At 75.1% G+C, this 54,971-nt stretch carries 59 protein-coding genes, 1 tRNA gene, 2 pseudogenes and 1 other annotated feature (2 of these 63 only partly in view); of the genes and pseudogenes, 35 read left to right on the top strand and 27 right to left on the bottom strand.

Translation table 11 applies throughout. The annotated features are described in order from the left end of the window. The 3 genes from IEY94_RS10940 to folP form a co-directional block, all read right to left on the bottom strand. Positions 1-183: the 5' portion of a fascin domain-containing protein gene (locus IEY94_RS10940; protein WP_189170003.1), read on the bottom strand. It extends 501 nt beyond the left edge of the window; only the first 183 of its 684 coding nucleotides appear in the window; its start codon is at positions 181-183; its stop codon lies off the left edge, out of view. Positions 184-302: 119 nt separating this feature from the next. Beyond that, entirely contained in the window at positions 303-959 is a 657-nt protein-coding gene (locus tag IEY94_RS10945; RefSeq protein WP_189170004.1) for a fascin domain-containing protein, read from the bottom strand. A 143-nt stretch (positions 960-1,102) separates the two neighbouring features. Beyond that, on the bottom strand, positions 1,103-1,972 hold the full coding sequence (gene folP, locus IEY94_RS10950) for a dihydropteroate synthase (RefSeq protein ID WP_189170005.1): 870 nt from the start codon (positions 1,970-1,972) through the stop codon (positions 1,103-1,105). 68 nt (positions 1,973-2,040) lie between these two features. Here folP and IEY94_RS24290 point away from each other — a divergent pair, with 68 nt between their 5' ends. The 4 genes and pseudogenes from IEY94_RS24290 to IEY94_RS10970 all read left to right on the top strand — a co-directional run. Beyond that, positions 2,041-3,201, top strand: coding sequence for a DivIVA domain-containing protein (locus tag IEY94_RS24290; protein ID WP_189170006.1), 1,161 nt, complete (start codon positions 2,041-2,043; stop codon positions 3,199-3,201). Continuing rightward, complete coding sequence (locus tag IEY94_RS10960; protein WP_189170007.1) at positions 3,198-3,707, top strand: SRPBCC family protein; 510 nt, start codon at positions 3,198-3,200, stop codon at positions 3,705-3,707. The genes IEY94_RS24290 and IEY94_RS10960 overlap by 4 nt, the downstream gene beginning before the upstream one ends. 126 nt (positions 3,708-3,833) lie before the next feature. Beyond that, positions 3,834-4,421 carry a DNA-3-methyladenine glycosylase I gene (locus tag IEY94_RS10965; protein ID WP_189170008.1) on the top strand — a complete coding sequence of 196 codons (588 nt, stop codon included), beginning with the start codon at positions 3,834-3,836 and terminating at the stop codon, positions 4,419-4,421. Between the two features lie 33 nt (positions 4,422-4,454). After that, positions 4,455-4,652, top strand: a pseudogene (locus IEY94_RS10970) (hypothetical protein); the annotation flags it as partial. Positions 4,653-4,811: 159 nt separating this feature from the next. Here IEY94_RS10970 and IEY94_RS10975 read toward each other — a convergent pair. Together IEY94_RS10975 and IEY94_RS10980 are read right to left on the bottom strand one after the other, a co-directional pair. Continuing rightward, complete coding sequence (locus IEY94_RS10975; protein ID WP_189170010.1) at positions 4,812-5,612, bottom strand: enoyl-CoA hydratase-related protein; 801 nt, start codon at positions 5,610-5,612, stop codon at positions 4,812-4,814. Between the two features lie 54 nt (positions 5,613-5,666). After that, positions 5,667-6,467 (bottom strand): PaaX family transcriptional regulator, encoded by an 801-nt coding sequence (locus IEY94_RS10980; RefSeq protein WP_189170011.1) that lies wholly within the window; start codon positions 6,465-6,467, stop codon positions 5,667-5,669. A gap of 187 nt (positions 6,468-6,654) precedes the next feature. Between IEY94_RS10980 and IEY94_RS10985 the strand changes: the two genes are divergently transcribed. Both IEY94_RS10985 and IEY94_RS10990 read left to right on the top strand, forming a co-directional pair. After that, on the top strand, positions 6,655-6,822 hold the full coding sequence (locus tag IEY94_RS10985) for a DUF3117 domain-containing protein (protein ID WP_189170012.1): 168 nt from the start codon (positions 6,655-6,657) through the stop codon (positions 6,820-6,822). A gap of 249 nt (positions 6,823-7,071) precedes the next feature. Beyond that, entirely contained in the window at positions 7,072-8,451 is a 1,380-nt protein-coding gene (locus IEY94_RS10990; RefSeq protein ID WP_229783694.1) for a leucyl aminopeptidase family protein, read from the top strand. 139 nt (positions 8,452-8,590) lie between these two features. Here the strand turns inward: IEY94_RS10990 and IEY94_RS10995 are convergent, their stop codons facing one another. Both IEY94_RS10995 and IEY94_RS11000 read right to left on the bottom strand, forming a co-directional pair. Next, a complete protein-coding gene (locus IEY94_RS10995) occupies positions 8,591-9,190 on the bottom strand; it encodes a hypothetical protein (protein WP_189170014.1) in 600 nt (199 codons plus the stop codon). A 373-nt stretch (positions 9,191-9,563) separates the two neighbouring features. After that, entirely contained in the window at positions 9,564-10,172 is a 609-nt protein-coding gene (locus IEY94_RS11000; protein WP_189170015.1) for an O-methyltransferase, read from the bottom strand. A 210-nt stretch (positions 10,173-10,382) separates the two neighbouring features. Between IEY94_RS11000 and IEY94_RS11005 the strand changes: the two genes are divergently transcribed. Continuing rightward, on the top strand, positions 10,383-11,684 hold the full coding sequence (locus IEY94_RS11005) for a S1C family serine protease (protein WP_189170250.1): 1,302 nt from the start codon (positions 10,383-10,385) through the stop codon (positions 11,682-11,684). Positions 11,685-11,754: 70 nt separating this feature from the next. After that, positions 11,755-12,225 (top strand): twin-arginine translocase TatA/TatE family subunit, encoded by a 471-nt coding sequence (locus IEY94_RS11010; protein ID WP_189170016.1) that lies wholly within the window; start codon positions 11,755-11,757, stop codon positions 12,223-12,225. A gap of 78 nt (positions 12,226-12,303) precedes the next feature. Here IEY94_RS11010 and IEY94_RS11015 read toward each other — a convergent pair whose 3' ends face one another. The 4 genes from IEY94_RS11015 to IEY94_RS11030 form a co-directional block, all read right to left on the bottom strand. Then, positions 12,304-13,461 (bottom strand): Mrp/NBP35 family ATP-binding protein, encoded by a 1,158-nt coding sequence (locus IEY94_RS11015; protein WP_189170017.1) that lies wholly within the window; start codon positions 13,459-13,461, stop codon positions 12,304-12,306. A gap of 273 nt (positions 13,462-13,734) precedes the next feature. After that, positions 13,735-15,813: an MMPL family transporter gene (locus tag IEY94_RS11020; protein ID WP_189170018.1), complete on the bottom strand. Its 2,079-nt coding sequence runs from the start codon at positions 15,811-15,813 to the stop codon at positions 13,735-13,737. Positions 15,814-15,946: 133 nt separating this feature from the next. Beyond that, positions 15,947-16,498 carry a DUF1003 domain-containing protein gene (locus IEY94_RS11025; protein ID WP_189170019.1) on the bottom strand — a complete coding sequence of 184 codons (552 nt, stop codon included), beginning with the start codon at positions 16,496-16,498 and terminating at the stop codon, positions 15,947-15,949. Positions 16,499-16,538: 40 nt separating this feature from the next. After that, positions 16,539-17,795: a magnesium transporter MgtE N-terminal domain-containing protein gene (locus IEY94_RS11030; RefSeq protein ID WP_189170020.1), complete on the bottom strand. Its 1,257-nt coding sequence runs from the start codon at positions 17,793-17,795 to the stop codon at positions 16,539-16,541. A gap of 44 nt (positions 17,796-17,839) precedes the next feature. Here IEY94_RS11030 and IEY94_RS11035 point away from each other — a divergent pair, with 44 nt between their 5' ends. Further along, positions 17,840-18,742, top strand: coding sequence for a PhzF family phenazine biosynthesis protein (locus IEY94_RS11035; RefSeq protein WP_189170021.1), 903 nt, complete (start codon positions 17,840-17,842; stop codon positions 18,740-18,742). Positions 18,743-18,810: 68 nt separating this feature from the next. Here IEY94_RS11035 and IEY94_RS11040 read toward each other — a convergent pair whose 3' ends face one another. From IEY94_RS11040 to IEY94_RS11050, 3 genes are all read right to left on the bottom strand, one after another. After that, the gene (locus IEY94_RS11040) at positions 18,811-19,344 is read right to left on the bottom strand and encodes a hypothetical protein (RefSeq protein WP_189170022.1); all 534 of its coding nucleotides are present in this window, start codon (positions 19,342-19,344) and stop codon (positions 18,811-18,813) included. 25 nt (positions 19,345-19,369) lie between these two features. Beyond that, positions 19,370-20,125 (bottom strand): HAD family hydrolase, encoded by a 756-nt coding sequence (locus tag IEY94_RS11045; protein WP_189170023.1) that lies wholly within the window; start codon positions 20,123-20,125, stop codon positions 19,370-19,372. A 74-nt stretch (positions 20,126-20,199) separates the two neighbouring features. After that, positions 20,200-20,952, bottom strand: a complete 753-nt coding sequence (locus tag IEY94_RS11050) for a DUF4190 domain-containing protein (protein WP_189170024.1) — start codon at positions 20,950-20,952, stop codon at positions 20,200-20,202. Between the two features lie 178 nt (positions 20,953-21,130). Here IEY94_RS11050 and IEY94_RS11055 point away from each other — a divergent pair, with 178 nt between their 5' ends. Next, positions 21,131-21,946 (top strand): SDR family NAD(P)-dependent oxidoreductase, encoded by an 816-nt coding sequence (locus IEY94_RS11055; RefSeq protein WP_189170025.1) that lies wholly within the window; start codon positions 21,131-21,133, stop codon positions 21,944-21,946. A 12-nt stretch (positions 21,947-21,958) separates the two neighbouring features. Here the strand turns inward: IEY94_RS11055 and IEY94_RS11060 are convergent, their stop codons facing one another. Further along, positions 21,959-22,984, bottom strand: coding sequence for a hypothetical protein (locus IEY94_RS11060; RefSeq protein WP_189170026.1), 1,026 nt, complete (start codon positions 22,982-22,984; stop codon positions 21,959-21,961). Between the two features lie 74 nt (positions 22,985-23,058). Further along, positions 23,059-23,421 carry a thioredoxin gene (trxA, locus tag IEY94_RS11065; protein WP_189170027.1) on the bottom strand — a complete coding sequence of 121 codons (363 nt, stop codon included), beginning with the start codon at positions 23,419-23,421 and terminating at the stop codon, positions 23,059-23,061. Positions 23,422-23,526: 105 nt separating this feature from the next. Between trxA and IEY94_RS11070 the strand changes: the two genes are divergently transcribed. The 8 genes from IEY94_RS11070 (at position 23,527) to IEY94_RS11105 (ending at position 28,977) form a co-directional block, all read left to right on the top strand. Further along, positions 23,527-23,949, top strand: a complete 423-nt coding sequence (locus IEY94_RS11070; protein WP_229783577.1) for a thiol-disulfide oxidoreductase DCC family protein — start codon at positions 23,527-23,529, stop codon at positions 23,947-23,949. A 254-nt stretch (positions 23,950-24,203) separates the two neighbouring features. Further along, entirely contained in the window at positions 24,204-24,854 is a 651-nt protein-coding gene (locus tag IEY94_RS11075; protein WP_189170029.1) for a TrmH family RNA methyltransferase, read from the top strand. Between the two features lie 83 nt (positions 24,855-24,937). After that, a complete protein-coding gene (locus IEY94_RS11080) occupies positions 24,938-25,579 on the top strand; it encodes a DUF6758 family protein (RefSeq protein ID WP_373291270.1) in 642 nt (213 codons plus the stop codon). A gap of 186 nt (positions 25,580-25,765) precedes the next feature. Further along, the gene (locus IEY94_RS11085) at positions 25,766-25,924 is read left to right on the top strand and encodes a hypothetical protein (protein ID WP_189170030.1); all 159 of its coding nucleotides are present in this window, start codon (positions 25,766-25,768) and stop codon (positions 25,922-25,924) included. 6 nt (positions 25,925-25,930) lie between these two features. Then, a complete protein-coding gene (locus IEY94_RS11090) occupies positions 25,931-26,896 on the top strand; it encodes a PH domain-containing protein (RefSeq protein ID WP_229783586.1) in 966 nt (321 codons plus the stop codon). A 3-nt stretch (positions 26,897-26,899) separates the two neighbouring features. Beyond that, positions 26,900-27,514, top strand: coding sequence for a MarC family protein (locus tag IEY94_RS11095; protein ID WP_189170031.1), 615 nt, complete (start codon positions 26,900-26,902; stop codon positions 27,512-27,514). Positions 27,515-27,654: 140 nt separating this feature from the next. Beyond that, complete coding sequence (locus IEY94_RS11100) at positions 27,655-28,491, top strand: RecB family exonuclease (protein ID WP_189170253.1); 837 nt, start codon at positions 27,655-27,657, stop codon at positions 28,489-28,491. 12 nt (positions 28,492-28,503) lie between these two features. Further along, positions 28,504-28,977, top strand: coding sequence for a DUF2231 domain-containing protein (locus tag IEY94_RS11105; RefSeq protein WP_189170032.1), 474 nt, complete (start codon positions 28,504-28,506; stop codon positions 28,975-28,977). Between the two features lie 42 nt (positions 28,978-29,019). On the opposite strand, the gene IEY94_RS11110 is transcribed toward IEY94_RS11105, so the two are convergent. Further along, positions 29,020-29,328, bottom strand: coding sequence for a hypothetical protein (locus IEY94_RS11110; RefSeq protein WP_189170033.1), 309 nt, complete (start codon positions 29,326-29,328; stop codon positions 29,020-29,022). Between the two features lie 37 nt (positions 29,329-29,365). Between IEY94_RS11110 and IEY94_RS11115 the strand changes: the two genes are divergently transcribed. Further along, positions 29,366-29,605, top strand: a complete 240-nt coding sequence (locus tag IEY94_RS11115; RefSeq protein WP_189170279.1) for a hypothetical protein — start codon at positions 29,366-29,368, stop codon at positions 29,603-29,605. 76 nt (positions 29,606-29,681) lie between these two features. Here the strand turns inward: IEY94_RS11115 and IEY94_RS11120 are convergent, their stop codons facing one another. Together IEY94_RS11120 and IEY94_RS11125 are read right to left on the bottom strand one after the other, a co-directional pair. Further along, on the bottom strand, positions 29,682-30,062 hold the full coding sequence (locus tag IEY94_RS11120) for an FmdB family zinc ribbon protein (protein WP_189170034.1): 381 nt from the start codon (positions 30,060-30,062) through the stop codon (positions 29,682-29,684). A gap of 35 nt (positions 30,063-30,097) precedes the next feature. Further along, positions 30,098-30,754 (bottom strand): 5-formyltetrahydrofolate cyclo-ligase, encoded by a 657-nt coding sequence (locus tag IEY94_RS11125; protein ID WP_189170035.1) that lies wholly within the window; start codon positions 30,752-30,754, stop codon positions 30,098-30,100. A gap of 283 nt (positions 30,755-31,037) precedes the next feature. On the opposite strand from IEY94_RS11125, the gene IEY94_RS11130 reads away from it, so the two are divergent. The 6 genes from IEY94_RS11130 (at position 31,038) to IEY94_RS11155 (ending at position 37,225) form a co-directional block, all read left to right on the top strand. After that, positions 31,038-33,206, top strand: coding sequence for a diguanylate cyclase (locus tag IEY94_RS11130; RefSeq protein WP_189170036.1), 2,169 nt, complete (start codon positions 31,038-31,040; stop codon positions 33,204-33,206). A 9-nt stretch (positions 33,207-33,215) separates the two neighbouring features. Beyond that, the gene (locus tag IEY94_RS11135; RefSeq protein ID WP_189170037.1) at positions 33,216-34,181 is read left to right on the top strand and encodes a UTP--glucose-1-phosphate uridylyltransferase; all 966 of its coding nucleotides are present in this window, start codon (positions 33,216-33,218) and stop codon (positions 34,179-34,181) included. Continuing rightward, positions 34,178-35,440 (top strand): molybdopterin molybdotransferase MoeA, encoded by a 1,263-nt coding sequence (locus IEY94_RS11140; protein WP_189170038.1) that lies wholly within the window; start codon positions 34,178-34,180, stop codon positions 35,438-35,440. Before IEY94_RS11135 ends, IEY94_RS11140 begins: the two co-directional genes overlap by 4 nt. A gap of 31 nt (positions 35,441-35,471) precedes the next feature. Continuing rightward, on the top strand, positions 35,472-36,116 hold the full coding sequence (locus tag IEY94_RS11145) for a GNAT family N-acetyltransferase (RefSeq protein ID WP_189170039.1): 645 nt from the start codon (positions 35,472-35,474) through the stop codon (positions 36,114-36,116). Between the two features lie 169 nt (positions 36,117-36,285). Beyond that, entirely contained in the window at positions 36,286-37,044 is a 759-nt protein-coding gene (sepX, locus tag IEY94_RS11150; protein WP_189170040.1) for a divisome protein SepX/GlpR, read from the top strand. Between the two features lie 107 nt (positions 37,045-37,151). Next, positions 37,152-37,225: transfer RNA gene (locus IEY94_RS11155), tRNA-Ala, on the top strand. Positions 37,226-37,435: 210 nt separating this feature from the next. Here IEY94_RS11155 and IEY94_RS11160 read toward each other — a convergent pair. Beyond that, complete coding sequence (locus IEY94_RS11160) at positions 37,436-38,095, bottom strand: creatininase family protein (RefSeq protein ID WP_189170041.1); 660 nt, start codon at positions 38,093-38,095, stop codon at positions 37,436-37,438. On the opposite strand from IEY94_RS11160, the pseudogene IEY94_RS11165 reads away from it, so the two are divergent. The 3 genes and pseudogenes from IEY94_RS11165 (at position 38,094) to IEY94_RS11175 (ending at position 40,475) form a co-directional block, all read left to right on the top strand. Beyond that, positions 38,094-39,348: pseudogene (locus tag IEY94_RS11165) on the top strand (IS3 family transposase). The gene IEY94_RS11160 and the pseudogene IEY94_RS11165 sit on opposite strands and share 2 nt — an antisense overlap. Further along, positions 38,375-38,505: a sequence feature (AL1L pseudoknot), on the top strand. Its footprint overlaps the pseudogene before it by 131 nt. Positions 39,349-39,386: 38 nt before the next feature. Beyond that, positions 39,387-39,587 (top strand): hypothetical protein, encoded by a 201-nt coding sequence (locus IEY94_RS11170; RefSeq protein ID WP_189170042.1) that lies wholly within the window; start codon positions 39,387-39,389, stop codon positions 39,585-39,587. Positions 39,588-40,016: 429 nt separating this feature from the next. After that, positions 40,017-40,475, top strand: a complete 459-nt coding sequence (locus tag IEY94_RS11175) for a hypothetical protein (RefSeq protein ID WP_189170043.1) — start codon at positions 40,017-40,019, stop codon at positions 40,473-40,475. A gap of 257 nt (positions 40,476-40,732) precedes the next feature. Here IEY94_RS11175 and IEY94_RS11180 read toward each other — a convergent pair whose 3' ends face one another. The 3 genes from IEY94_RS11180 to IEY94_RS11190 all read right to left on the bottom strand — a co-directional run bounded on the left by IEY94_RS11180 (position 40,733) and on the right by IEY94_RS11190 (position 43,199). Continuing rightward, positions 40,733-41,227: a hypothetical protein gene (locus tag IEY94_RS11180; RefSeq protein ID WP_189170044.1), complete on the bottom strand. Its 495-nt coding sequence runs from the start codon at positions 41,225-41,227 to the stop codon at positions 40,733-40,735. Between the two features lie 195 nt (positions 41,228-41,422). Beyond that, positions 41,423-42,517, bottom strand: coding sequence for a helix-turn-helix domain-containing protein (locus IEY94_RS11185; protein ID WP_229783588.1), 1,095 nt, complete (start codon positions 42,515-42,517; stop codon positions 41,423-41,425). 64 nt (positions 42,518-42,581) lie between these two features. After that, entirely contained in the window at positions 42,582-43,199 is a 618-nt protein-coding gene (locus IEY94_RS11190) for an HD domain-containing protein (RefSeq protein ID WP_189170046.1), read from the bottom strand. A gap of 42 nt (positions 43,200-43,241) precedes the next feature. On the opposite strand from IEY94_RS11190, the gene IEY94_RS11195 reads away from it, so the two are divergent. The 6 genes from IEY94_RS11195 to fxsT all read left to right on the top strand — a co-directional run bounded on the left by IEY94_RS11195 (position 43,242) and on the right by fxsT (position 50,931). Beyond that, complete coding sequence (locus IEY94_RS11195; protein ID WP_189170047.1) at positions 43,242-43,682, top strand: hypothetical protein; 441 nt, start codon at positions 43,242-43,244, stop codon at positions 43,680-43,682. A 1,002-nt stretch (positions 43,683-44,684) separates the two neighbouring features. Further along, a complete protein-coding gene (locus tag IEY94_RS11200) occupies positions 44,685-45,782 on the top strand; it encodes a helix-turn-helix domain-containing protein (protein WP_189170048.1) in 1,098 nt (365 codons plus the stop codon). 163 nt (positions 45,783-45,945) lie between these two features. Then, complete coding sequence (locus tag IEY94_RS11205; RefSeq protein WP_189170049.1) at positions 45,946-46,245, top strand: hypothetical protein; 300 nt, start codon at positions 45,946-45,948, stop codon at positions 46,243-46,245. Between the two features lie 177 nt (positions 46,246-46,422). Then, positions 46,423-46,623, top strand: a complete 201-nt coding sequence (locus tag IEY94_RS11210; protein WP_189170050.1) for a hypothetical protein — start codon at positions 46,423-46,425, stop codon at positions 46,621-46,623. A gap of 148 nt (positions 46,624-46,771) precedes the next feature. Next, positions 46,772-47,149 (top strand): hypothetical protein, encoded by a 378-nt coding sequence (locus IEY94_RS11215; RefSeq protein WP_189170051.1) that lies wholly within the window; start codon positions 46,772-46,774, stop codon positions 47,147-47,149. Positions 47,150-47,292: 143 nt separating this feature from the next. After that, positions 47,293-50,931: an FxSxx-COOH system tetratricopeptide repeat protein gene (fxsT, locus tag IEY94_RS11220; protein ID WP_189170052.1), complete on the top strand. Its 3,639-nt coding sequence runs from the start codon at positions 47,293-47,295 to the stop codon at positions 50,929-50,931. 68 nt (positions 50,932-50,999) lie between these two features. Here fxsT and IEY94_RS11225 read toward each other — a convergent pair whose 3' ends face one another. From IEY94_RS11225 to IEY94_RS23980, 4 genes are all read right to left on the bottom strand, one after another. Continuing rightward, positions 51,000-51,158 carry a hypothetical protein gene (locus tag IEY94_RS11225; RefSeq protein ID WP_189170053.1) on the bottom strand — a complete coding sequence of 53 codons (159 nt, stop codon included), beginning with the start codon at positions 51,156-51,158 and terminating at the stop codon, positions 51,000-51,002. A gap of 61 nt (positions 51,159-51,219) precedes the next feature. Then, positions 51,220-52,419 carry a helix-turn-helix domain-containing protein gene (locus IEY94_RS11230; RefSeq protein WP_189170054.1) on the bottom strand — a complete coding sequence of 400 codons (1,200 nt, stop codon included), beginning with the start codon at positions 52,417-52,419 and terminating at the stop codon, positions 51,220-51,222. Then, on the bottom strand, positions 52,416-52,730 hold the full coding sequence (locus tag IEY94_RS11235) for a putative quinol monooxygenase (RefSeq protein ID WP_189170055.1): 315 nt from the start codon (positions 52,728-52,730) through the stop codon (positions 52,416-52,418). The genes IEY94_RS11230 and IEY94_RS11235 overlap by 4 nt, the downstream gene beginning before the upstream one ends. A 105-nt stretch (positions 52,731-52,835) precedes the next feature. Beyond that, a complete protein-coding gene (locus IEY94_RS23980) occupies positions 52,836-52,964 on the bottom strand; it encodes a hypothetical protein (RefSeq protein WP_268244834.1) in 129 nt (42 codons plus the stop codon). Between the two features lie 411 nt (positions 52,965-53,375). Between IEY94_RS23980 and IEY94_RS11240 the strand changes: the two genes are divergently transcribed. Beyond that, on the top strand, positions 53,376-54,971 hold the 5' portion of the coding sequence (locus IEY94_RS11240) for a M28 family peptidase (protein ID WP_189170056.1). It continues 837 nt past the right edge of the window; 1,596 of the gene's 2,433 nt are visible here — the first part of the coding sequence; the start codon lies at positions 53,376-53,378; its stop codon lies beyond the right edge, outside the window.

Here is a 54,971-nt window from a genome sequence, read left to right on the forward strand (position 1 = left end):
CGCGGCCGCGCCACGCGCCGCTCGGGCGGCGGCGCTGGCCGGCGCGAGCCGGGCGTCGGCCGCGGCGGTCGTGGTGGCGCGCGCGGGGTCGGCGGGGGGCGGGGCGGCGGTGGCGGGGACGGTCGCGGCGAGCACGACGAGTGCGGCGCCGGCGGCGACGGCCGCGCGGTGAGGGGTCGGCACGGTCCGGACTCCAATCTGGGGGACGCGGCGACCGTACCCCTGCCGCACCCGGCAGGACCAGCGCCGACGCCGGGCCGGCGGGGAAACCCCCACCGGCCCGGCGTCCCCCGCAATCGGACTCAGCGCCCCGGCTCGGTGTCGAACAGCGCGAACTGCTCGCCGGCCAGCGCGGCGTCGCGGGCGGCCCGGACGACCTTGGCGTAGTCGCCGGTGTAGTTCCGCTCGACCGAGAGGTACTTGCCGTTGACCGGCGACTTGAACGTGTACGCGACAGTGCCGCTCAGCGGGTCGGTGTGCGTCTGCACGGTCAGGGTCGTCTCCGCCGACAGGCTGCCCGCGTTGGCGATGACCGCGCCGCTGTACGCCGCCGGCAGGGTCTTCTCCACCGCGACGAACTTGCGGACGGTGGCCGAGCGCAGGTACGCCTCGTAGCTGTTGTTGCCCAGGTCCTTGGTCAGGCACAGCTCGAACCGGCTGACGCCCGCGGCGTCCGCGGCGGTGGTGACCTGCTTGTCGGCGCGCACCAGGTTCTGCGCGACGTTCGACAGCTCCGGGTGGACCTGGAGGAACCGGTCCGACCGGGTGTGCTGGACGACCAGGCCCTTGTTGCAGACCGGGGCGGCCGAGCGGGCGCCGGCGTCCGGCAGGTCCAGGACGGCCGGGCGCAGGCCCGCCGGGTTCGCGGCGGGGGCGGCGGTCGCCGGGGCGGCCAGCGCGGTCAGGCCGACGGCCCCGGCGGCGAGGGCGAGGCCGGCGGCGGCACGGAGAGTGTTCACAGGGGTGGACTCCATCTCGATCGGTGCGACGTGCGGTGTCGGCGGGCGGTCGGCCCGCTCGCCGACGACTACACCAGTCGCGCCGGTCGATCGCCGCTGTCCGGATCACATCGTCCGGTACCGGACAATCCCCTTGCCGAGCGTCACGCGAGCGCCCGGCGGGCCACCGCGGGCGGCCGGTCGCCGCGGATCGCGGCGACCAGGTCCAGCACCTCGCGGGTCTCCCGGACCTGGTGCGCCCGCACCACCCGGGCGCCGAGCCAGACGGACACGGCCGTGGCCGCGAGCGTGCCGGTGAGCCGCTGGTCGACCGGCCGGTCCAGCGTCTCGCCGATGAAGTCCTTGTGCGAGAGCGCCACCAGGACCGGCCAGCCGGTCGCGGCCAGCTCGTCCAGCCGGCGGGTCAGCTCCAGCGAGTGCCGGGTGTTCTTGCCGAAGTCGTGCGCGGGGTCGATGAGGATGCCGTCGCGCCGCACGCCGAGCGACAGCGCCCGCTCGGCCAGCCCGAGGACGGTCCGGCGCACGTCGTCGACCACGTCGGCGAAGGCGGCGCGGTGCGGCCGGGTGCGCGGGCGCAGGCCGCCGGCGTGCGCGCAGACCAGGCCGGCGCCCGTCCGGCCGGCGACCGCCGCCAGCTCCGGGTCGGCGCCGGCCCAGGTGTCGTTGATCAGGTCGGCGCCCGCGCCGACCGCCTCCGCCGCCACCTCGGCGCGCCAGGTGTCGATCGAGATGACCACGTCCGGGAAGCGGGCGCGGACCGCGGCCACGGTGGCGACCGTACGGCGGATCTCCTCGGCCGCGTCGACCACCGCGCCCGGGCCCGCCTTCACGCCGCCGATGTCGATGATGTCGGCGCCGTCGGCGACCGCCGCCTCGACCGCCCGCAGCGCCGCGTCGTCGGCGAACGTGGCGCCGCGGTCGTAGAACGAGTCGGGCGTACGGTTGACGATCGCCATCACGGCGGGCTCCGCCGGACCGAACGTGCGCCGACCGAGCCGCAGCGGCTCCACCATGCGATCTTCTCCTCATCCGGCCGGGTGGCGCGGTCGCCGGGACGCCGCGTACATGCCACGATCAGCCTATGGGTCAGTATCTGCTCGGATTGGTCGCAGCATTGACGGTGGGGGCGATCGTGTTCGCCGTGGCGGCGATGGTGACCGGCTCGGACCAGGGGCTCGGCGAGGTCGAGCCCGACGGCCGTTCGATGCCGCTGCCGACGGACCGCCCACTGACCGAGGACGACCTGACCGCCGCCCGCTTCGACACGGCGCCGCGGGGGTACCGGATGGCACAGGTCGACACGGCGCTGGCCCGGGCGGCCTACGACATCGGGTACAAGGACGAGATGATCGGCGTCCTGGAGGCCGAGGTGACGGCCCTGCGCGACGGCCGGCGGACCGAGGCGGACGCGCTGCGGGACGCGCGGGTCGCGGCCCGGGCGCCGGCCGCGGCGCCGGCGGTGCGGGACGGGGCGACGCGGATCGGTACGGACGAGGAGGGGGCTGACGCGGTGCTGGTGGTGGGTGCGGGCTTCGACCAGCCGGTCAGCGGCTCCGGGGACGTCGGCGGCGCGGCCGCGGGCGGCGTTGCCGCTGCGGCGGCCGGCGCGGTGGTGCCGCCGGCCGCGGGTGGCGGCGCTGCCGGTGCCGCCTCCGGGGTTGTCTCCGGTACCGCGGGGGCGAGCCCGGCCGAGGCCGCATCCGGTGCTGTCGGGGCGAGCCGGGCCGGCGCGGCGACCCCGGCCGTCGCCGGGTCCGGCGGGACGACATCGGCCGGGACTGCGGGCGACAGCCTCGCCGGTGCCGGTGCCGGTGCTGTGGTGTCGGGTGGCGGGGCGGGCGATGTCGGGGCAGTGAGCGCGGTGCGTGGTGAGACCGGTGCGGGCGGTAGCGATGCCGGTCGCGGTGCGGCCGGCGGCAGCGGCGAGTTGAGCGCGTCCGTCGGGGACGATCCCGGCATATCCGGTGGGAGTGGTAGTGATGCGGCCGGCGGCGCGGCCGCGCCCACCGCGCCCGACGCCGCCGCGGCGGGCGGATCCGACGGCGGGCCGGCCGAGCCCGGTGCGGCCGAGCGCGATCCGGCCGCGTCGCCGGACAGCGCCGCGGACACCGGCGCCGGCTCCGCCGCTGCCGGTCCCGGCTCCGCCACCGAGGCCGGCACCGCTACCGCTACCGACCCCGACACCGACCCCGGCTCCGCTGCCGACACCGGCTCCGGCGCACGCGGGAACGGTGTCCGGTGACCGCCGCCGACGACATCGGTGCCGCCGCCCGCCCCGGCGGCGGCGAGGTCACCGCGAAGCTGATCGTGCACGCCCCGGCCGACCGCGTGTTCGCCGCGTTCCTGGACTGGGAGCGGCAGGGCGAGTGGATCCCGTTCACCCGGGTCCGGGTGGTCAGCGGGGACGGCGGCGAGGGCAGCGAGGTCGAGGCCGTCACCACCGTCGGCCCGGCTGTGCTCCGGGACCGGATGCGGGTGGTCCGGGTGGACGCGCCGTACGAGGTCCGGGTCGTGCACTACGGGCAGGTGCTGCGCGGGCCGGGCGTGTTCCGGTGCACGCCGATGCGCGACGACCGGACCCAGGTCGTCTGGCACGAGTGGTTCCACCTGCCGGGTCCGGTCGGCCGGGTGCTGTGGCCGGTGGTCTGGCCGGGCTCGAAGGCGGCGCTGACCCGCGCGCTGAAGCGCTTCGCCCGCCGCGTCGAGCGCCCCGGCGCGAACGGCTCCCGACCCGCCGCCGGCCGGTGATCATGCCGTACGGCACCTGATCGGGGGCCGTACGGCGTCTTTTCGTCATGATCGCGCGCTGCGGGCCGGACGGATGTCGGGGGGCGCGGCTAGCGTGCCGGACAGTCCCCGGGAGAGGAGTCCGGCATGGTGGACGAGAGCGGGCTGGTCGTCGGCCCCGACGGGCGGGCGCGCTGCCGCTGGGGTGCCCGGCCCGAGATCTACGTGACGTACCACGACGGCGAGTGGGGCCGGCCGCTGCGCGGGGACGACGCCCTGTTCGAGCGGCTCGCCCTGGAGGCGTTCCAGTCCGGGCTGTCCTGGCTGACGATCCTGCGCCGCCGGCCGGCGTTCCGGGCGGCCTTCGCCGACTTCCGCCTCGCCGCCGTCGCCGGGTACGGGGAGGCCGACGTCGAACGGCTGCTCGCCGACGCCGGCATCATCCGCAACCGGGCCAAGATCGAAGCAACGATCGCCAACGCCCGGACCGCGCTCGAGCAGCCCGAGGGCCTGTCCGAGCTGCTGTGGTCGTTCGCCCCGCCGGCCCGCGCCCGCCCGGCCCGGCTGGCCGAGATCCCGGCGGTGACGCCGGAGTCCACGGCGCTGGCCAGGGAGCTGCGCCGCCGCGGGTTCCGGTTCGTGGGGCCCACGACGGCGTACGCGCTCATGCAGGCGACCGGGATGGTCGACGACCACCTGGCCGACTGCCACGTCCGGCCGCCGGGCGGCGCGTGATGTGATGGCGCCATGGCGAATGGCGCACTTCCCCGGACGTGGCTGGTCAGCGTGGACCTGCCGATCGAGGCCGCGTCGCCGAGCGAGGCGGCCCGGCTGTTCTGGCAGTACGTCGGGGAGCTGGGCCCCGGCGAGCTGCCGGTCTTCGTCGCCCCCACCGACGACGAGCTGTCGCTGCGCGCCTACGTCTCCGGCGCCGAGGTCAACCTGGACCCCGAGGAGGACGACTGACCCCGGCCCGACCGCCCCGGCGCCGCCCGGCCGCCGACGAATGGGTCCGCCCCGCCGGCCTCCCGGGCCGACCGATGCCGGCCCACTGATGCCGGGCCGCCCGACCCCGGCCGGTTCGCGGGCGACGGCGCGTCGGCCCGCCGCCCGCGCGGTGCCCGGTCAGCGGCCGGCGAACGTCGGCTTCCGCTTGTTCACGAACGCCTCGGTCGCGCTGCGGTGGTCCTCGGTAGCGCCGCAGATCTGCTGCGCCTGACCCTCGGCCGCCAGCGCGTCCGACAGCGTGCTGGTGTCGCCGACGGCGAGCTGCCGCTTGATCGCGCCGTACGCGATCGTCGGCCCCGCCGCCAGCCGGGCGGCGAACTCCTGCGCCACCGGCAGCACCTCGTCGTCGCCGCCGACCAGCTTCGTGAGCAGGCCGAGCCGCTGCGCCTCGACGGCGTTCACCGGCTCGGCGAGCAGCAGCAGCTCGGTGGCCTTGGCGTGGCCGACGAGCTTGGGCAGCGACCAGGAGATCCCGGTGTCGCCGGCCAGGCCCACGTTGGCGAACGCCATCAGGAACGACGTCGACGGCCCGCCGATCCGGAAGTCGGCCAGCAGGGCGAGCGACGCGCCGGCGCCGGCGGCCATCCCGCGGACCGCGGCCACCACCGGCTTGGGCAGGCTGCCCAGCTCGTGCGCGATGGGGTTGTAGTGCTGCCGGACCGTGGCCAGCGGGTCGGTCGACCCGGTGGCCAGGTTGTCGGCGTGCTCGCGCAGGTCCTGCCCGACGCAGAAGGCCCGGCCCGACCCCGCCAGCACGACCGCCCGGCAGGACCGGTCGGCGGCGATCGCCTGCAGCGCCTCGCGCAGCGCCAGCTTCAGCGACACGTCGAGCGCGTTGAGCGAGTCCGGGCGGTGCAGCGTCAGTGTCGTGACACCGTCGGTGCGCTCCACCACGAGCGGCTGCGCGGCAGCAGTCATGTCAGCGTCCTTCCGGGTGAGCGGGTGGCCCCCCGGCCGGCGTTGCGCCGCACGTCAGGGGCCATCCGTGCGAATCAGGCACCTGTCAACGTACCGGTCCGCCGCACCCCGCAGCCGCCCGGCGTGTGCGTCGAAGAAGGCCGCGGCGCTGGTCCCGGCCCACGGATCGGGCAGCAGCTCGCCCGGCAGGGCCGGGTCGCGGAACAGGAAGCCGCGCCAGGCGTGCACCAGCCGGCAGCGCGCGGCGTACGCCTCCTCGTCCGGGCTGGCCTCCGTGATCACCGTCACCACCGGGGTCAGCTCGGCCACGAACCCGTCGTACGCCGCGGCGAGCGCCGGCAGGTCCCAGGCCCGGTGCACCAGGGCGGCCGCGCCGTCCGGCCCGGCGGCGTGCGCGGCGGCCAGCCGCTCGTACGCCACGCCCTGCTCGGCGAGCACCTGGTCGACCTCGTCCCCCGGCCGCGGGGCGACCCAGCCGGCGGCGCCGAGCGGCGCGTACCCCTGGAAGGCCAGGGCCGCGGCCAGCCGGCGGCGGGCCGGGCGGGTCACCGGTTCGGCCACGATGACCAGGTCGAACCGGCCATCCCAGCGCAGATCGGCGGTCCGGTAGATCCGGGCGGCGGCCTCGTCGAGCCGGCGGGTGCCGCGCGGCGTGAGCGCGTAGCCGGGGCCGCCGGGCAGGCGGGCGGGCGCCAGCCAGCGCTGCCGGACCATCCGCGACACGGCGGTGCGGACGGCCGGCGCGGAGATCCCCAGCGGGGCGAGCAGCCGGACGAGCGCGGCGACCGCGGCGCGCCCCCCGCGCGGTCGCAGATAGTCGCCGTACACGTCGAACAGCGCCGAACGTGCCTGCATGAGCGCAGATTGTGACAGCCGGACCCGAATTCCGCTACAAGCCGTGACCAGATCGGCCCGCCGGTTTGGGTGTGCGGGGCCTCATCAGGGAAAATCATGGGTCGATGCTCCGCCGTTCGCCGGCGCGCGTCGGACACGGACGCCCGGGGCCGGCCCAGGAGTCCGGGACAGGTGAGGGGAGACACGAATGGCGGCGATGAAGCCGCGGACGGGCGACGGTCCGCTGGAGGTCACCAAGGAGGGCCGGGGCATCGTCATGCGGGTGCCGCTGGAGGGTGGCGGCCGGCTGGTGGTCGAGATGACGCCCGACGAGGCCACCGCGTTGGGCGAGGCGCTGCGCGAGGCCGTCAACTGAATGCGGCGACCGCGCCCACCGCGGTCGCCCGATCGGGTGGTTGACGCCCGACTCCGCACGTGCGGACTCGCCGGTACGGCAGCGTGCCGGCGAGTCCGTCCCCGTGCCCTGGCCGCCCGTTCCCCCGGGTAAGGTCCAGCGCCGGGCCACGGTCCGAGTGTCCCCGAGTGCCGAGTGTCCCCGAGTGAAGCAGGAGTCTGCCGGGTGCTGACGATTCGCACCGCGCCGCCGCGCGCGACCACCGGGGTACTGGCGGTCGCCGTCGGTGCCGAGGGTCCCGACCGGGCGGCGCTGCCGGCCGACGTCGCCGACGCCGCCGCCGCGCTGCTCGCCGACACGGCCGACCCGCACCGGCCGGGCGCCGTGCAGGACCTGCCCCGCCCGCTGGCCGCGCCGAAGCGGCTGCTGCTCGCCGGCGTCGGCGCGGGCGCCGAGGCGGACTGGCGGGCCGCGGGCGCGGCCCTGGCCCGCACCGGGCACGCGCCGTTCACCGTCGCCCTGCCCGCCGCCGTCGAGCCCGCCGCCGTCCGCGGGCTGGTGGAGGGGCTGCAACTCGCGTCGTACGCGTTCGTGGCCGAGCGGCCGCCGGCCAAGTCGGGCACCGTCACCCTCGCCGTCCCCGACCCCGACGCGTACGCCGACGTGGTGGCCACCGCCACCGCCACCGCCGCGGCGACCGCGCTCGCCCGCGACCTCACCAACACCCCGTCCTCGCGGAAGAACCCGGCCTGGTTCGCCCGCGAGGTCGAGCGGGCCGCCGCCGACCGCGCCGGCCTCGACGTCAAGGTGCTCGGGCCGGCCGAGCTGGCCGCCGGCGGCTTCGGCGGCCTGCTGGCCGTGGGCGGCGGCTCGGCCACGCCGCCGCGCCTGGTCGAGCTGCGGTACCGGCCCCGCCGCGCCACCACCCACGTCGTCCTGGTCGGCAAGGGCATCACGTTCGACACCGGCGGCCTGTCGATCAAGCCGGCGGACGCGATGAAGCTCATGCGCAAGGACATGGGCGGCGCCGCGGCGGTGGTCGCGGCCACGCTCGGCGCGGCGGCGCTGCGGCTGCCGGTCCGGATCACCACGCTGACCCCGCTGGCGGAGAACGCGGTGAGCGGCTCGGCGTACCGGCCGGGCGACGTGATCACCCACTACGACGGCCGGACCAGCGAGATCACCAACACCGACGCCGAGGGCCGGCTGGTGCTCGCCGACGCGCTCGGCTACGCCGTCCGCAAGCTGCGCCCGGACGTGCTGGTGGACCTGGCCACCCTCACCGGCGCCAACGCGATCGCGCTGGGCAAGCGGCACGCCGCCCTGTACAGCGACAACGACGCCCTGGCCACGGCCCTGGCCGACGCCGCCGGCGCCGCGGGCGAGCGGACCTGGCGGATGCCGCTGGCCGCCGACTACGTGGAGTACCTGGCCAGCGACCTGGCCGATCTGCTGCCGGCGCCGGAGCGGGGCGCCGGGTCGGTGGTGGCGGCGCTGTACCTGCGCGAGTTCGCCGGCGACCTGCGCGACCGCTGGGCCCACCTGGACATGTCCGCGCCCTCGTGGTCGGACGCCGCCGAGGGCGAGCTGGCCAAGGGCGCGACGGGCTGGGGCGTGCGCACCCTCCTGCGCTGGCTGGCCACCCTGTAGCCACCGGCGCCGACGCCACCGACGAACCGGCCCCGGGTGCGCGGTGCTGGCGGGCTCGCCGGGGCGGTCGACGCCGGTCACCGACGCCGGTCCCCGGCGGCCCGCCGCACCACCGGGTGTCGGCGGGCCGCCGGACCGCCTAGGTCCGCTTGTTGCCGTTCTCGTCGAGCGCGGCGGTGACGGCGGCGCGGAAGCCGCCGGGCGACCGGGCCGTCAGCCACGTGGCGGCGCTGCCGGCGTAGAAGACCGGCGAACTGAGGGCGCTCTCGTCCTCACCGAGGCCGAAGAGCAGGAAAGCGCCCTCGCCCCGGCAGTTCCCGAAGGCCATGCGCTTCTTGACGACCGCGGTGGTGCAGCGCTGGTCGTTCGCCTTTCCGAGGCTCCTGACCCGCGACTCGTCCGCGGCTGTGCCCGGCTTGCCCTCGGCGAGCACGCGCACCTTCCGGCCGGCCTCGTCGAGTTCGTGGACGATCACGGTGTCCACATCGGCCAGGGGCAGGATCGTGGCGGCATGGCCCTGGAACGTGATCGGCGAACTGATCGCCACTTCCGTCCCGTTGCTCGCCGCGACAATGAAGGTGCCCTCGCCGGCGCAGGCACCGATGGCATAGTCATCGAACAGGTACGCCAGGCAGTCGGCCGCCGCCGGACGGGCGGCGGCATTGGCCGCGGACCCACTGAACAGCAGCGTCGAGGCGCACAGGGCAGCCAGACCGGTACGCATGATCTTCCTCGGCATTCGCGATTCACTCCTTGATAATTCAACGGAATTGAGGCGATGACCCGGCGCACCGAACGCCGATCGTGTGGTTGCCGTCGGGTCATCCGAATCCGCCCGACGTGGCGGCCGCGACTCTCACTCTCGCCGGCTGCGTCACTCACCGGTACCGGGGACATCGAAGTGCGACGATGTCTGTGTACTGTCGCCGTGCCCCGGCGCCGCCGGTAATCCCATGATGCATAGCCCCGGTCTATGTGCCGGGGGCGCGCCAGAAAAGATCATCGATGAATTCGCGAACCGCATTCATGGGATCGCATGAATCATTCTCGGACCGATGTCCGCCGCGCAATCGGCGCAGCGGAATGGGCGACGCGAATACGAGAGTCGTTCCCTATCGGCGGACCGCGGTGAGCAGGCCGGTGCCCAGTGGCAGCAGGGCCGGTACCCAGACGTCCGACTCACGGACCGCGCGCAGCAGCTCGCGCAGCGCAACCGTGTCCGGGTCCCGGGCGGTCGGGTCGTCCACCCGGCCACCGGCCAGGACACCGTGGACGGCCAGCACCCCGCCCGGCCGCAGCAGCCGCTCGGCCGCGCTCACCCCGGACACCGTCTCGGTGGGGTCGGCGTCGAGGAACACCATGTCGTACGCGCCGTCGGCCAGCCGCGGCAGCACGTCCTGCGCCCGGCCGGTGATCATGCGGGTGCGCGAGGGCGCGTACCCCGCCTCGGCGAACAGCCGCCGGGCCAGCCGCTGGTGCTCGGCCTCCAGGTCGATTGTGGTCAGCACGCCGTCGGTGCGCATGCCCTGGAGCAGCCAGAGGCCGCTGGCCCCGGTACCGGTCCCGATCTCGACCACGGCCCGGGCGCCCCGGACGGCCGCCAGCAACCGCAGCATCGCGCCGATGTCGGCGCCGATGGCGGGGGTGCCGACCTCCTCGGCGAGCAGCCGGGCCGTCTGCCGGACCGCGTCCTCTGTGGCGTACGCCTCGACGAATTGCACGCGCTGAGCCTAGTGCCTGCGACCGGCGGGGCGCCCGGGGCCGGCGGGGCGGATGGGGCGGACGGGCCGGCGGAAGCCGGTTGCCGGCCCGGCCGGCCGTGCCACCATGGGACCGTGCGGGCGGACCGCGCACCGGGTCACCGCTGGGCGGGAACCGCCCGGCGAGGACAGGTGGTGAGGGCAGTGACGCACGTCGACCGCGGCGACCCCATGCCGCCCGCCTGGTCCCCGCCGCCCGGCGCACCCGCTCCCGCGCCGTTCGCGCCCGGGGTGACGTCCGCCACGCCGCCGCCGGCAGGCCCGGTCGCCGCGCCCGCACCGCCCGCCGCCGAGCGGGCGTGGTGGTGGTCCGACGGGCCCGCGGACCCGTGGCGCGACCCCGCCGCCCCGGCCGCCGTCGTCCTGCCCGCCCCCGCGCCGGCGATCCCGCCCCCGCCGCCGGCCGCCGAGGGGCCGGCCGAGTGGCGCGGGACCGTCCGCACGTTCGCCCTGGTGGTCATCGCCGTCGGCCTGCTCGCCGGGCTGGTCGGCGGGGCGCTGGGCTTCCTCGCCGCCCGCCGCGCCGACGGCCCGCTGCTCGGCGACCGGACGCCCGCCGACCCGCCCGCCGGCGTCGCCGCGACCGTCGCGGCGGTCCGGCCGAGCGTCGTCCAGCTCCAGGTCGTCGACGCCGCCGGGTCGAGCGTCGGGTCGGGCTTCGTCGTCAGTACGGCCGGGCACGTGCTGACCAACCAGCACGTCCTCGGCGGCTCCCGCGGCCCGGTACAGGTCACCCTCCCCGGCGGCGGGGTGACCGCGGCCCGGCTGGTCGGCAGCGACGCCGAGGCCGACCTGGCGGTGCTCAAGCTGGACAGCGCCGCCGGGGTCCGCCCGGCCCGGCTCGGCGACTCCGACCGCCTGGCGGTGGGGGAGCAGGTGCTGGCGTTCGGCTCGCCGCTGTCGCTGCGGGAGACCGTGACCGCCGGGATCGTGAGCGCGCTGGACCGGCCGCTGCGGACCGGCGGCGAGCCGGGCGAGCAGGTCCGGTACTACGCGGCGATCCAGACCGACGCCGCGGTGAACCAGGGTAACTCGGGCGGACCGCTGGTGGACGCCGCCGGCCGGGTCGTCGGGGTCAACGCGGTGATCCAGTCGGTCGCCGGCAGCCGGGAGGACGCCGGCAACATCGGGCTGGCGTTCGCCATCCCGATCAACCAGGCGCACCGGATCGCCCGCGAGATCATCGCCCACGGCCGGGCCAAGCGGACGGTCCTCGGCGCCGAGGTCGCCGACGCCGAGCGCGTGACCGGCGGGGCCCGGCTCGGCGAGGTCCCCGCGGGCGGGCCGGCGGCCGCCGCCGGCCTGCGCACCGGCGACGTGGTCACCGGGATCGACGGGCGCATACTGGAGACGTCGGTCGATCTGATCGCGCTCGTCCGCAAGCGGGCGCCGGGCGACGCGGTGCGGCTCGCGTACCAGCGCGGCGCGCAGCGGCGGACGGTGTCCGTTCGGCTGGCGGCGGACGCCCGATAGCCTGCCGGGTCGGGCTATCGCGGTACGGCCGCGGGCGTGGTGAAATGTCCGGGGCCGTGGGGAGGGCGCGTTGTTCGAGAACCTGAACTGGTGGGAGATCCTGGCGCTGCTGGTGCTGGCGTTCCTGATCTTCGGCGACAAGCTGCCCAAGGTCATCGGCGACGGCCTGCGGATGCTGCGCAACCTGCGCCGGATGGCCAGCAACGCCACCGGCGACCTCAGCCGCGAGCTGGGGACCGACCTGCGCTTCGAGGACCTGCACCCGAAGGCGCTGATCCGCAAGCACCTGCTCAGCGAGGAGGACGAGCAGGCGCTGCGCCGCCCGCTGGAGGGCCTGATGAGCGACGTCCGCGGGCAGACCGCCACGCTGCGCGACAGCACGCTGGGCGCCCGCGACAGCGTCCGGGACGCGGTCGCCGACGCGCGCGCCGGCGTCCGCCCGGACGCCACGGTCCGCACCGCGCCGGCCACCCCGCCGACCGAACCGGTACCGGAAGCGCCCGCCGCCCCGGCCCGCCGCCGCGACTTCGACGCCACCTGAACCGAGGCGTCCGCCGGCGACCATCGCGCGCCACCGGTGCCGACCCGGTCGTCCGCCGGGTTCGGCGGCGCGGCCGGCTCAGGCCGGGCGCAGGCCCAGGGACTTGCCGACCAGCGACTCCCGCCGTACGGCCAGCTTGTCCGCGACCGCCGCCAGCGCCACCGCCGCCGGCGCGTCCGGCGCCGCCAGCACGATCGGGGCGCCGGCGTCGCCGCCCTCGCGCACCCGGGTGTCCAGCGGGATCTGGCCCAGCAGCGGGACGGGCGCGCCGATCGTCCGGCTGAGCGAGTCCGCGACCGCCTGCCCGCCGCCGGCGCCGAACACCTCGATCCGCTCGCCGGTGGGCAGTTCCAGCCAGCACATGTTCTCGACCACGCCGACGACCCGCTGGTGCGTCTGGAGGGCGATCGCGCCGGCCCGCTCGGCCACCTCGGCGGCGGCCTGCTGCGGCGTGGTGACCACGAGGATCTCGGCGTTGGGCAGGAGCTGGGCCAGCGAGATCGCGACGTCGCCGGTGCCCGGCGGCAGGTCGAGCAGGAGTACGTCCAGCTCGCCCCAGTACACGTCGGCCAGGAACTGCTGGAGTGCCCGGTGCAGCATCGGCCCGCGCCAGACCACGGCGGCGTTGCCGGGGGTGAACATCCCGATCGAGATGACCTTCACCCCGTGCGCCTGCGGCGGCATGATCATTTCCTCGACCCGGGTGGGCTTGCCGTCGGCGCCGAGCATCCGCGGTACCGAGTGGCCGTAGATGTCGGCGTCGACCACGCCGACCGCCAGCCCCCGCGCGGCGAGCGCCACGGCCAGGTTCACGGTGACGCTGGACTTGCCGACGCCGCCCTTGCCGCTGGCCACCGCGTACACCCTGGTCCGCGAGCCCGGCTGGGCGAACGGGATGACCGGCTCGGCGCCGCCGCCCCCGCGCAGCCGGCTCTGCAGGTCCTTGCGCTGGTCGGCGCTCATCACGCCGAAGTCGACGTCCACCCCGGTCACGCCCGGTACGGCGCCCACGGCGGCGGTGATGTCCGACCGCAGCTTGTCCTTGAGCGGGCAGCCGGCGACGGTCAGCAGCAGCGCGATCCGCACCCGCCCGTCGGCCGCGATGGCGACGGCCTCGACCATGCCGAGGTCGGTGATCGGCCGGCGGATCTCCGGGTCGTCCACGGTCGCCAGCGCCGCGCGGACGGCCTCCTCGCCTGCCCGGTCAACGGCAACGGTCCCCACGCCCACACCCATCCCCCCATCCTACGGTCACTCCCCGCAACCCCCACCCACCCCGATCCCCACCGCCCGCTACACCCCTTTCCTCCCACCCGCCCATCAGGTGCCCACCCTCATGTCGATCTTCGGGAGGCCCCGCGGCGCCCATGACCGGTCGGCGGGTGGGCGTGGGCGGCGGGTCCCCGCCCAACCCTTGCCCCCCGGCCGCCGGTGGTGAGGATGGGTCAGGTACCGAATGCGGGGCTCATGACGTGCTCTGCCCCATGTGGATCCTCGGATGGGGAGGGTTCACTGTCGGAGGCGGCGGGGCCACCAGGAGTGGGGGCCCGCGTCCAGGAGGAGGGCGGGGACCAGGACGGAGCGGACCACCAGGGTGTCCAGGAGGACGCCGACCGCCACCACCAGGCCGATGCCCAGCATCGTCACCAGCGGCAGCGTCGCCAGCACCGTGAAGGTCGCCGCCAGGACCAGGCCCGCGCTCGTGATCACCCCGCCCGTCGCCGCCAGCCCCCGCAGCACCCCCGCCGAGTGGCCCGCCGTACCGACCTCCTCGCGGATCCGGTGGACCAGGAAGATGTTGTAGTCCACCCCCAGCGCCACCAGGAACACGAACCCGAGCAGCGGCGTCGAGTCGTCGAACGCCGACAGGTCGAACACCCCGCGCAGCAGCAGCGCGGCCGCGCCGAGGGCCGCCGCGTACGACAGCACCACCGTCCCGATCAGCAGCAGCGGCGCGACCAGGGCCCGCAGCAGCAGGACCAGGACCAGCAGGACCGCGGCCAGCACCAGCGGGATGACCAGCGACCGGTCGCGGCCGGCGGCCTCCTCGGTGTCGAGCTGCTCGGCCGTCGGGCCGCCGACCAGTGCGCCGGCGATGCCGTCGGTGGCGGCGCGCAGGCGGCGTACGGTCTCCTCGGCGGCGCGGCTGTCCGGCGCGTCGGTGAGCACCACCGGTACGGACACCAGGGTGCCGTCGGTGGACGGCGTGGGCGGGCGGACGGCGGCCACGCCCGGCACGGCCCGGGCCGCGGCGGTGACGGCGGTGCCGGCGGCGGCGGGCGCGACGAGGGTGGCGGGGGCGGCGTTGCCGGCGGGGAAGTGGGCGGCGATCCGCGCCTGCGCGGTGATCGACTCGGGCTCGGTGGTGAACGACTCGGCCTGGCTGGTGCCGATCCGGACGCCGCCGAGGCCGAACGCGAGCGCGCCCAGCGCCAGCGCGGTGACGGCCCAGATCAGCCGGGGGCGGCGGGCCAGGACGGCGCCGATCCGGTCCCAGAGGCGGCCGGTCGGCTCGGCGGTGTCCGGCCGCGGGACGAACGGCCAGAACACCCACCGGCCCGCGGCGACCAGCAGTGCCGGCAGCAGGGCGAGGGTGGTGGCCGCGCCGGCGAAGACGCCGATGGCGCCGACGGCGCCGATGCTGCGGTTGGTGTTCAGGTCGGCGACGAGCAGGCAGAGCAGGCCGAGGATGACCGTGCCGGCGCTGGCCAGGATCGCCGGCGCGGAGCGGCGCAGGGCGACCAGCATCGCGTCGCGGCGGTCGGCGTGCCGGCGCAGTTCCTCGCGGTACCGGGCGAGCAGCAGCAGCGCGTAGTCGGTGCCGACGCCGAAGACGAGGACGGTGGTGATGCCGGCGCTCTGGCCGTCCACGGGCAGGTCGACGTTCTTGCCGAGCAGGTAGATGATCGCCTCGGACACCCGGGTGGCCGCACCGACGGCGAGCAGCGGCAGCAGCCACAGGACCGGGCTGCGGTAGATGATCAGCAGCAGGACGGCGACGACCGCGCCGGTGATCATGAACAGGTCGGTGTCCAGGTCGCTGAACACCTTGACCGTGTCGACCAGCCCGGCGGCCGGGCCGCCGACCGCGCCGGCCAGGCCCGCGGGCAGGCCGTCGCGGGCGAGCGCGCGCAGGCCGTCCACCCGGTCGAACAGGCCGTCCGCGCGGGAGAGCAGCGCGGTGACCGTCGCGGCGCGGCCGTCGCCGGCGTACTCGACCGGGGCGACCCGGCCGGCGAGCGCGAGCGGGACCATCGCCGCCCGCTTGGCCTCGATCGCCGTCCGGTCGGCGGGGGTCAGCCCGGCGTCGCGGGTGAAGACGGTGACCGCGGGCAGGGCATCGGCGGTGGGGAAGCGGCCGGCGTACTCGGCGACCCGGGTCGCGTCGGCGCCGCGCGGCAGCATGGCGACCGCGTCGTTCTTCTGCACCTCGTCGACCCGGCCGGCGGCGGGGGAGAGCGCGGCGAGGACCGCCACCCAGGCCGCGATGACCAGCCAGGCGGCGAACCTCCCGCGCAGCAGGCGGCCGGGCCCGGTGTCGGGTGCGGCGGCGGGGGCGTCGGGCCGGCGTACGCGGACGGTTGCCATGATCATCCTCGGTGTGTGCGGGGGCGTCTTTCGACCGTAGTACGGAAGCCCCTCATTTCATGTGTAAGAAAAGGCTGACACATGAAAGACGGACCGGTCAACCGCCATCGGGTCGGTGGTGATCGAGGAGCGGTCAGCGGGCCTTGCGCGGCTTGCGGGGCTCGTCGGCCGGGTCGGCGGCCGCCGGCTCCGGGTGCTCCCGCTCGTACCGGCGCTGCGCCGCGTCGTCCAGCTCCTCGGCCAGCCGGGTCAGCTCCGAGCGCAGGAAGTCGCGGGTGGCGACCTCGCCCACCGCGATCCGCAGCGAGGCGATCTCCCGGGCCAGGTACTCGGTGTCGGCCTTCTGCATGGCCGCCCGGCGCCGGTCCTCCTCCATCGTCAGCCGGTCCCGGTCGGCCTGCCGGTTCTGCGCCAGCAGGATCAGCGGGGCCGCGTAGCTGGCCTGCAACGACAGCACGAGCGTCATGAACTGGTACGGGTACGGGTCGAACCGCCACGGCAACGGCGCGAGGGTGTTCCAGGCGAACCAGAGCAGCACCACGACGGTCATGTAGACGATGAACCGGGCCGTCCCCATCGACCGGGCGAACCCCTCCGACCAGCGGCCGAACGCCTCCGGGTCGAACCGGGGCAGGCTCAGCCGGCCGGGCTCCCGCGGCTGGTCCAGCCGCCGCTGCTCGGTCACGCCGTCGCCCCCTCGGCCGTCGGCCGGACCCGCCGGCCGGTCACGCCGCCGACCCCGCGTCGCTGTCCCGGTCCCGCCAGTCGTGCGGGAGCAGGTGGTCCAGCACGTCGTCCACCGTCACCGCGCCGACCAGCCGGTCGCTGGTGTCCACCACCGGCATCGAGACCAGGTCGTACGTCGCCATCCGCCGGGTGATCTCCGGCAGCGGCGTCTCCGGGTCCAGCGGGTCGATGTCGTTGTCCACCACGCCGCCCAGCAGCTCGGCCGGTGGCTCGCGGAGCAGCTTCTGGAAGTGCACCATGCCCAGGTACCGGCCCGTCGGCGTGGCCATCGGCGCCCGGGTCACGAAGATCTGCGCGGCGATCGCCGGGGAGAGTTGCGGCTCCCGGATCCGGGCCAGCGCCTCGGCCACCGTCGCGTCCGGGGTGAGGATGACCGGCTCCGAGGTCATCACCGAGCCGGCGGTCCCCGGCAGGTACTTCAGCAGCGCCCGGACCGGCTCCGCCTCGTCCGGCTGCATCAGGTCCAGCAGCACCTCCTGCTCGACCTTCGGCAGCTCGGCGAGCAGGTCGGCGGCGTCGTCCGGGTCCATCTCCTCCAGGACGTCCGCGGCGCGCTCGCGGTCCAGCGCGGCCAGGATCTCCACCTGGTCGTGCTCGGGCAGCTCGCCCAGGACGTCGGCCAGCCGCTCGTCGTCCAGCGCCGCCGCCACCTCGTTGCGCCGGGTGTCGGACAGCTCCTGCAGGACGTTGGCCAGGTCGGCCGGGCGGAGCTGGTCCAGCATCGCGAGCAGGCTCGCCGTGCCCTGCGCCTCCGGCAGCCCGACCAGCCCGGACAGCTCCCGCCACTCCAACTGGTGCAGGTGCCCGCGCCGGGTCAGCCGCCCGGTGATCTCCCGGACCGCGACCCGGTGCAGCGTCCACTCGCCCAGCCGGTTGGCCTCCATCGCCACGTCCACGACCGTCGCCGGCTGGTCGGTGGCGCTGATCGTCACCCGCCGGTCCAGCAGCTCCTCCAGGACCAGCAGCTCGTCCGGGCGCTTGGAGAAGCGGCGCAGGTTGAGCGTGCCGGTGTTCAGCACGACCGCGTCGGAGTCCACCGACGTGATCCGGCCGATCGGCAGGAAGATGCGCCGGCGCATGGCGATCTCGGCCACCAGGCCGACCACCTGCGGCGCCCGCCCGCCCATCCGCAGCCTGGCCACGGCGTCGCGGACGCGGCCGACCTGGTCCCCGTTGGGATCGAAAACGGTCAGTCCGGCCAGGCGCGCCACGAAGACCTTGGTAGCGGAGGTCACCGGATCAGCCTAATGCGCCCACGGATCGTCTAGCGTGGAAGGCCATGCCCCACCTCACCGCACGCGCCCGACTCGCGTACCGCATCGTCGACGTGTTCACCGACCGGCCGTTCGCCGGCAACCCGCTGGCCGTGGTCCTCGGCGCCGACGCGCTGGGCACCGACCAGCTCCAGGCGCTCGCCCGCGAGTTCCACCTGTCCGAGACCGCGTTCCCGCTGCCGGCCACCGACCGGGCGGCCACCTACCGGGTGCGCATTTTCACCCCCGAGGCGGAGTTGCCGTTCGCCGGCCACCCCAGCATCGGCACGGCCGTGGTCGCCGCCGGCCTCGGGCTGGCGAAGCCGGACGACGACGGCGTCGTCGTCCAGGAGTGCGGCGCCGGCCTGCTGCCGCTCACCCTGAACCCGGAGCGCGACGGCGCCCGGCTCACCGGCGCCGCCCCGGCCGTCGGGCCGGCGCTGGACCCGACGCCGCTGCGCGCCGCCGCGGCCCTGCCGCCGGCCGCCGGCGGGGCGATCCCGCCGCGGGTCGCCGGGTGCGGGCTCGATTTCGCGTACCTCGCCCTATCGGCCGCCGAGGTCGCCGCCGCGGCGCTGGACAGCGCGGCCGCCGCCCGGTACGCCGTACCGGACCTGTGCGTCTTCGCCTGGGACCCGGACACCCGGACCGCGCACGCCCGGGTGTTCTGCCCCGGCGCCGGGGTGCCGGAGGACCCGGCCACCGGGTCGGCGGCGCTGGGCCTGGGGGCGTACCTGGTCACCGCGGGGCTGCTACCGGGCGACGGGACGGCGGCGTACACGGTCCGGCAGGGGGCGGAGCTGCACCGACCGTCCACGCTGCACGGTACGGTCACGGCCGCCGACGGGGCGCCGGTGCGGGTGACGGTGGCGGGCACGGTCGTCCCGATCGCCGCCGGCGAGATCCTGGTGCCCCCCTTCGTCGGCTGACCCGCCGGGCGGCGGCGCCGATCCGGCCGGCTGATCTCGGGTGGCCGCGGCGCCGGCCCGGTCGGCGGTCAGCGGCGGCGGACGCGGTGCAGGCGGAACGGTTTGCGGGCCGGCCGGGCCGCGGGCGTCTCCCGCGGCGGCGCCGCGCCGGCGTCCCCCGGCCGCGGCCGCGGCGGCCCGCCGGGCGCCAGCCGGACCACCGCGCACTCGGCCGCCCACCGGGCCACCAGGTCCGCCGTCGGGCCGGGCGCGTTGAGCCGCTTCGCGGCGAGCTGGCCGGCCACGTCCGGCCACTCCGGCGCGGCCGGGTCGACCCGGCCGACCGCCGCCGGGAAGGTGACGATCCGGCCGCCGTGGTCGCCGCGCAGCGTCACCGCCACCGGCGGCCCGCCGGGCGCCGCGGCGTCGGCCAGGCCGGGCACGTCCTGCTCGCCGGGGCCGGCGACGACGTACAGCACGCCGTCCGCCGCCAGGCACCACACGCCGACGGGGGGCCGGTCGCCGACGGCGAGCCAGGCGATCGCGGCCCGCTTCATCGCCTCGGCCACCAGCGGGTCGTCGGCGCCGTCGGCCGGCGGCGGGGTGCGGGCTGGGTCCGTCATCCGTCCATCCTGCCCCGGGCGGCCCTCACGCCGGCAGCGCCGCCCGCGGGCGCGGCGGGCGCGGGCGCGCGACCCCCGGCCGGGCCGCGCCGCCGGCCGCCGCGCGGTCCAGCAGCGCCGGTACCGCGCCGAGCCGGTCGACGGCCGGGCCGGCGAAGTCGTCCGGCGCGAACACCAGGTGCCCGGCCAGGTCCGGCGCCGCCAGCCGGACCGCGGTCATCCCCAGCGCCGTCGCCCCGGTCAGCTCGCGGCCGCCGCCGTCGCCCACGTACAGGCACTCCCGCGGCGCCACCCGCAGCCGCGCGCAGGCGGCCAGGAAGATCGCCGGGTCGGGCTTGCACCGGCCGACGTGGACGGAGTACACGCACGCCTCCAGCAGCGGCGCCACCGGCAGCCCGGGCAGCAGCACCGGCAGCTCGTACGCGCAGTCGCTCACCAGCCCCGTGCGCAGCCCGCGCCCGCGCACCTCGGCCAGCGTGGCCACCGCGTCCGGCCGCAGCCGCAGGTCCGCGGACATCGCGGCGCGCCGCGCCGGCAGCGCGGCGGCCAACGCGGCGTCGCTCGGCGCGCCGCCGGCCAGCCGGCAGACCGCGCGCAGGGCGCGCAGCTCGTCGCCGTACGCGCCGCGGGCCCGCTCGCGGAACGTCGCGTCCAGCGCCGCGGTCATCGCGGGCGGGTCGCAGCCCAGGTCGCGGGCGATCCGGGCGTGCGCCGGGCCGCGCCGCACCGCCTCCGTCAGCGTGCCGAAGAAGTCGAACAGGACCGCACGGAAGGGGGACATGAGGGGGCGCGACCTCCGGGACAAGGGATGACCTTGCGCGCCAGGAAAGCACGTCCATCGTGCCCTGTCGATGGTCAGCCGCGCAGTGCCCCCAGCGCGTCGAAATCGATGTCGGTGCCGCCGGAATCGCCCTGCTGCGCGAGCACGATCAGCAGGACGAAGCCGATCGTGATCACGACCGCGAGCGCCGTGGTCGTCCAGCCCAGGATGATCGCCGTCTTGGCCAGCCCGGCGCCGCCCTCGCCGCGCTCGGCGATCTGCCGGCGCGAGACGTGGCCGAGGATCGCGCCGACGACGCCGATGACCCCGCCGATCCCGGACACGCACAGGCCGACCGCGCCCACCCCGGCGAGCACGACGGCGACGATGGCCAGGGAGTTGTTGGGCGGTGGGGTGCCGTACCCGTACGGGTAGGCCGCGGGGTAGGGGTTGGGCTGGCCCGGCGCGCCGTACGGGGCCTGCGGGGCGGCGCCCGGCGCCGCGTACGGGTCGGGCGCGGCGTGCGGGTCCGGCGTCCCGTAGGGGCCCGGCGCCGACCCGTACGGGCCGGGCGCGGCGTACTGGCCCGGCGCGTACGGGTCCGGCGCGGCGTACGGCCCCGCGGCCGGACCCGGCGCGGCGTACGGATCGGGAGTGGCGAACGGATCGGGAGTGGCGAACGGGCCGGGCGCGGCGTACGGATCGGGCGCGGCCGGCCCGGCGGACGACTGGCCGGCGGCCGGCGGCGGCTCGGGCGACCCCGGCCCGCCGTGGCCGGGCGGGCCGGCCACCGGCGGGGGTGCGGTGGGGTCGGCCGGCGGGCCCGGCTGGTGCTCCGGCTGCGTCATGCCTGGTCCTCCGGCGTCATGCGGTGCTCCGATCGCAGGTCGATGCGATCAGCCTATCCGTTCGATCACACGCGGCGTAGCGACCGCCGGGCTCCGCGTGGTCGCCCGGGAGGGACCCATCGGGCGGGAAGTCCGCGATGCCGTTGCCGCTCCCCGCGCCAGCGGGCAGGATCTTCGCATGGGCATGCACGCAGAGACCGACGGCGCTACCGAACCGGCCGGCCGTTCCCCGGACCGGGTGGACGGCCGGGTGGCCGTGGTCACCGGCGCCGGCTCCCCCGACGGCATCGGCTACGCGACCGCGCACCGCCTCCGAGCGCTCGGCGCGACCGTGGCGATCGTCTCGACCACCCGGCGGATCCACGACCGGGCGGCCGAGCTGGGCGAGGGGGTCACCGGCTTCGTCGCCGACCTGACCGACGAGTCCGAGGTGGGCGCGCTCGCCGACGCCGTCGCCGACCAGCTCGGCCCGGTGGAGATCGTGGTCAACAACGCCGGCCTGGCCAGCAAGGCCAGCCCGGAGGTGCTGCGGCCGGTCGCCCAGCTCACGTACGACGAGTGGCGGGCCGAGATCGACCGCAACCTGAGTACGGCGTTCCTGGTCAGCCGCGCGTTCATCGCCGGCATGGCGGAGCAGGGCTGGGGCCGGATCGTGAACCTCGCCGCCACCGCCGGCCCGGTCAACGCGCTGCCCGCCGAGGCCGGGTACGCCGCGGCGAAGGCCGGCGTCGTCGGCCTGACCCGGGCGCTGGCGATGGAGCTGGTCGCGGACGGGATCACCGTGAACGCGGTCGCCCCCGGCATCATCCACACCGGCGCCTCGACGCTGGTCGAGCTGAAGCAGGGCTTCGGCACGCCGATGGGCCGGCCGGGGCAGCCGGAGGAGGTGGCGTCGGCGATCGGCTTCCTGTGCACGCCGGCGGCGTCGTACATCACCGGCCAGATGCTCATCGTGGACGGCGGCAACAGCGTCGCCGAGGCCGTCTTCCGCTGACCCGCGCGCCGTTCAGCTCGTGCGGGCGCTCGGCCCCGGCTGGGGTTCCCGCGGCCGCGGGACCGCCGCGCCGCCGTCCGCGGGCTCCGCGGCGCCCCCGGCCGTGACCGCGGCGATGGATGTGGCCGGGGGCGTGACCGGCCGTGCGGGCGCCGCCGGTGGCGGCGTCTCCGGCCAGCGGTCGGCCGGCGGGTCGGGGAGGGTCGCCAGGGCCGCGCGCAGCCGGGTCTGTTCGAGTTCCGTACCGAGGTCCGCCCGGTGCTCCGGGTGCTCCGCGTAGTGCCGCAGCGCCCGGGCGAGGAACAGCGGGTCCACCCAGAGCCAGCCGAGCCGCAGCACGACCGGCCCGGCCTCGTCCCGCCCGACCGGCAGCAGCCGGCGGCGCACCCCGGCCACGGCGGCCAGGTCCACCGCCGACCACGGCACGGTCCGCCCGGCCGGCCCGGACCACGGCCCGCGCACGACCAGCCCGGCCGCGGTGATCCCGAGCTGCGGGCCGCGCACGACGTACCAGACGACCGCCGCGACCAGCGGCTGGAGCAGCCACACCCCGCTGACCAGCGACTCCCACCCGACGGTCAGCCGGCCGCCGGGGGCGGCGCGCAGCGGGACCGCGCCGGCGACCAGCGCGAGGTACAGCAGCGCCGGCGCCGCCAGCCAGGGCGACGGCAGCGCGACGAGCCCGCGCCGCGGCAGCCACCACGCGGGCCGGGCGGCGGGGGACAGCGGCAGCGCCCGCGGGGGCGGCTGGCTCAGCACCAGCCGGACGTACAGCGCCACCGGGGCGGCCGCCGCGGCGACGACGGCGACGGCGAGCAGCGGGATGCCGGCCCAGCCGGGCAGCGTCCAGGAGTACGGCCGGACGGCCAGCTCGACCCACAGCCGCAGCGCGATGGTGACCAGGGCCAGCGCGGCCGCGGCGGACCAGATCCGCCGGGCGCGCGCCGCGACCACCCGGGCGTCGGTCGCGGCGGCGCCCCCGCGGGGGGTGCCGCCGGCCGGCCGGGTGCGGGGTGGGGACGGACGCCGCAGGAGCACGCACCGACCGTACTCAATCGGGGCCAATCAGGCGACCGGCCGGATGGCCACTCCACCCGGCCGGCGGGCCGTGATCAGTCCTGCTTCGCGGCGATCCGCTCCCGGACGGCTTCCATGTCCAGGTCGCGCACCTGGGTGACCAGGGCCTCCAGCGCGGGCTCCGGCAGCGCGCCGGCCTGCGAGAAGACCATCACGCCGTCCCGGATCGCCATGATCGTCGGGATCGAGCTGATGTTGAACCGCTGGGCCAGCGCCGGGTGCGCCTCGGTGTCCACCTTGCCGAAGGTGACGTCCGTGTGCTGCTCGGAGATCCGCTCGTAGGTCGGCGCGAAGCGCTTGCACGGCCCGCACCAGTCGGCCCAGAAGTCCACCAGCACGATGCCCTCGCCCTTGGTGGCCTCGTCGAAGGTCTCGGTCGTCAGTTCAACCGTGGCCATGATCCGTCTCCGATCGCCAGAATGCCCGAACAGCTTGGCAAACCGTACCCGGGTCCCGCGCATTCCCCCACCCGGACCGGCCGCCGCGGGGCGCACAATGGCCGGGTGATCACCCCCGACCCGCCCGTGCTCGTGTACGACGGCGACTGCGGGTTCTGCACCCGCTGCGCGGCGTTCCTGCGGGCCCGGGTCCGCCCGCGCGCGGCGCTCGTGCCGAGCCGGGCCATCGACCCCGCGGCGTACGGCCTGACCGCGGAGCAGTGCGCGGCGGCGGTGCAGTGGTGCGGCCCGGACGGCGAGCGCGCCGCCGGCCCGGTCGCCCTGGCCCGGCTGCTCCAGCGCGGGAACGCCGCCTGGCGCGCGGTCGGCACGGTCCTGGCGCTGCGCCCGGTCGCCGCGCTGGCGTGGCCGCCGTACCGGCTGATCGCCCGCCACCGGCACCGGCTGCCGGGCTCCGACGGCACCTGCGGACTGCCCTCGGCCACCGGGCGGTTACGGGGCGTTGATCCGCCGGACGCATCGACATAACTCTCTGTCATCGATCGATGCTTCTCAGCAGAACTCAGCTCACGTTTCGATAACTGAGTGTCGGATATTTGATCCGTCCCATTGGCCTACGTCGCTACGTGCGGCAGAATTCTCCGTACCAGAGCGTGGGCGGCGGGTGCCGGGGAGGGCCCCGCCGCTCATTGCGTCCGGACCTCTTTTCCCCACCACTCGCGGACCCGCCTCCCGGCCGGGTCCCCGGAATGGACGCGGTGGTGCGGCGCTAGGTTCCCTGCATGACGGAGCCGTTCGCGAATCCCCCGGTGGGCGTCGGCCCGTGGGTCGGCCCGGTCCCCGCCGACCCCCGGCTGGACCCCGAGCTGCTCGCCGCCGGGGACCGGCGCAACGTCGTCGACCGGTACCGGTACTGGCGGCACGCGGCGATCGTCGCCGACCTCGACACCCGCCGGCACGACTTCCACGTCGCGATCGAGAACTGGCAGCACGACCTCAACATCGGGACCGTCGTCCGGACCGCCAACGCGTTCCTCGCCGCCGCCGTGCACATCGTCGGCCGCCGCCGGTGGAACCGGCGCGGGGCGATGGTGACCGACCGGTACCAGCACGTCGAGTACCACCCCGACCCGGCCGCGCTCGCCGCCCGCGCGGCCGCCGCCGGGCTGACCGTGGTGGGCATCGACAACCTGCCCGGCAGCCGGCCGCTGGAGTCGACCACGCTGCCCCGGCGCTGCCTGCTGCTGTTCGGGCAGGAGGGGCCGGGGCTGTCCGACGCGGCCCGGGCGGCGTGCGGGGAGCTGTACTCGATCGCCCAGTACGGCTCCACCCGCTCGATCAACGCCGGCGTGGCCAGCGGCATCGCCATGCACGCCTGGGTCCGCGCCCACGCCGCCCCACCGCCCCCGCCGGCCCCGGGGCCGACCGGGTAGGGGAGCACGGAGTCGGGCAATCCCACCGATTCGCTTGACGAGGTACGGATCGGCGGCGCACCGTGGCTGGTGTGGCCGTGACAGTGAGTTGCCCGCGCTGCGGGGGGTCGGTGCGGGAGCCCGACCTCATGCACAGCGAGTGGCGCTGCCCGGACTGCGGCCCGGTCCCGCCGCTGCACGTCGCCCACCACATCAACGCCGACGTGGTCACCGCGGCCAGCCGGGCGGTCCGCGGCGCCGGCATGCCGCTGTGGTGCCTGTGGCCGCTGCCGGCGCACTGGACGGTCACCGGCGTCGGCTGGGCCGGCGACCCGCGCGAGGGCGCCCGCGCCGGCGCGGTCGCGGTCAGCGGTCCGACCCCGCTGGGCGGCGGCCCCGCGGACATCATCTTCGTCGCCGAGGAGCCGGGCCTGGGGCTGGGCACCCGGTTCGCCGGCATCGCGGGGCCGGACCCCGGCCTGGCCCTGTCCGACGCGATGCGCGAGGTGCCGCACGCGAAGATCAAGGCCGGCGGGCACCCCACGCCGCTGTGGTCGGTGAAGTCGCCGGAGGACCGCAGTGCGTACGCGGGCGAGGCGCGGGGCATGTGGCTGTACGCGGTCGCCTGGCCGGCTAGCGCCGGCTACCTGCTCGCGGAGAACGTCATCCTGCAGGATCTGGCCGAGTGGCAGCCGCAGGAGCTGGTGTTCGGGGCGCCGTCGCCCTACTTACACGGTCGCGGTTGATCTGGGAAGTACCGACCCGCACGCCGCGGGATGGGTCACTCATTATGTTGATCAACCCACATAAGGGCCCACAGTTGGTAGGCTCGGCGTGCCGGTGGCCAAACCCCCGGCACGCACCGAAGCGGGGACGAACGACCCGGGTCCGGTGTGCTCTCTGGGGATCGACACGGAAGGGGTTGGCCCGCGATGGTCAAGAAGGTCCTCACCTGGGGCGGACTCGCCTTCCTGCTGTTCTTCGTGGCCTTCCGGCCCGAGTCGGCGGCCAACGTCTTCAAGTCCATCGGCGGCGGCATCGCCGACGTGGCCGAGGGGCTCGGCGAGTTCTTCACCAACCTGGTCGCCTGATCCGCCATGGCCACCCCGCCCGATGGGTCGTCCTCCAACCCGGATGGCGACCCGCGCCCGGGTGACGGCGCCCACGGGCACGACGCCGCCGGCAGTCACGACCCCACGGCGTCCCGCGGCGGCCAGCCCGACGGCACGGCCCCCGCACCCCCGCCCGGCGACCACGCGGAGCACCACGGCCCGGAGCACCACGCCGCCGGTCCCGCCCGCCCGCCGGAGCAGCACCACGACCGCGAGCCCGAGGACGGCCGCGGCGGCGACAGCACCTGGTTCTTCGGGCCGGAGTTCGGCAGCCCCGAGCCGCCGCCCGTGCGCGGCAGCGCCAGCGTCCGCACCCGGACGACCGTCCGCCCGCAGTTCTCGCCCGAGGAGCTGGCCGGCCTCGCCGACGGCCCGACCGTGGCGCCCCGCCGGGTGGTCCCGCTCGAGGACGAGCCGTCCTCACTGGTCGGCCGGTACCTGTTCCCCACGGAGCGGTACCGCGGTGAGTGGAAGCGGCACCCGATCCACCTGTCCAAGCCCCTGCTGATCGCCGCCGGCGCCACCGTCGCGCTGGGCGTGATCTCCGGCATGCTCGCCGGCACCAGCTCCGGCGACGGCGCGACCGCGCTGCTGTTCCTCGCCTGGCTGGCCGTGATGATCTGGGTCGGCTGGGAGGTCGCGGACTGGTTCTGCGACCGGTTCATCCTCACCAACAAGCGGGTCATGGTCGTCAGCGGGATCGTCACCCGCAAGGTCGCGATGATGCCGCTGGCCCGGGTCACGGACATGAAGTTCGAGCAGTCCCCGCTCGGCCGGGTGCTCAACTACGGCACGTTCGTGCTGGAGTCCGCCGGCCAGGACCAGGCGCTGCGCGAGGTCACCCACCTGCCCAACCCCAACGAGCTGTACCTGCGCGTCGTCGAGGAGATGTACGAGCCGGCGGCAGTCGAGGCGCGGCTGAGCGCGGGCGACGACGAGGACGACGCCTAGCCTGTGGACCTCAAGGTCTTCGGGGCGGCGTTCGTCACCCTGATCGTCATCATCGATCCGCCGGGCATGGTCCCGATCTTCCTGGCGCTGACCAGGTCGCTGGCCGACCGCGAGCGCCGCCGGGCCGCCTGGCAGGCCGTCGCGCTGGCGCTCGGCGTGATCGTCGGCTTCGCCGTCGGCGGCCAGACCATCCTGGACTACCTGCATGTGGACCTGCCGGCGCTGCAGGCCGCGGGCGGGCTGCTGCTGATCCTCGTCGCGCTGGAACTGCTCACCGGCAAGGCCGACGCCAACGGCGCGCAGGCCACGTCCAGCGTGGCGCTGGTCCCGCTCGGCACGCCGCTGCTGGCCGGGCCGGGCGCGATCGTGGCGACGATGCTGTTCGTCCAGCGGGCCGACGGCGCCGCCGACTTCGTCGCCATCGCCGCGGCCATCCTCGCGGCCATGGCGGTGGTCTGGCTGGTGCTGCGGTACTGCTCGCTGGTGGTCCGGGTGCTGCGGCCCGGCGGCATCGAGGTGCTGAGCCGGATCGCCGGCCTGCTGCTCGCCGCGATCGCGGTGCAGCTCATCGCGGACGCGGTGGCCGCGTTCGTGAGCGCGTACAACGCCACGCACTGACGGGTTTGTCACAGGCTGGTGGCACGATGATGCCCGTGCCTCCTTCCTCCCCGGGAACACCCCCCGCCCGCCGGCCCGCGCGCCGCGTCGCCCGGCCGGCCCCGCGCCCGCGCGCGGACGAGCAGCTCGGCTTCGCCGGGATGCCCGAGAAGCTGTTCGTCTGCACGCCCAGCAAGCTCGGCGCGTACACCGACTGCCCCCGCCGGTACCGGTACACGTACGTCGACCGGCCCCGCCCGCCCAAGGGCCCGCCGTGGGCGCACACCTCGCTCGGGGCGAGCGTGCACCTGGCGCTGCGCTCCTGGTACGACCTGCCGCGGGAGCAGCGGGCCCCCGCCGCGATGGCCCGGCTGCTGCGCGCCGGCTGGGTGACCGAGGGGTACCGCGACGCCGAGCAGGAGCGCGCCGCGTACCGGATGGCGCTGGGCTGGCTGGAGGGGTACGCCGCCGGCCTCGACCCCGACCACGACCCGGCCGGGCTGGAGCGGACGGTGGCCACCACCACGGCCACGCTGTCGGTCCAGGGCCGGGCCGACCGGATCGACGAGCGCACCGGCCCGGACGGCGATCCCGAGCTGGTGATCGTCGACTACAAGACCGGGCGGACGGGGCTGGACGCCGACGACGCGCGCGGCTCGGCCGCGCTGGCGCTGTACGCGATCGCCGCCCGGCGGACCCTGCGCCGCCCGTGCGCGGCGGTCGAGCTGCACCACCTGCCGACCGGTACGGTCGCCGCCCACCGGCACACCGAGGAGTCGCTCGCCCGGCACGTCCGGCGGGCCGAGGAGACCGCCGCCGACATCGTGGCGGCCGAGCGCGCGATCGATAACGGTACGGATCCGGATCTTGCATTTCCCGCCGCTCCGGGTGCACTCTGCCGGTGGTGTGATTACCGTCGGTGCTGTCCGGCCGGTGCGGAGACGCCCGGCGGCGAGCCCTGGGAGGCGGTCGAGCGCGCCCTGCGCGATCAGCCGTAGAGAGGCGGGGAGATGTTCGACGAGGTGTTCGGCATTCCGGCGCACCCCTTGATGGTGCATGCCGCGGTGGTTTTCGGTCCGTTACTGGCTGTGGTCGCGCTCGTATTCGTGCTGGTACCGCGGTTCCGCGCGCAGGTGAGCTGGCTCGCCGCCGCGCTCGCGGTGGTGGCGCCGGTGGCGACGCTGGCGAGCGTGCTGTCCGGCAACGCATTCCTCGGCAAGCTGCCCGAGGAGCTGCGTGAGCGGATGACCACTCACCGCAACTTCGGTTTCCTGTCACTCTGGGTATCGGTCCTGCTGGGCCTCGTCGTCCTGGTGATCCTGTTCCTCGGGCGGCGGGCGAAGGGCGCGGGGGAGGGCGGCGCGCCGCCGCGGTGGCTGTCGGCCGCCGGCACGGTGGTCGTCGTGCTGCTGGCGCTGGTGTCCCTGCTCGTGTTCGTCCGCGCCGGGCACACCGGCGCCGAGGCGGTCTGGGGCGGCAACTGACCCGCCGCCGGGCGGCGGTCGGCCAGCCGGGCCCGGCGGGGATCAGGCCAGCCAGGCCCGCACGACCAGCGCCGCCGCGACGAGCGCGGCGAGCAGCGCCACCAGCGCGGTGAACCGCCGGGCGCGCGCCTCGGCGGCGTCGACCGCCGCGTGATCCACCGGCGGCGCCGGGGCGGGCACCGGCACGGCCACCACGTACGGCACCCGCGGATCCGCCACCGGCACGGTCGCCGGCGGCCCGCCATACCCGCCGGAGGTCGGCGGACCACTCGGCCCGTCGGGCGGGGGCGCAGCCGCTGCCGGGTCGGGTGCCCCGGCCGGCGGGCGGCGCCAGTACGCGTCCTCGTCCACCCGCTCCACGATAGGCGGGGGCTGCCCCGATCGGCCCATGTCCGACGTGCCGCGCGCCGGTACGCTGTCGCCCGTGGAGCACACCGAGCGATTCCGCGGCCGCGACGCCCTGGCGGTCGGGCCCGAGCGCGGCGACGCCGACCGCGTGGTCGAGTTCACCGAGGACGACGCCCCGCACCTGCCGGAGCAGACCCGCGACGACACGGACACCGGCTGGGGCGAACTCCACGGCGGCAACGACGCCCGCCTCCTGGACGAGCGCCCACCCCACTGGTAGGAACACCCGGAATCGCCCGGATCACCCGGCGGCGGGAATCACCCGCCGGGCCGCCGAGGCCGGCCGCCGCGCCGGGTCAGGAGGTCTTGGCCGCCGCCGGCTTGGCCGCGGCCGACCCGCCGCCCGGGGACGACGCCCCCGACGACGGCGTCGAACCCGACGACCCCCCGGACCCCGATCCGGCAGCCGGGGAACTCCCCGCGCTGTCCGACTTCGGCTTGTCGCCGCCCTTGTCCGCGCCGGACCCGCCGGCCGAGCCGCCCGCCCCGGCCGACTTCCCGGTACGCGAGTCCGTCCGGTAGAAGCCCGAGCCCTTGAAGACCACGCCGACGGCGGAGAACAGCTTGCGCAGCCGCCCGGCGCACTGCGGGCACTCCGTCAGCGCCGGGTCGCTGAACGACTGGACCGCCTCGAGCTGGTGGCCGCACGCGGTACAGGCGTACTGGTAGGTGGGCACGATTCCTCCGTGGTGCGAAAGCGCCGCCGGCCGGCTCAGCGCCGGTCCTGGCACTCGTCCTTGTCGAGTGCCAATAGTGCGCCATCGGCAGCGTCGCCGTCCAGCCGGACGGGTCCGCCGGTCGGGGTGATCACCGCCCGGACGGGGCGGTCGTGCGGCTCCGCCGGTACGGCGTCGACCCACTCCCCGTCGTACAGCAGGGCCACCGTGAGCCCGGTCGCCCTGGCGAGCGCGCGGTCGTACGAGCCGCCGCCGCGCCCGAGCCGCCGGCCCCGCCGGTCGACGGCGAGCGCCGGTACGACGACCAGCTCCGCCCCGGCGACGGCGGCCGGGCCGCGGCGCGGCCCGGCGGGCTCGCGCAGCCCGCGGGCGGCGGCGGTGAGCGGCTGGCCGTCCCAGGCGGCCCAGTCCAGGTCGAGGTCGGGCAGCAGGACGGGCAGCAGCAGCGTCGCGCCGGGCAGCGCGGCCCGCAGCACGGCCGGCAGGTCCGGCCCGCCGGGCTCGGCGCCGACCGGCGCGTACGCGGCCACGACGGCCGGCCGCCGCGCGCCGAGCAGCGCGGTCAGGTGGGCGGTGACGGCGGCCGCGGCGGCGAGCCGGGCGGCGGGGGCGAGGGCGCGGCGGCGGGCCAGGAGATCGGTGCGCAGTACCTGCTTTCGGCTCACATCCGAAGTCTCAGAAAAATCCGACACCGAACACTCCCCTCCGAAGACGGCTGAATCGCCGGCCGCTGTGCAAGCATCACAGCCGACCCACGGCGGCGGACCCCCGGGCCGCCCCGGCGGCAGCCCCGCCGACCGCGCCGGCCGACCCCGCGCCGGACCGGCCGACGGCGTCCGCCGAACCGCGCGCCCGGGTCCGGCACCGGTGGCGGCACCCGCCGCGCCCGGCCCGCCGGACCGGACCGTTGGACCGCCGGACCGGGCCCGCCGCACCGGGTCAGCCCTGCTGTCGAGCCCGCCCGGGAGGTCGGCGATGAGCCTGCGTACGAGGCTGACGACCGCGTTCCTCGCGGTGGTGCTCGGCCCGGTCCTGCTCGGCGCCCTCGTCGTCGCCGCCACCGTCGGCGCCGTCGCCAGCCAGCGCGGCACCGAGCAGCTCGACCGGGCCACCGGCGCGGTCGTCACGTCCGTCCGGGCGCTGTGCCGGCAGCTCTACGCCGCCGCGGGCGCCGTCGCGATCGTCCCCGACGCCGCCGCCCGGGCCGCCGCCGCCGAGCAGGTCATCGGCGCCGGCCTCGGCAGCGCCGTGCAGGTCAACGACCCCGCCGGGCTGGTCACCCTCAGCACCCCGCAGCCGCCGCCGCAGCCGTGGGTGGCCTGCGCCGGCCCGACCGGCGACGAGCAGCCGACCCCGGCCGTCGTCGCCGGCGGGTTCGCGGCGCTGGCCGCCCGGGTCGAGCTGCGCGCGCACAGCGGCGAGGCGCTCGGCACGGTCACCGTCGCCGCCGCCGTCGACCGCGACTTCGTCAACCGGCTCGCCGCCGCCAGCGGCGCCGCCGTCACCCAGCTCCGGGTCGCCGCGGACGGCCGGCCCGCCGCCGGGCACAGCACCGAGCCGACCGGCGAGCGCCGGGACGTGCTCGCCGCCGGCGGCCGGGCCCGGGCCGACCGGGACGGGTCGACAGCGGACGGCAAGCGGTACGTCCGCCGGGTCGGCCCGGCCGACGGCCAGCCGCTGAACCTCCTGCTCTCCGTCCCCCGGACCAGCCCCACCGGCACCTACGCGGTGCTGGTCGGCGTCGTCGTGCTCACCGCCGGGGTGGCCGTCGCGCTCGCCGCCTGGCTGGCCCGCAACACCACCCGCCCGCTGGCCACGCTGGCCGAGGCCGCCGACCGGTTCGCCGACGGCGACCTGGCCGCCCGGGTGCCGGTCGGCGGGCAGGACGAGGTGGGCCGGCTCGCCGCCACGTTCAACCGGATGACCCGGGAGACCCAGGCGTACGTGCAGGCGCTCACCGCCAGCCGGGATCAGCTCCGCGGCCACCTGGAGATCCTCGGCGACACGCTGTCCAGCACCCACGACCTCGACCGCATCCTGCGCGTCATCCTGCAGACCGCGATGGCCGCGACCAGCGCCCGGGCCGGCGTGGTCCTGCTCGCCGACGCCGGCGGCACGCTGACCGGCAAGTGCGGCGAGGGCCTGGCCCAGCGCTGGCCGCCCGAGGTCACCGGCGGCGTCGAGGGCCTGCGGGTGGCGCCCGGCGCGGGCGTGCTCGGGGTGGTCGCCGCGACCGGCGTGCCGCGCCGCGGGCGGGTCGCCGGCGGCGTGCCGGCGCTGTCCGACACCGAGCCGCGCTGCCGCAGCTACGTCGCCGTACCGTTCGCGCTGCGCACCGGCGCCGGCGACGCCCCGCCGGCCGCCGCCCCGCGGACCGCGGGCCTGCTCGCGGTGTACGACCGGCTCGGCGCCGAGGAGTTCGACGACGCCGACCTCAGCACCCTGCGCACGTTCGCCGGCCAGGCCGCCGTCGCGGTGGACAACGTCCGCGCCCACGAGGAGGCGCACCGGCTGTCGCTGACCGACCCGCTGACCGGCCTGTGGAACTACCGGTACCTCCAGGAGGCCGCCCACCGCGAGGTCGAGCGGGCCAACCGGTTCGACCGGACGCTGACCGCGCTCGCCCTGGACATCGACCGGTTCAAGAAGATCAACGACACGTACGGCCACCGGGCCGGCGACGCGGTGCTGGCCGAGTTCGCCCGCCGGCTGCGGCTCGGCGTGCGCGAGGTGGACGCGGTGTTCCGGCAGGGCGGGGAGGAGTTCGTCATCCTGCTGCCGGAGACCGACCGGGCCGGCGGCGAGGTGGTGGCGCAGCGGCTCGGCGCGCTGATCCGGGACACCCCGGTCACCGTCACCGGCCGCACCCCCGGCTCGGTCGTCCGGATCCCGGTCACCACGTCCATCGGGATCGCGGTGTTCCCCGAGCACGCCGGCTCCACCCCCGAGCTGCTGGATGTCGCCGACCGGGCGCTGTACGCGGCCAAGTCCGGCGGCCGGGACACCTACCGCGTCGCGGTGGGCAGCCGCCCGGCCGCGCCGGCCCGGCCGCGCCGGACCCCGTCCGGGGGTCCCCCCACGGCGGTGGCCGCCCGCGGCGCGCCGGGCGGGCCGCACCCGGCACCGCAGCCGCGCGGCCGATAGTCTCGGGACATGTCGGAGCACAGTCGGGACGCCAGCGCAACACACAACGCCGTCACCCCACCCCGAACGGGTCAGCGCGCCGTCAAGGCCGTCATCCCGGCCGCGGGCATGGCCACGCGGTTCCTGCCGACGACCAAGGCCGTGCCGAAGGAGCTGCTGCCGGTCGTCGACCGGCCGGTGCTCCAGTACATCGTGGAGGAGGCCGCCGCCGCCGGCATCGGCGACGTCCTGCTGGTCACCGGGCGCGGCAAGACCTCGATGGTCGAGCACTTCGACCGGCAGCCGTACCTGGAGTCGCGGCTGGCCGAGAAGGGCGACACCGCCCGGCTGGCCGCGGTCCGGGCCACCAGCGAGATCGCCGACATCTTCACCTGCCGCCAGGCCGAGCCGCTCGGGCTGGGCCACGCCGTCGCCTGCGCCGAGTCGCACGTCGGGGACGCGCCGTTCGCCGTCCTGCTCGGCGACGAGTTCGTCGACCGGGACGACCCGCTGCTGCCCGCCATGCTCGACCTGCAGGCCCGCACCGGCGGGATCGTGCTCGCCTTCATCGAGGTGCCGCGCGAGCAGACCGACCGGTACGGCATCGCCTCGGTCGAGTCCGCCGAGCCCGGCCCGGCCGGCGAGGAGGTCGTCCGCGTCACCGGCCTGGTGGAGAAGCCGGACCCCGCCGAGGCGCCGAGCAATCTCGCCGTCGTCGGGCGGTATGTGCTTCCTGCCGGAATTTTCGACGCAATCCGCCGCACCAAGCCCGGCAGCGGTGGTGAAATTCAACTGACGGACGCGATGGCGTTGATGCTGGCGGAAGGGGCACCGGTGCACGGGATCGTCTACCGCGGCGTGCGGTACGACACCGGCCTGCCGCTGGGGTACCTCCAGACGGTCGTGGAGCTGGCCTGCGGCCACCCCGACCTGGGCGCCGAGTTCCGCGCCTGGCTGGGCGACTTCGTGTCCCGCGACGGCGGGACCACCGGATGACGTCGACGGCCGAGCCCGAGCTGATCGCGGGCGAGCCGACGCCCCTGGCCGACTACCTCGGCCGGGTGCTGCGCCAGCTCCGCGCGCTGCCCCCGCTCGACCTCGACCTGACCCGCGCGTACGGCAACGTCCTCGCCGAGGACGTGCACGCCCCGCACGACTTCCCCGCGTTCGACCACGCCGCCATCGACGGCTACGCCGCGCGGCTGGAGGACCTCACCGGGCCGAGCCGGGTCCGGCTCAGCGTCGTTGGCGACATCGGCGCCGCGAGCTGGCGCCCGGTGCGGCTCACCCCCGGTACGTGCTTCTCCGTCGCCGCCGGCGCCCCGCTGCCGCACGGCGCCGACGTCGTCGTGCCGGCCGGCTGGACCGACCAGGGGATGGCCGCGGTCGAGATCCACCGCACGCCCAAGCGCGGCCACGGCATCCGCCGGGCCGGCGAGGAGTTCGCCGCCGGCGCCCGGCTCGCCCGGGCCGGCCTGGCGATCACGCCCGCGCTGGTCGCCGTCCTCGCCGGCACCGGCATCGGCCACGTCGTCGTCCGCCCCAGCCCGCGGGTCACGATCATCGCCACCGGCGACGAGCTGGTCGACGTCGGCCGGGTCAGCCAGCCCGGCCAGGTCGTCGACGCCAGCTCGCACGCGCTCGCCGCGGCCGCGGTCGAGGCCGGCGCGATGGCGTACCGGGTCGGCATCTGCGACGACGACCCGGAGGCGCTGCGCGGCCTGCTGGAGGACCAGACGCTGCGCTCCGACCTGATCATCACGACCGGCGGGACCGGCACCGGCCCCGGCGACATGGTCCGCCGGATCCTCTCCCGCTGGGAGGGCAACCGCGGCGACGTCGCCTTCACCGACGTGGCCCTGTTCCCCGGCACCGCGCTGGGCTTCGGCACCGTCGGCGCCGAGGAGGTGCCGGTCATCTGCCTGCCCGGCGACCCCGGCACCGCGCTGGTCGGCTTCGAGGTGCTCGCCCGGCCCGCCATCCAGTTGCTCGCCGGCGCCGAGCCGGTGTTCCGGCCCAGCGTGCGCGCGCACCTGCTGGAGACCCTGTCCTCGCCGTCCGGGCTGCGCGAGTTCCGGCCGGCGCACGTGGCCGAGCGGCGCGGCGGCGGGTACACCGTCCAGCCGCTCGCCGGCGGCCCGTATACCCTGGCCGGGCTGGCCGAGGCGAACGGCCTGCTCGTCCTCGGCGAGCGGGTGACCAGCGCCGCCGCCGGCTCCACGGTGGACGTGCTGCTGCTCGACCGCCGCCGGTGACCTGACCGGTTGGTGCGGCGTTGGACAGGGAATGGTGATCGTCCGTCGACCCGTACCCGGCTGGCCCGCCGTGCTCGGCGCCGGCGGGGTCGTGCTGCGCCCGTACCAGCGCAGCGATGCCCCCGCCTGGTCCGCGCAGCGGCTCGCCAACGAGGCGTGGCTGTCCCCCTGGGAGCCCACCCCGCCGGAGTCCTGGGGGCGGGCGAACTCCCCGGCCGGCTTCCGCCGCATCCACGCCGCCCAGCGCCGCGCCGGGTACCGCGGCGAGGCGATGACCTTCGCCATCTGCGTCCGCGAGGACGGCACCGAGCGGTACGTCGGCCACCTCAACCTCGGCAACATCGTCCGCCGGGCGTTCTGCTCGGCGTTCGCCGGCTACTGGGTCGACCACCGCGTCGCCGGCCGCGGCGTCATGCCGACGGCGCTCGCCCTGGCGGTCGACCACGCGTTCGGCCCCGGCGGCCTGCACCGGGTCGAGGTCAACATCCGCCCCGAGAACACCCCCAGCCGCCGGGTCGTCGAGAAGCTCGGCTTCCGCGAGGAGGCCCACCACCCCCGGTACCTGCACATCGACGGCGCCTGGCGCGACCACGTCGGCTACGCGCTGACCATGGAGGACGTCGAACCGGAGGGCGGCCTGCTGGCCCGCTGGCAGCGCGCGCGGGAGCGCCGATAACACACCCCGGACGATGTTCGAGATCAATTGATCGCACGTCACTCCGCGTGGCGTCCGTCCATGGGGTCAAATCCGCCCGTAACCTCGCACCTGACGGGTGATTCGCCGACGCGCCGCCCCCGCCTCCCGCGGGTCGCGCCCGGCGGACGATACGAGTCGATGGGAAGGGGTGAGGGTGCCGACCTCGGTGCTCCTCGCCGTCCTCGCCGCCGCCGGCCTGCTCGCGCTCGCCCCGGCCCTGGTACGCCGGTACGACGCGACGGAGCGCCTGGTCGCGGAGCGGGCGCTGTCGACGGCGCGGGTGCTGGATCGCCACCGCCGTCCCCGCACCGTGCCCGGCCGCCGCCCGATCAACCCTCCCCGGTGGCTGATGGACACGCCCGATCACCCGTCGGGGGGATCGACGCCCCCGCCGCGCCGCCCGCGCCTGAGCGTCGTCTCCCGGGTCACCCACCGCCGCCGCCGGCTCGCCCCGCCCGCCCGCGCGATCCACCGCCGCCGCCGCGTCCTGCTCGCCCTGGTCCTGCTCAACCTCGCCGAGACCGCCGGCGTCCTGCTGGTCGGCCCCGGCTTCGGCGTCGGCCTGGCCGGCACGCTGGTGGCGCTGCTGCTGTACCTGGTCCACCTCCGCAACCGCACCCTGCGCGAACGCCGCCGCCGGCGCCTGCTCGCCCGGGAGGCGCAGTGGCTCGCCGCCCGCCAGGCCGAGGTCCGCCGCGAACAGGACCGCCGCGCCGCCGAGCGCCGCGCCGCGGCCCGCCTCGCGGCGGCCCAGCGCGAGGCGATGCGCCGCAGCCTGCTGGGCGTCGAGGCGCCGGAGCTGCCGGCGGCGGTGGGGGAGACGGTGTCGTACCGGCGACGGGAGGCGGACCGCGGGGTGCGGGGACGGGCGTACCGGGCCGGCGGGCCGGGCGGGCGGCTGGGGTGAGGGGGTTTGTTAGGGTGGTTGGCGGTCCACCGGTGGTGGGTCGTGGGGGAGGCGATACCGGTTGTGGGGGGACCCCGGTCGGTTGGTAGGCTTTCGCCGTTGTTCCAGGGGCTGTGGCGCAGACCGGTAGCGCACCTCGTTCGCATCGAGGGGGTCAGGGGTTCAAATCCCCTCAGCTCCACCCATATAGCGGTTGCTCCAGGAAAGCTCACGGTCAGATCGCGTAGTACAGCTACAGCACAAGTCAGCTCGGACGGCCATGCGGGCCGAATGCCTGCCGCTGCTTCGCGGCAGTGGGTAGGACTTCGCTGATGATGTTGCGACGGCGGTTCTTCTTCGGCCACACGGCTTCGAGGATCTCCAGGTCTACCGGGAGATGGCCCAGTCGATCCTAGTCGGCTGTGAACATTTCACCGCGGCTCGATGGAGCCCGCTTCGGATCCGGCTCAGTGGGAATGGTCGACCGAGCGCCGGGGCTGCGGAGGCCATCGAGGTGGACGCCAAAGCTGTGGACCAGGCTGGCGAGAAGTGCTTCATCTTTTTCCGCCGTTGCCAGTGACGGTTGTCCGATGATCCCGGACTTGGTATATGCCGCCATGCCGTGGACCAGGAGGAGGGTGCGTTCACCGCTGAGGTGATCGTCACCGTCCACGGAGCGTGGGACCAGCTCTGGGACGACGTGACGAAGGATCGAGACCTCCAACTCCCCTCCGTGCATGTCGTCGTGTGGGGTGGAGGTCAGCCCGGAAGCGGCGCGGGCGGCGTGCCAATCGTCGCGGTTGGGGAACAGGGTCAATGCCGGCTGGGTGATGTTGCTTTCCTGCACGATGTTGGACAGGACGTAGTTGCCGCCGTGGCCGTTGACCAGTGCGAGTTTGTGGATTCCAGCTCGCCGGAGTGAGTCGGTGATGTCGCTGATCAACGCGCTTAGCGTGCGGTGGCTGATGCTCACGGTTCCGGGCCACGCGGCGTGTTCGTGCGAGCAGGAGATCGTTAATGAACCGCCCTGGGTCTTTCGGAGGGTGTGATGTAGCAAGGAGACTGCTGTCATGCCCGCTGGTCGGAAGTTTGATGATGAGACCCGTGCGCGTGCGGTCCGCTTGTATCAAGATCGGATTCGGGAGAACGGGGACTCGAAGGTCGAGGCCCGTCGTCAGGTCGGCGCGCTGCTGGGGATCAACCCGGCGACGCTGCGCAACTGGATCGAGCGTGACGAGGTCGACACCGGCATGCGACCCGGGATCCCGAGCGAGATGGATGCCGAGGTCAAGGCCCTGCGCCGTCGGGTCGTGGAGTTGGAACGAGCTAACGAGATTTTGAAGACGGCGTCGGCGTTTTTCGCCCGGGCGGAGCTCGACCGCCGACTCAAGTGATCGTGTCGTTCATCGACCGGCATCGCCGTCGGTTCGGCGTGAGCCGATCTGCGCCGTGCTCACCGAGCATGGCTGCTCGATCGCGCCGTCCACCTACTACGCCCACCGCGCTCAGCCGGTCACGGCGGTCGCTATGGCCGAGGCGTACTTGGTGAACACCCTGGTGGACCTGTTCGTGGCCAACCGGCGCGTGTACGGGGTGCGTAAGTTGTGGCATGCGATGCGCCGCGCCGGCCACCAGATCGGCCGTGACGCGGTCGGCAGGTTGATGCGCATCGCCGGGATCCGCGGCGCCGTGCGGGGCCGACACCGGATCCGCACCACCGACAGCGACCGCACGGCGGCGCGGCATCCGGACCTGGTCGCCCGCAACTGGGGCGGCCCCACCGCCCCGGACCAGTTGTGGGTGGCCGACTTCACCTACGTGTGGACGCTGGCCGGGTTCGTCTACGTCGCTCTGTTGACCGACGTGTACTCCCGCCGGATTCTCGGCTGGCGGGTATCGGCCTCGAAGGCGGCACCGCTGGTGACCTCGATGCTAGAACAAGCCGTGTTCACCAGACGCCGCCACAGCATGGCGTTCACTCCCACCGGGCTGGTCCATCACAGCGATGCGGGCAGTCAATACGTACCGCTGGCCTTCACCGACGCGCTACGCGAAGCCGGGATCGCCGGCTCCATCGGCAGCGTCGGTGACGCCCTGGATAACGCGCTGATGGAATCCACGATCGGCCTGTACAAGACCGAACTGATCGACAACCACCACCGGTCCTGGACCGGCCGGGCCGACGTCGAACGCGAAACCGCCGCCTGAGTGCACTGGTACAACACCACCCGCCTGCACTCCGCGACCGGCTACACCCCACCCGCCGAGTTCGAACACCGCTACCATTCTCACCAGCCGGCCACCCGGATACCCGCCGCGGCCTAAACCAACTCTCCGGCCGCCCCGGGACGGTTCAGCGCGGCATGCGCGCCGAAAGCCTCAGCCTGCGCTGGGGCACCGTGTGCGAGCCAGGCAAAATAGGGGCCGACCCGTCAGCCGTCGTCATGGACCTCCGTGGCCCGCTCGCGGGCTGGTCCCCGGCCGCGAACCTGATCGTCGCACTTCCCGGCAAGTGGACCACCGCCTGGCACTGCGCCGATCAGGTCATCGACGCTATCGCCTGACCGTGACGTCGCTCAGCCGATGCCGATGGCGTCGCGCACCCGCTCCAGCAGCGGCCGTCCTCGGAGATGTCCACGTCGGGGTCGTGGCCGAACACATTCTCTGCGGTCCGCAGGCAGGGGTAGATGTCGAGAAATCTCTGAGCTGGGGTGAATCGGTGTTCTTGATGACGATCCACCACAGGGCGTACTCGTCGGCGAGGCATTGCGGGCGGGGGACTCGTGGCGGTCCCTCAGGCGGCGGACTCGCCTCGTCCGGGTGGACATGCCGGAATCGGTCCGGATGGTCGGCCCGGTCCGGTCGCCCGGCTATGGGCAATAGCCGATGGCGGTAATCCGATCCAGCCGGGCGCGCGTATCTCCCGTTACGACAGGCGTACCCCGCCGACCGGTTCGGGTCGGGACGGTGGGTAGCGGGATGGGAGGAATACCATGGGTGGCTACTTCGCCGAGCGATCACAGACGGCGGGAGGGACACGCCGCCGCAAGCGGTTGATTGCCCTCGCCGGGGCGGTCGCGCTGCTCGGCGGGATGCTCACGCTGACCAACGTGTCGTCGGCGGCCGAAGTGAATTCCCGCGGCGGCGGCGGTGGTGGCGGCGGCAAGCGTATTTCGCAGCTCAAGTTCAACGACGACCAGGTTGACGCGGCCAACAGGCGCGCCGCCCAGCTCGTGCAGAACGCGATCGAGCAGGGCGGGCTCAGCAACGCCGAGATCCAGCAGGTCATCGATGCGGGTGTCGACGCCGAGGGAGAGGCCAAGGACAAGGCCGCGGCTGCCGGTGCCGACGGCAACACGGCGGCCGTGTTGGCGGCGCAGGCACGGGCGCGCGAATCGCAGAGGCTGGCCGCGCAGCTCCGCGGGAATGGGCAGGGCGGTCGACGGGGTTAGCCGACAGTCCCCGCCCGGGCGCCCGGCAATAAGTAGGCGATTCGAGGGCGTATGCCGTTGGCGGCCATGCGCGTGTTGATGTCGTGCGGACGCGTCCGCGATCATGTCCTCCCCACCGGAGAAGGCGCAAGGTGGCGAAACCGGGCTCAACCCCGCGCGGGTTGAGCCCGGTTCTCCGCTGCGGCAGCGGCGAAGCTCAGCCGCGCTGGGTGGGTGACTCGCGGTCGACAGGCGGAACGTGCTGGATCGCCCCAGCGCTATGACGGCACCTCTTCGTCGCTCGGGGCGGGCGTGACGACGTCGAAGTCGTCGCCGTCCCCGACGGCGACGGACCAGCGGACGGAACCGCGTGGCCTGATCGTCACCACGTGGGTCTTGTCCTCGGTCGTCACCCGGTGGCGATCGACCACACCGTCACACGGAAATGCCTTGGTATCCAAGTTGTCGACCGACAGCTTGCCGCTCCCCGTACAGGCGACGTAGAGGGTGTACTTCATCTCCGCGACGGTGAATCGCGGGGTGTCCACGGCCGCCGTGCCATGCGTGACCGGAACGACGAGGTTGATGCCGTCCGGGATTCTCAGTTCAGGGAACTCGCTGGCAGCCGCGGACGGTACGGGCTGGCTGGTTGCGGTGGGAGGTCGAGTTGCTGCCGAGGGGGAGGTCTGATGCCCCGGGGAGTCGCACCCTGTAGCGGCCAGAAGGAGGGCCGCCGCAGTGGAAGAGAGGTAGCGGGTGACTCCGGTTCTCATGCCGTTCCTTCCGTGGGGGTGCTGTTCGACAGCAGGACGAGCAGCATTGGGCGACGACCCGATCGCTCTACCGACGCCTTATTCCTAGCTGAATTCCCGTTCTCCCGGCAGGTCTCGTCCAGCTTGCCCCTGGTGACCTTCTGCTGGCAGTCGGAGTAATGCTCAGGTGACGAGGTGAGCGGTTACCGCGGTCACTCAGTTCGTGCGCGGCGCGGCGCCCGCAACCCGGTCGATTTCGGCGGCCATCAACCGCAGCGACAGCGATCGCTTCTCCACCGGCAGCCGATCGAGCGCCGTCCGGGCGTATGCCCGCCCACCGGCCCGGTCGCCGGCCCTGGCCAGCATCAGCGCCCGATGCAACTCGATGTGCGTGGCGAACCGCGGCAGGGTGGCCGGGCGCTGCGCGTCCGCCGCCCCCTGCTCCCGTTCGGCGGTCGGGTCCCCGAGCCGCGACAGCAGCATGGACGCGAAGGTACTGAACCGCCAGGCCGGCACGGCGAAGTCGCTGATCTGCTCCGCGCTGCCCGCGACATCGAAGACCCGCCGAGCGTCGTCCAGCAGCCGCCGCGCCGCCGCGCCGTCGCCGCGCCACCCGGCGATGTGAGCGGACGCGACCAGCGCGTTCAGGCGCCCGAGGGTCGCCCTGTCGTCGATCGCCAGCGCCGCGTCGGCGAGATCGCGGGCGACGGAGAGCGACGCGCCCTCGTACGCCAGAGCCAGCGCCGTACGGCCGCGGACCCAGACGCGGGTGGCGTCGTCGCCGGAGCGGTCGGCCAGGACGGACGCGATGCGGTACCAGCGGATCGCGCCGGCGCCGCCGGTGTTGCTGGGCAGCGTCTTGCCGTACACCGTCATGAGCCGGGCGGCGACCGCCCACAGTTGGGGCTGTTCGAGCTGCTGTTGCAGGACCACCAGGTCGCCGGCGAGGGCGGTCTGCATTTCGGCGGCGCCGAGCTGCATGTACCGGGTGCCGTAGGTGGCCGTGCGATCCAGCCACCTCTCGGTGTCGGGGCGCTTGCCGAGCGCCGCCGTGAAGCCGCGGTGCAGCAACTCGCCGACCGCCGCGGGCGCAAGGGCCGTCGCCGCGAGTCCCGTGAGTACCGATCGTCTGTCCATGTCAGCCAGCTCCCGCTCGTACGCCAGTAGTACCTCGGGCGGGACGGGCCGTCGGCCGAGTTCGATGTTACTCAAGTAGCCCTTGGAATAGCAGGTGGCCGCTGCCATCGCGGTGAGGGTGACCCCGGCGGCCTGGCGCGCCTCGCGCAGCCGACTGCCCTGCACAGCGCTCACCGGTACCTCCCGATCACGGCCTCGGCGCGATTGTGCGCGGCGGATCCACCGTTCAGCCAGTACATCATCGTGGGTTGGGATCCACGCCACATGCCGCCGAACCGGGCTCGCGGTTTCGCCTCGCCATCGCATGCGCCCGGCTGACGACGTGGTGGAGTTCCCGCGCCATCCGGGACGGCAGGTGCGCGGCGGCCATCGCCCCGAACGCCCTGAAGTAGGGAATGCGTCGGACGAAGGCTTTCCTGGTAGCCCAGTACGTCGGCTTGTGGTCAGCCGCGAGAGCGCGGCGAACGACCCCGCCGACTGAAATGATCTTGTCGGCGGCGCTGGCGTGGAGAACCGGCAGGTCACCGCAGAGTGGAGCCGGGGTCGTCGCCGCTTCCATCCGAATGTGCTCGGTTTCCAGGGCGCGGACAATGCGCGTGACCTCGGCACCGAACCGTCGGGTGAGCACAGCATCCAGATCGACATCGACCGGTGCGAGACACGGTGCGTCGTGGAGCAGGGCGGCGGCCACGAGTTCATCGCTCGCGTTCATGTGCTGTTCCAGCTTCAACGCGACAGCGGCGGCGTGCCGATACGCCGGTGCCCCGTCGATGACGTGGCCGGCGCACCACTCGCGCGACAACTCCGCCGCCGTGCGAATCAACGGCGAGACGTCCGGACGGGTGAGCCGATACATCGGGTGCTCCTGTCGATCTCGGTGCGGGGCTATCCTCTGCCGATGGATCGGCTGTCCATGCAGGACGCGACCTGCACGGTGTGCCCGGCGCAGGTACTCGGGCTCGGCGAGTTCGACGTGGTCGAGCGGCCGGGCCGGGACTATCCGTACGACGTCGGCGTGGGTTACCGGCTCGGGCCGCAGGGCCAACCTGTCCGCGTGCATCCGTTTCGGGCCGGCGTGCCGCCGGCTCCCTATGCCAGCGCGGACCTGCCCACTCCGATGCTGGATGACGTGGCGGCGCCGCGCGACGCGTTGGACCTGCCGGAGGACGTGATCGACCTGGAAGCCTGGGTGATCGCCGTCCTCCGTGCCGCCGGTCCGCGGCGCGTCGAGCGAGCGCTGGCCGCGTGCGAGGACGCCGCCGGGGACCGCTTCCCTCCCGCCGATGTTCTCGCCGCGATCCGTCGGGTGTTCTCGACCGAGGTACTGGCGAACGCCTGACGGGCGAAGAGGCGACCCGTGGTTGCAGCCGCTCTACGTCGTCATGGCCGGTCTCCTTCGTGGTGATCGGGTGACGTGCCGGCATCGAGCCAGCAGAGCCGGATTTCGTAGTGCCGGCGCCGGGACCGGGTCGTGTCGGCATGACTACAGGGCAGCGGGCGGCCGCAAGAGCAGCAACCCCCGCCGGCCGGCAGGTGACCGGCCAGGATCGCGTCGGCGGCACCGATCTGTGCTTCGGCGTATCGCCGCCATTCGGCATTGCTCATTGCCGACACGCCTGCGTCTCCCCGTACAGGTACCGAGGACATGACGCTTGAGCGTCCGACCGCGCCGATTCGGCTCATTGCGATTCTCTCCCCGTTGGTCGGCTGCCATATCCCGAGCAGAGCGCACCGGGTCGGCGACGATGGGGGAGCACCGACCCGGCGGCTCTACCGATCAGCCTGAAGCGCCTCGACCGATGTGGACAGATGTCGCGGTATTCAGCGCGTATCCAAGACGTGGAATGTCATGTGCTCAATCGAGAGCGTCAGGGCGTCCATCCGCGCGGCGAGCGCTCTCGGTACCGGATCACGCGGTCCTGCGCGAGCCGGTTGCGCGGGCGTCCGTCGTGGCACGGGCACGCGCACTCCACGTACCGCGCCTCGGGGCGGGGTGGCAGGTAGCCGATGCAGTGGGCGTGCAGTGCGGCCATGCCGCCCACCGGCGCGCAAGCCCGGGTCATCCGAGCCTCGCTCAACGCCACTCCCGCCTCGTGTCGGCGTCCCACTCCAAGCCCAGCGAGCGCCGCCCCGGCGGCCACTGCGGTGGGGCGGCGTCGGGACAGGGGTACCACCGGCACCCGTACGTGCCGATTCGGCGCCACGGGACCCACCACAGGTGGCGCGGACAGTGCTGCACGGTGATCCACCCCCGGTCGGTCGATGGGAACCGCCGAGGTCGGCGCGACGGTGTCGCCGGCCTCGGCGGCCCTACCGACCAGACAGCCGACTCCGTACTGTTGTGGACAGTCAGCGCGAAATTCGGTCGTATTCAAACGGGGCACAGTGCTCGCGCGGATCGATCATCGGGACGAGCGTTGCAGGGCATGAACGGTGGATTCGGGGCAACTGTTCGTCAACTGCGGCACGCCGCGGCCTCACCCTCGACCAGCTCGCCGCGCGGTCGCAGATCAGCCGGGGGCAGATCAGCAATCTGGAGCACGGCCGGCGCCGGGCCAGGGCGGACACGGCCGCCGCGCTCGACCGGGCGCTCGGAGCCGGCGGGCTGCTGATCTGGTTGGCGGCCGAGGGGACGGAGGACGACGGAGTGCGACGCAGGGCGATCCTCGCCGCGGTGAGCGCCGCCGCCGGAGCGGGTGCGCTCGACGGCACCTACACTCTTGCCGACCTGCTCCGGCACGGTCTGCTCGGCGTCGCGGGTGCTGCCGAGGACTGGGAGGCGGCCACGGCCGTGTACACCGCCCAACTGGTGACGGACCCCTCGCCCGCCTACGGGACCGCGCTGCTGGCAGCACTGGCGGTGCTGCGCAACCAGCCGCCGACCGCCGATCGGATTCGCGCGGGCGCGCGGATCGGCCAGTTGTACGGCCTGTGGCTGGGCAACCAGGGTCAGCTCGGCGCGGCCCACCACTGGTACCGATCGGCGACAGCACTGGCCGACCGTTCCGGATGCCTCGACACGCGCGCCTACACCCGCGGCCGGGCCGCGGCGCGTGGTCTGTACGAGGGGTGGACGGTCACCCGAACGCTCGACACCGCCGCGACGGCGCTGGCCCTGACCGCGCGGCCCACGTCCGGTGGGGTCGAGGCCCATGCCGCCCGGGTGCAGGTGCACGCGCTGACCGGTGACCTCCGCGCCGGGCGGCGGGCCGTGGCGGCGATGGCCGACCTGGCCGGTCGGCTCGACGGCCACGGTGGCGGAGCCCGGACCGCGTTCTTGAGCGCTTCCTGGAATGCCGCGCCGGCGGCGAACCGGACGCCATGCGCGCTTGCGACGTCGCCGTCGCCGAGCTGGCCGACCGGCCGACCTGGCTGGCCGAGGTCGAGCTCTACCGCAGCCGGGCATTGGCCGCTGCCGGCCGGGTGCACGAAGGGGTGACGCACGCACTCGGGGTGGTTGCCGGCATACGCCATGATGTGCGGGTGATCGGCTTGGCGGTCCGCGATGTCATCTGCACGGTGCCCGCGGGGTACCGGTCGGTCGAGTTGGACGCGCTCCGTCGGCACGCCAGTCCTCACCCCGGACCGTGGGCGACACTGCGATGACGCGACCGCGCAAGGACACCCCCGAGGCCGTCGCGCGGACGGAGGCGGTGGCGGCGTCGCCGCTCGGGCGGCTGGACAGCGCCCGTCGCGCCCTCGCCGACGCCGAACGCGACCAGGCCGCCGCCGGCGAGGCCATCGCCCACCTGACCGAGCAGCTCGCGGTCGCGACCGCCCGCTGGGATGCGGCGGTGGCGCGCTCGGCCGAAATCCGAGCGGACATGCCGCGCCTGCGGTCCGCGGCAGCGGACGACCCGGAGGCGCGGGGTTGGCTGCACGACGCCCGGTTCGGCCAGTAGCACCCGCCGGCGAACATCGGCCCCGCACGTCGACCCCGAACAAACGGATCACCGTCAATGTGTCGAATGGCGTACCGATTGATCCACGACGAACGACGAGAGTCGTCGGTGGCACAGTAGGTGCACACTCGACGGTCAGCCGGGGTATCGCTCGGTCCGACCGACGGGAGTACAGCAATGGATTCGCGCGCCGCATCGGTCCGGGTTGCCGGAACGCTCGCCCTCGTCGCCGCGTTCGGCATCTTCGGCCTTCTGGCGCTCGACGTCCCCACCCCGGCGGCGATTCTCCCCCTCGCGGGTTTCCTGCTGATCCTCGGCTGCGCGCTCCGCCTCGAATCCGCCATCCTCGAACGCCGCCTCCCACCCACTGACGACTGACCCCGGTGCGGTACATCGACCGGACCATCGGCGGGGCCCCGCCCGGCAGCGAGCCAACGATCGCGGATCTGCGTCGATCGGGCCAAGCGCGCGCCACTCCCCGTCTGTTCGGATGGAACGGTCACGCGCCGACCACGGGGAGTGTCCAATGCGCTTGTTCGCCGCCGCCGTCCCGCTCGCCCTCCTGCTCGGCTCCTGCTCCGGCGACGCGCCGCCGGTCGCCCGGCCGGCACCGACGGTCCAGCCGCTGCCGGGGATCGTCACCTCGCCGCCCACCCCGCCGGACGGCGGGGTCGAGACCTGCCGGCGGATGGCGCTGACCCGGCACTGGTCGGCGGGGACGCTGATCCGCATCGACTGGCTCGCCCCCGGGCTGGCCACCTCGCGGCACACGGACCTGCGGGCCGCCGGCAGGGCGTACGGCGGGGCCAGCCCGCTCGTGGACCGGGCGGCGGCCGAGCGGGCCGAGGCCGCCGTCGTCCGGGCGTGTGCGGCGCACGGGGTGCGGGTGCGGTTCCCGGCGTGACGGTACGGCGACTTGCCGTGCGGTGAGGTGAATCCGCACAACCGCCGTTCTGGTGGCACGATGGCCACAGTGGACGAATGGCCGCCCATCACCGGAAGGTGGGCGTGTCGTTGGGCCCGGGGAGTCCACGGTGGGGTGATGAGGTGCGCGAGCAGGTGCGGCGGTGGCTGGTCGCCGCCGGGAGCGGGGTCGGCGTCTTCGCCGGTGCCTGGTGGTACGGCGACGCCAAGGCCCAGCTCGACACGCAGTCCGCGATCGGCGTCGCCACCGCCGCGATCACGGTCCTGTGCGCGCCGCTGGTCTGGTGGGCGCAGCGCGGGGACCCGCCCGACCACGGCGGCGGCCGCCACGGCGGCGGGGGCCCGTACCCGGGGCCGTACGGCGGCGGCCCCGGCCACCCCGCGTTCCCGCGCAACACCGCCGGCACCCACCCGCCACCCCACGGCCCGGGCGGGCCGCCGTACGCGCCGGGCGGACCGCCCCACGCCCCGGGCGGGCCGCCGGCCCACGGGAGCGCGCCGACCCACCACGGCACCCCCGGCACGGCCACCCACGAACCAACCGGCTCGGCCGGACCACACGCCAGCGGGCCGTACGCCAACGCGCCGTACGCCGGCGGACCGCACCCCGGTGGGGCGCCGGCGGGCGGGTCGTTCGGCGGCGCGGTGTTCACCGGCGGCCACCCCGACACCCACCTCCACACCGGACCGCAGCCCGCCGCGGGAGCGCCGGCCCACCCGCTCGTCGTCGGTACCGTCCCGCTCGCCGCGGTCGCCTTCCAGGGCCGGGACGAGGTCCTGACCCGCCTGGCCACCCACCGCGACCCCGCCGCACCGAACCCGGCCATCCCCGCCGCCCCGGGCCGCGGCACGCCCGCCCACCTCGACCCCGACCGGCCGCGCGACCCCGACCGGCCACGCGGACCGAACCCGCCCGCCGGACCGAATCCGCCCGCCGGAGCGAACCCGCCCACCCAACCGAACCCGCCCGGTGTACCGAACCCGGCCGCCGTACCGAACCCGCCCACCACCGCCGGGCCGGGCCACAGCGCGACCCACCCGCCGACCCGCAGCGCGACCGACCCGCCCGGCCACGGCGGGCCGCACCACCTCGACCAGCCACGCCGCCGCGGGGTCACCGTGTCCGTGCTCAGCGGCCAGCGGGGTGTCGGGAAGACGCAGGTCGCCGCCGCGTACGCCCGCCGCCGGTACGAGGAGGGCTGGCCCGTCGTGCTCTGGCTGGACGCCGAGTCCGCCGACGGGGTGGTCCTCGGATTCGCGGCGCTCGCCGACGAGGTCGGGGTGCCGCACGCCGACGGCGACCTGGCCGCCGCGCGGGCGGCGCTGCGGTGGCTGCGCGACCACGCCGGGCCGTGCCTGCTGGTGTTCGACAACGCCGTCGACGTCGAGGTGGTGCGGGCCTGGCTGCCGGCGACGGGGGACGTGCACGCCGTCGTCACCACCACGCACACCGACTGGCGGGCGCTGGGGGAGCAGGTCGACGTGGGGCTGTTCAGCCACGCGCAGGCGGTGGCGTTCCTGCACCGGCGGACCGGGCTGATCGACGACGCCGGCGCCGCGGCGGTGGCCGACGAGCTGGGCTGCCTGCCGCTGGCGCTGGCCCAGGCCGGGGCGGTGATCGGGGTCAGCCGGCGGTTCCGGGGGTACGGCGACTACCTCGGGCGGCTGGACGCGTTCGGCGCCGACGACGTGCTGCCGCACGACCCGGCCGACCCGTACCGGCGGTCCACCGCCAAGGCCATCCTGCTCACCCTCGACGACCTCGATCCGGGCGGCCCCGACCGCGGCGGCCCCGACCGGGGCGGCGGGGCGGCGCTGCCGCGGCGGCTGCTCGACGTGCTCGCCGTGCTGGCCCCGGCGGGCGTCTCCTACCCGATCCTGTACGAGTTGCCGGAGGCCGGCGCCGACCCGCGCGGGGCCGTCGACGTCGCCGTGGCCGCGCTCGCCGCGCGGTCGCTGGCCGCCGTCAGCGAGGACGGGCAGCGGGTGATCGTGCACCGGGTGGTCCAGCGGGTGCTGCGGGGCGCCGCCGCGCACGCCCGCCGCCGCGACGTGGTCGTCGTCGTGGCCGACGCGATGGTCAACCGGGCGGCCGCCGGCGAGGGGCCGGAGCTGTGGGCGCGGCGGGAGGTGATCGCCGAGCTGGTGCCGCACGCCGAGCACCTGTGGCGGCACGCCGAGGGCGGCGCCGCGGCCGACGACGTGCTGCGCACGCGCGGTCGGCTGCTGTACTGCCTGAACGAGGTGCACCACCCGTACCTCGGCATCGTGGCCGGGGAGCGGCTGCTGGCCGACCTGACCCGGACCCGCGGGCCGGACGACCCGGACACGATGATCGCCCGGCACAACCTGGCCAACGCGCACTGGGCGGTGGGGCAGCTCGACCGGGCGATCACGCTGTACGAGCGGAACCTCGCCGACCGGGTGCGGCTGCTCGGCGGGGACCACGCGCACACGCTGATCTCGCGGAACAACCTGGCGGGGGCGTACCAGTCGGCGGGGCGGGTGGACCAGGCCACCGCGCTGTACGAGGCGACGCTGGCCGACCGGGAGCGGGTGCTGGGCCCGGACCACCCGGACACGCTGCTGTCCCGGCACAACCTGGCCAACGCGTACTGGTCGATCGGGCGGGTGGAGCCGGCGACGGCGCTGTACGAGCGGACGGTCGCCGACCGGGAGCGGGTACTCGGCCCGGACCACCCGGACACGCTGATCTCCCGGCACAACCTGGCCAACGCGTACTGGTCGATCGGCCAGCTCGCGAAGGGGATCGCGCTGCACGAGCGGGTGCTGGCCGACCGGGTGCGGGTGCTCGGCGAGGACCACCCGGACACGCTGTACTCGCGCAGCAACCTGGCCGGGGCGTACGGCTCGGCGGGGCGGGTGGACCGGGCCATCGCCCTGTACGAGCAGGTGCTGGCCGACCGGGAGCGGGTGCTCGGCACCGACCACCCGGACACGCTGTACTCCCGGCACAACCTGGCCGGGGCGTACGAGTCGGCGGGGCGGACCGCCGCGGCGCTGGCGCTGCACCAGCGGACGCTGGCCGACCGGGAGCGGGTGCTGGGCCCCGACCACCCGGACACGCTCAGCTCGCGCAACAACGTCGCCAACGCGCACTGGGCGCTGGGCGACGTGCAGCGGGCGGTGGCCGAGCACGAGGCGATCCTGCGCGACTACCTGCGGGTGCTCGGGCCCGACCACCCCGAGACGCTCGGCTGCGCGCACAACCTGGCCAACGCGTACTGGTCGGCGGGGCGGCTGGCGGAGGCGGTGCCGCTGTACGAGCGGAACCTCGCGGACAAGGTCCGCGTCCTCGGCGCCGACCACCCGCACACGTTGATCTCGAGCCACAACCTGGCCAACGCGCACTGGTCGCGCGGCGACCTGGACCGGGCGGTGGCGCTGCACGAGCGGACGCTGGCCGACCGGGTGCGGGTGCTGGGGGAGCGGCACCCGGACACGCTGTACTCGCGCAACAACCTGGCCGGGGCGTTCCGGGCGCAGGGGCGGCTGGCCGACGCGGTGGCGCTGCACGAGCGGAACCTGGCCGACCGGGAGGCGGTGCTCGGCCCGGACCACCCGGACACGCTGACCTCCCGGCAGAACCTGGCCAACGCGCACTGGGCGGCCGGCAACCTCGACCGGGCGGTCGAGCTGTGCGAGGCGGCGCTCGCGGCGGGCGTGCGGGTGTTCGGCGAGGGGCACCCGACGACGGAGGCGCTGCGGGTGAACCTGGCCCGGGTCCGCGCGGCCCGCTGACCCGGGCCGGGTCCCCCGGCCGGCGCCGCCGGGGTTGCCGCCCCGGTCGGGTTCAGCGCCGGCCCGGGTCAGCGCGGGTCGCCGGGCTCGTCGGGCAGGTCGAGGCCGAGGGACTGCCGGACCGGCGGCACGACGGCCACCGCGTCGGGGCAGGGGTACCACGGGCAGCCGCACCGGCACCGGATCCGCCACGGTGTCCACAGTCGCCGTACCGGTCGATGTCGCATGACAGCAGGTTATTGCAGCTTCACGGCCGGTGTCCGCACTAATAATGCGGGTGCTGCCGATCTACGGGCCGCCCGGAATGCCCCGCAGTCGCCGGTCCCGGCGGTAGCCGGCGCGGTGCAGGTCGTGCACCAGGTACCGGGCCGCCCAGTGCGCCGCGACCAGGTCCGGCGCCACCGCCGCGGCGTCGGCCAGCGCCGCCACCGCCGCCTCCGGCCGGTGCCGCAGGAGCTGCGCCCGGGCGATGTCGATCAGCAGCCGGGCCCGCCGCTCCGCGGACAGCCCGGACGCGTCCAGGCCGGCGGCCGCCCGCAGCGCCGTCCGGCCGTCGCCCAGGTCGGTGGCGACCGAGACCGCGTGCAGCGCGACGTTCGTCGGCCCGAACTCGGTGTGGTGGTCGTTGCGGTCCCCGCCCAGCCGGGCGGCGATGTCCCGGGCCGCGGCCAGCTCCGCGTAGGCCGCGGTCGCGTCGTGCCGCCGGGCCGCGGCCACCGCGAGCTGGAGGTGCAGCGCGCCGGCCAGCGACAGCGCCGCCGGCTCGCCCGCCGCCGCCCGCTCGGCCAGCGCGGCCGCGGCGGTGCGCGCGGTGCGGGTGACCTCGTCGTACCGGCGGCCGAGCTGGTGCACCAGCGCCAGCCGGAAGGCGCCCTCGGCCATCAGCAGCACGTCGCCGGCGCGCTCGGCGGCGGCGATCGCCCGGTCGGCGGCGACCCAGGCCGCGGCCGGCTCGTTCAGCTTGGCCAGCGTCGCCGCCGCCGCGTGGTACGCCCTGGCCAGGCCCCGGTGCGCCCGCCGCCGGCCGGCGCCGCGGCGGACCCGGCTCGCCGCTTCCAGCGCGCGGATCGCGGCGTCCAGGATCGGGGCGGCCTCGCCGTACCGGCCGGCGTGCACCAGCCGCCACGCCTCCTCGGCGGCCCGCTCGAGCGTGCGCGGGTCGCGGTCGGCGGCGGCGGGGTGCGCGGCCAGCGTCAGCGCCAGGCTGGACGACAGGGTCAGCCGCAGCAGGGCCGCCGCGGCCGGGCGGGGCGTGGCGTCGGCGCCGATGGCGGTGTCGGCGGCCAGCTCCGACAGCGGTACGTCGAGCGCCTGCGCCAGCGCCCGGACCACGGTGAGCCGGTCCACCCGGCGCACCCCGCGCTCCACCTGGGACAGCCAGTTCTCGGACCGGTTGACCGCGGCGGCGAGGTCGCGCTGGGACAGCCCGCGGCGTTCCCGGTGGAACGCCACCCGCCGCCCGAACGCCCGGGCACTGGCCGCGCTCACGGCCGGGGGTCGCGCGCCGCCGGTCCGGGGGTGAGGAACTCGACCCGGGGCTCGCCGGCCAGCAGCGGCGCCTTCCGGGCGTGGAAGGCGCGCACGTGCGGCGCCTCCTCGTGCGCGGCGAACGCCGGCTCGTCGGCGTACAGCTCGTAGAAGACCCGGGCCAGCGGGTCGCCGCGGACGGCGTGCGTGGCGTAGACCAGGGTGCCGGGCTCGCGGGCGGCGATGGCGGCCACCGCGTCGGCGGTCAGCGCGTCGAACGCCCGGGCGGCGTGCTCGTCGATGAGCCGGAACCTGACCACCAACCCGACCATGGAACGCTCCTCCGCCGCGCGGGACACCCGCCCCGATTGTGCGGCCCCGGGCGCCTCCGGCGACAGGGGGTGCGGGTCGATCTTTCGTCCACAGTGGCGGTTCGGTCAGCGGGGCGGGCCGGGCGGGCGGTCCGGCCGGCGGCGGCCGCGCCGGAACAGCCACGCGGCGCCGATCCCGGTCAGGACCGCGGGGGCCAGGCAGAGGAACAGGGCCAAGAAATGCCACGGCTTCATGTGGTAATGGTAGGCGGTCCGCGCTACATTGACCGACTTCTGTATGGATTGCCCGGACATTCGGCGCGCAATCAGCGTTCGTCGCGGCATTGACGTCGCTCAGAGTCCGCAGGTCAGCACGTACTGTAGGGCGCTTAAGTGCTCGTTAAGGTATTGGCAAGTTTCTCTATCGACAGGGTTGACGCCCCGGTGCCGATCGCCTTTACTCCGAAGTTACTCGGCCAGCCAGTGTTCGTTGCCTCACATTCGCGGGGCGTCGGGCAATGGCTGCCGGGCGGCAGTACCCCAACCTCCACGAGGCCGGCCGGTCCCCCCGACCGCGCCGCCCCGTGCAGCCCACTGTCGCCCGCCGGCGTGGGGCACCTCGCCCCGACCACCCGGCGGGAATCCACCCCCCCAGAAGGAGCGCCCGTGAAGCGCAAGGTCGTATGGGCCACCGGAGCGGCAATCGCCGTGACCGGGGCCGTCGCCCTCTCCGCCCCGTCCAGTTTCGCTTCGACCGCCGGCGAGGCCGCGCCGGCGGCCAAGGCGCCGGCCAAGCTGCTCGCCGCGTCCGCGGCTGACCAGCTGATCGCCAGCGACCCGGCCACGTTCTTCAAGTCCGAGGACGACGTGATCGAGCAGCAGTCGGTCGTCGCGTCGGCCGGCCTGGAGAACGTCGCCTACGAGCGCACCCACCAGGGGCTGCGCGTGCTGGGCGGCGACTTCGTCGTCGTCACCAACAGCGAGGGCCGGGTGCTGAGCACCTGGGTCGCGCAGAAGTCCGAGCTGAACCTGCGGTCCAACCGCGCCGGCATCTCCGCCGAGCGCGCCACGCGGATCGCCAAGTCGCAGCTCCGCAAGGTCAGCAACGCCGCCGCGCCCGAGCTGGTCGTGATCGCCAAGGGCGCCGGCAAGCTCGCCTACGAGGTGGTCGTCGAGGGCACCAAGGCCGGCAACGTGCCGTCGCGTACCCACGTCGTCATCGACGCCGCGACCGGCCGGGTCGACCAGAACTGGACGTGGGACGAGGTCCGCGCGCACGGTGCCGAGCTGGCGGCCACGGGCAACGGCTCCTACTACGGCGCGCAGGAATTCCCCGGCATGTCGAGCACCGTCACCGACAGCACCCGCAGCGGCATCTCCTGCGGCGGCCAGAGCGGCGGCGCCTACTCGATCAGCGGCGGCAAGTTCGGCAACGGTGGCGGCATGGACGGCCCGTCCGGCTGTTCCGACGCCATGTACGCGGCCGCCAAAGAGTGGGACATGCTCAAGGAGTGGACCGGCCGCAACGGCATCGACGGCAACGGCCGTGGCTTCCCGGCGAAGGTCCTGCTGAACCAGGTCAACGCCTTCTGGAACGGCAGCAACGTCAGCTTCGGCCACTCGCAGGACAACAAGCGCCAGCTCACCAACATCGACGTGGTCGGCCACGAGTACGGCCACGGCATCTTCCAGAACACCCCGGGTGGCTCGGGCGGCGGCAACGAGGCCGGCGGCCTGAACGAGTCGACCGGTGACATCTTCGGCAACGCCACCGAGCACTTCGCCAACCACGCGAACGACAAGCCGGACTACGAGGTCGGCGAGCTGCCGAACCTGGTCGGCAAGGGCCCGATCCGCTACATGTACGAGCCGTCCAAGGTGGGCGACCCGAACTGCATGTGGACCGGCTCGGCGCCGGAGGTCCACAAGGGCGCCGGCCCGCAGAACCACATGTTCTACCTGCTGGCCGAGGGCTCGAACCCGACCAACGGTCAGCCGAAGTCCCCGACCTGCAACAACAGCACGGTCACCGGGATCGGCGTCCAGAAGGCCACCAAGATCTTCATGACGGCCCTGTCCCGCAAGACCTCGGGCTGGACCCACGCCAAGTCCCGCGCCGCCATGGTGGCGGCGGCCAAGGAGCTGTTCCCGGGTGGGGTCGAGTGCAAGACCACCCAGGCGGCCTGGGACGCGGTCTCGGTCAAGGGCAGTGACACCTGCGGCGCGACCCCGACCCCCGGCGGTCCCAGCGTCAGCGACATC

The sequence above is a fragment of the Pilimelia anulata genome (assembly GCF_014647895.1).
Classification (GTDB): Bacteria; Actinomycetota; Actinomycetes; order Mycobacteriales; family Micromonosporaceae; genus Pilimelia; species Pilimelia anulata.

Coding starts and splice junctions, on each gene's coding strand:
- folP (WP_189170005.1), bottom strand. CDS start 1,972: ATGGTGGAGCCGCTGCGGCTCGGTCGGCGCACGTTCGGTCCGGCGGAG.
- IEY94_RS24290 (WP_189170006.1), top strand. CDS start 2,041: ATGGGTCAGTATCTGCTCGGATTGGTCGCAGCATTGACGGTGGGGGCG.
- IEY94_RS10965 (WP_189170008.1), top strand. CDS start 3,834: ATGGTGGACGAGAGCGGGCTGGTCGTCGGCCCCGACGGGCGGGCGCGC.
- IEY94_RS10975 (WP_189170010.1), bottom strand. CDS start 5,612: ATGACTGCTGCCGCGCAGCCGCTCGTGGTGGAGCGCACCGACGGTGTC.
- IEY94_RS10980 (WP_189170011.1), bottom strand. CDS start 6,467: ATGCAGGCACGTTCGGCGCTGTTCGACGTGTACGGCGACTATCTGCGA.
- IEY94_RS10985 (WP_189170012.1), top strand. CDS start 6,655: ATGGCGGCGATGAAGCCGCGGACGGGCGACGGTCCGCTGGAGGTCACC.
- IEY94_RS10995 (WP_189170014.1), bottom strand. CDS start 9,190: ATGCCGAGGAAGATCATGCGTACCGGTCTGGCTGCCCTGTGCGCCTCG.
- IEY94_RS11005 (WP_189170250.1), top strand. CDS start 10,383: ATGCCGCCCGCCTGGTCCCCGCCGCCCGGCGCACCCGCTCCCGCGCCG.
- IEY94_RS11015 (WP_189170017.1), bottom strand. CDS start 13,461: ATGGGTGTGGGCGTGGGGACCGTTGCCGTTGACCGGGCAGGCGAGGAG.
- IEY94_RS11020 (WP_189170018.1), bottom strand. CDS start 15,813: ATGGCAACCGTCCGCGTACGCCGGCCCGACGCCCCCGCCGCCGCACCC.
- IEY94_RS11035 (WP_189170021.1), top strand. CDS start 17,840: ATGCCCCACCTCACCGCACGCGCCCGACTCGCGTACCGCATCGTCGAC.
- IEY94_RS11040 (WP_189170022.1), bottom strand. CDS start 19,344: ATGACGGACCCAGCCCGCACCCCGCCGCCGGCCGACGGCGCCGACGAC.
- IEY94_RS11045 (WP_189170023.1), bottom strand. CDS start 20,125: ATGTCCCCCTTCCGTGCGGTCCTGTTCGACTTCTTCGGCACGCTGACG.
- IEY94_RS11050 (WP_189170024.1), bottom strand. CDS start 20,952: ATGACGCAGCCGGAGCACCAGCCGGGCCCGCCGGCCGACCCCACCGCA.
- IEY94_RS11055 (WP_189170025.1), top strand. CDS start 21,131: ATGGGCATGCACGCAGAGACCGACGGCGCTACCGAACCGGCCGGCCGT.
- trxA (WP_189170027.1), bottom strand. CDS start 23,421: ATGGCCACGGTTGAACTGACGACCGAGACCTTCGACGAGGCCACCAAG.
- IEY94_RS11075 (WP_189170029.1), top strand. CDS start 24,204: ATGACGGAGCCGTTCGCGAATCCCCCGGTGGGCGTCGGCCCGTGGGTC.
- IEY94_RS11085 (WP_189170030.1), top strand. CDS start 25,766: ATGGTCAAGAAGGTCCTCACCTGGGGCGGACTCGCCTTCCTGCTGTTC.
- IEY94_RS11090 (WP_229783586.1), top strand. CDS start 25,931: ATGGCCACCCCGCCCGATGGGTCGTCCTCCAACCCGGATGGCGACCCG.
- IEY94_RS11100 (WP_189170253.1), top strand. CDS start 27,655: ATGCCCGAGAAGCTGTTCGTCTGCACGCCCAGCAAGCTCGGCGCGTAC.
- IEY94_RS11105 (WP_189170032.1), top strand. CDS start 28,504: ATGTTCGACGAGGTGTTCGGCATTCCGGCGCACCCCTTGATGGTGCAT.
- IEY94_RS11115 (WP_189170279.1), top strand. CDS start 29,366: ATGTCCGACGTGCCGCGCGCCGGTACGCTGTCGCCCGTGGAGCACACC.
- IEY94_RS11130 (WP_189170036.1), top strand. CDS start 31,038: ATGAGCCTGCGTACGAGGCTGACGACCGCGTTCCTCGCGGTGGTGCTC.
- IEY94_RS11135 (WP_189170037.1), top strand. CDS start 33,216: ATGTCGGAGCACAGTCGGGACGCCAGCGCAACACACAACGCCGTCACC.
- IEY94_RS11140 (WP_189170038.1), top strand. CDS start 34,178: ATGACGTCGACGGCCGAGCCCGAGCTGATCGCGGGCGAGCCGACGCCC.
- IEY94_RS11145 (WP_189170039.1), top strand. CDS start 35,472: ATGGTGATCGTCCGTCGACCCGTACCCGGCTGGCCCGCCGTGCTCGGC.
- IEY94_RS11160 (WP_189170041.1), bottom strand. CDS start 38,095: ATGACAGCAGTCTCCTTGCTACATCACACCCTCCGAAAGACCCAGGGC.
- IEY94_RS11170 (WP_189170042.1), top strand. CDS start 39,387: ATGCGCGCCGAAAGCCTCAGCCTGCGCTGGGGCACCGTGTGCGAGCCA.
- IEY94_RS11175 (WP_189170043.1), top strand. CDS start 40,017: ATGGGTGGCTACTTCGCCGAGCGATCACAGACGGCGGGAGGGACACGC.
- IEY94_RS11180 (WP_189170044.1), bottom strand. CDS start 41,227: ATGAGAACCGGAGTCACCCGCTACCTCTCTTCCACTGCGGCGGCCCTC.
- IEY94_RS11190 (WP_189170046.1), bottom strand. CDS start 43,199: ATGTATCGGCTCACCCGTCCGGACGTCTCGCCGTTGATTCGCACGGCG.
- IEY94_RS11195 (WP_189170047.1), top strand. CDS start 43,242: ATGGATCGGCTGTCCATGCAGGACGCGACCTGCACGGTGTGCCCGGCG.
- IEY94_RS11205 (WP_189170049.1), top strand. CDS start 45,946: ATGACGCGACCGCGCAAGGACACCCCCGAGGCCGTCGCGCGGACGGAG.
- IEY94_RS11210 (WP_189170050.1), top strand. CDS start 46,423: ATGGATTCGCGCGCCGCATCGGTCCGGGTTGCCGGAACGCTCGCCCTC.
- IEY94_RS11215 (WP_189170051.1), top strand. CDS start 46,772: ATGCGCTTGTTCGCCGCCGCCGTCCCGCTCGCCCTCCTGCTCGGCTCC.
- IEY94_RS11225 (WP_189170053.1), bottom strand. CDS start 51,158: ATGCGACATCGACCGGTACGGCGACTGTGGACACCGTGGCGGATCCGG.
- IEY94_RS11235 (WP_189170055.1), bottom strand. CDS start 52,730: ATGGTCGGGTTGGTGGTCAGGTTCCGGCTCATCGACGAGCACGCCGCC.
- IEY94_RS23980 (WP_268244834.1), bottom strand. CDS start 52,964: ATGAAGCCGTGGCATTTCTTGGCCCTGTTCCTCTGCCTGGCCCCCGCG.